The sequence below is a fragment of the Bradyrhizobium sp. 25ACV genome (assembly GCF_054863005.1).
The window spans coordinates 57672-114642 of record NZ_JAVAYO010000020.1; the positions used below are offsets into that span (position 1 = coordinate 57672).

At 63.7% G+C, this 56971-nt stretch carries 55 protein-coding genes (2 of these 55 only partly in view); 15 read left to right on the plus strand and 40 right to left on the minus strand.

The genetic code is table 11. The features are described from left to right. The 3 genes in view from RAD04_RS33460 to RAD04_RS33470 are tightly spaced (each overlapping or abutting the next) and all read right to left on the minus strand, a layout consistent with a single transcriptional unit that may run on beyond the window. Positions 1-550: the 5' portion of a DUF6352 family protein gene (locus tag RAD04_RS33460; protein WP_461627204.1), read on the minus strand. The gene continues 458 nt to the left of window position 1, outside the view; 550 of the gene's 1008 nt are visible here — the first part of the coding sequence; the start codon lies at positions 548-550; its stop codon lies off the left edge, out of view. Next, positions 547-1086 (minus strand): DUF6505 family protein, encoded by a 540-nt coding sequence (locus RAD04_RS33465; RefSeq protein ID WP_461627205.1) that lies wholly within the window; start codon positions 1084-1086, stop codon positions 547-549. Before RAD04_RS33465 ends, RAD04_RS33460 begins: the two co-directional genes overlap by 4 nt. Continuing rightward, complete coding sequence (locus tag RAD04_RS33470; RefSeq protein WP_461627206.1) at positions 1083-1823, minus strand: biotin/lipoate--protein ligase family protein; 741 nt, start codon at positions 1821-1823, stop codon at positions 1083-1085. Before RAD04_RS33470 ends, RAD04_RS33465 begins: the two co-directional genes overlap by 4 nt. A 164-nt stretch (positions 1824-1987) precedes the next feature. On the opposite strand from RAD04_RS33470, the gene RAD04_RS33475 reads away from it, so the two are divergent. Together RAD04_RS33475 and RAD04_RS33480 are read left to right on the plus strand one after the other, a co-directional pair. After that, entirely contained in the window at positions 1988-3958 is a 1971-nt protein-coding gene (locus tag RAD04_RS33475; protein WP_461627207.1) for a 4Fe-4S binding protein, read from the plus strand. 50 nt (positions 3959-4008) lie between these two features. Further along, a complete protein-coding gene (locus tag RAD04_RS33480; protein ID WP_461627208.1) occupies positions 4009-4308 on the plus strand; it encodes a hypothetical protein in 300 nt (99 codons plus the stop codon). Between the two features lie 5 nt (positions 4309-4313). On the opposite strand, the gene RAD04_RS33485 is transcribed toward RAD04_RS33480, so the two are convergent. Beyond that, entirely contained in the window at positions 4314-5603 is a 1290-nt protein-coding gene (locus RAD04_RS33485; RefSeq protein WP_461627209.1) for a c-type cytochrome, read from the minus strand. Positions 5604-6086: 483 nt separating this feature from the next. Here RAD04_RS33485 and RAD04_RS33490 point away from each other — a divergent pair, with 483 nt between their 5' ends. The 3 genes from RAD04_RS33490 (at position 6087) to RAD04_RS33500 (ending at position 8266) form a co-directional block, all read left to right on the plus strand. Next, positions 6087-6323 (plus strand): hypothetical protein, encoded by a 237-nt coding sequence (locus tag RAD04_RS33490; protein WP_461627210.1) that lies wholly within the window; start codon positions 6087-6089, stop codon positions 6321-6323. Positions 6324-6414: 91 nt separating this feature from the next. After that, positions 6415-6537: a hypothetical protein gene (locus RAD04_RS33495; protein WP_461627211.1), complete on the plus strand. Its 123-nt coding sequence runs from the start codon at positions 6415-6417 to the stop codon at positions 6535-6537. A gap of 568 nt (positions 6538-7105) precedes the next feature. After that, positions 7106-8266 (plus strand): iron-containing alcohol dehydrogenase, encoded by a 1161-nt coding sequence (locus RAD04_RS33500; RefSeq protein WP_461627212.1) that lies wholly within the window; start codon positions 7106-7108, stop codon positions 8264-8266. Between the two features lie 92 nt (positions 8267-8358). On the opposite strand, the gene RAD04_RS33505 is transcribed toward RAD04_RS33500, so the two are convergent. From RAD04_RS33505 to RAD04_RS33535, 7 genes are all read right to left on the minus strand, one after another. After that, positions 8359-8970 carry a TetR/AcrR family transcriptional regulator gene (locus RAD04_RS33505; RefSeq protein ID WP_461627213.1) on the minus strand — a complete coding sequence of 204 codons (612 nt, stop codon included), beginning with the start codon at positions 8968-8970 and terminating at the stop codon, positions 8359-8361. 116 nt (positions 8971-9086) lie between these two features. After that, positions 9087-10091: an NAD(P)H-dependent flavin oxidoreductase gene (locus RAD04_RS33510; RefSeq protein WP_461627214.1), complete on the minus strand. Its 1005-nt coding sequence runs from the start codon at positions 10089-10091 to the stop codon at positions 9087-9089. 23 nt (positions 10092-10114) lie between these two features. Then, on the minus strand, positions 10115-11302 hold the full coding sequence (locus RAD04_RS33515; RefSeq protein ID WP_461627215.1) for an acetyl-CoA C-acyltransferase: 1188 nt from the start codon (positions 11300-11302) through the stop codon (positions 10115-10117). Positions 11303-11317: 15 nt separating this feature from the next. Continuing rightward, positions 11318-12448 carry an acyl-CoA dehydrogenase family protein gene (locus RAD04_RS33520; protein ID WP_461627216.1) on the minus strand — a complete coding sequence of 377 codons (1131 nt, stop codon included), beginning with the start codon at positions 12446-12448 and terminating at the stop codon, positions 11318-11320. Between the two features lie 24 nt (positions 12449-12472). Next, the gene (locus RAD04_RS33525; RefSeq protein WP_461627217.1) at positions 12473-13654 is read right to left on the minus strand and encodes an acyl-CoA dehydrogenase family protein; all 1182 of its coding nucleotides are present in this window, start codon (positions 13652-13654) and stop codon (positions 12473-12475) included. A gap of 13 nt (positions 13655-13667) precedes the next feature. Next, complete coding sequence (locus RAD04_RS33530) at positions 13668-14405, minus strand: SDR family oxidoreductase (RefSeq protein ID WP_461627218.1); 738 nt, start codon at positions 14403-14405, stop codon at positions 13668-13670. 43 nt (positions 14406-14448) lie between these two features. Continuing rightward, on the minus strand, positions 14449-15078 hold the full coding sequence (locus RAD04_RS33535; RefSeq protein WP_461627219.1) for a DsbA family protein: 630 nt from the start codon (positions 15076-15078) through the stop codon (positions 14449-14451). A 237-nt stretch (positions 15079-15315) separates the two neighbouring features. On the opposite strand from RAD04_RS33535, the gene RAD04_RS33540 reads away from it, so the two are divergent. Then, complete coding sequence (locus RAD04_RS33540) at positions 15316-15825, plus strand: winged helix-turn-helix transcriptional regulator (protein WP_461627220.1); 510 nt, start codon at positions 15316-15318, stop codon at positions 15823-15825. A 106-nt stretch (positions 15826-15931) separates the two neighbouring features. Here the strand turns inward: RAD04_RS33540 and RAD04_RS33545 are convergent, their stop codons facing one another. From RAD04_RS33545 to RAD04_RS33585, 9 genes are all read right to left on the minus strand, one after another. Then, positions 15932-17734 carry an AMP-binding protein gene (locus tag RAD04_RS33545; protein WP_461627221.1) on the minus strand — a complete coding sequence of 601 codons (1803 nt, stop codon included), beginning with the start codon at positions 17732-17734 and terminating at the stop codon, positions 15932-15934. A gap of 112 nt (positions 17735-17846) precedes the next feature. Continuing rightward, positions 17847-19046, minus strand: a complete 1200-nt coding sequence (locus RAD04_RS33550; protein WP_461627222.1) for an ABC transporter substrate-binding protein — start codon at positions 19044-19046, stop codon at positions 17847-17849. 751 nt (positions 19047-19797) lie between these two features. Then, entirely contained in the window at positions 19798-20352 is a 555-nt protein-coding gene (locus tag RAD04_RS33555; protein WP_461627223.1) for an aldehyde dehydrogenase family protein, read from the minus strand. 33 nt (positions 20353-20385) lie between these two features. Continuing rightward, positions 20386-21045: an ATP-binding cassette domain-containing protein gene (locus tag RAD04_RS33560; RefSeq protein ID WP_461627224.1), complete on the minus strand. Its 660-nt coding sequence runs from the start codon at positions 21043-21045 to the stop codon at positions 20386-20388. 1 nt (position 21046) lies between these two features. Then, positions 21047-21748 carry an ABC transporter ATP-binding protein gene (locus tag RAD04_RS33565; RefSeq protein WP_461627225.1) on the minus strand — a complete coding sequence of 234 codons (702 nt, stop codon included), beginning with the start codon at positions 21746-21748 and terminating at the stop codon, positions 21047-21049. After that, entirely contained in the window at positions 21745-22488 is a 744-nt protein-coding gene (locus tag RAD04_RS33570; protein WP_461627226.1) for an ABC transporter ATP-binding protein, read from the minus strand. Before RAD04_RS33570 ends, RAD04_RS33565 begins: the two co-directional genes overlap by 4 nt. After that, positions 22485-23528, minus strand: a complete 1044-nt coding sequence (locus RAD04_RS33575; protein WP_461627227.1) for a branched-chain amino acid ABC transporter permease — start codon at positions 23526-23528, stop codon at positions 22485-22487. The genes RAD04_RS33570 and RAD04_RS33575 overlap by 4 nt, the downstream gene beginning before the upstream one ends. A 4-nt stretch (positions 23529-23532) precedes the next feature. Continuing rightward, positions 23533-24453, minus strand: coding sequence for a branched-chain amino acid ABC transporter permease (locus tag RAD04_RS33580; RefSeq protein ID WP_461627228.1), 921 nt, complete (start codon positions 24451-24453; stop codon positions 23533-23535). A 91-nt stretch (positions 24454-24544) separates the two neighbouring features. Beyond that, positions 24545-25837 carry an ABC transporter substrate-binding protein gene (locus RAD04_RS33585; RefSeq protein WP_461627229.1) on the minus strand — a complete coding sequence of 431 codons (1293 nt, stop codon included), beginning with the start codon at positions 25835-25837 and terminating at the stop codon, positions 24545-24547. A gap of 136 nt (positions 25838-25973) precedes the next feature. Here RAD04_RS33585 and RAD04_RS33590 point away from each other — a divergent pair, with 136 nt between their 5' ends. Both RAD04_RS33590 and RAD04_RS33595 read left to right on the plus strand, forming a co-directional pair. Next, positions 25974-26807 carry a MurR/RpiR family transcriptional regulator gene (locus RAD04_RS33590; RefSeq protein WP_461620891.1) on the plus strand — a complete coding sequence of 278 codons (834 nt, stop codon included), beginning with the start codon at positions 25974-25976 and terminating at the stop codon, positions 26805-26807. Positions 26808-26830: 23 nt separating this feature from the next. Beyond that, positions 26831-27655 (plus strand): SDR family NAD(P)-dependent oxidoreductase, encoded by an 825-nt coding sequence (locus RAD04_RS33595; RefSeq protein ID WP_461627230.1) that lies wholly within the window; start codon positions 26831-26833, stop codon positions 27653-27655. Between the two features lie 77 nt (positions 27656-27732). Here RAD04_RS33595 and RAD04_RS33600 read toward each other — a convergent pair whose 3' ends face one another. The 4 genes from RAD04_RS33600 to RAD04_RS33615 form a co-directional block, all read right to left on the minus strand. Continuing rightward, positions 27733-28710: a HEAT repeat domain-containing protein gene (locus tag RAD04_RS33600; RefSeq protein ID WP_461627231.1), complete on the minus strand. Its 978-nt coding sequence runs from the start codon at positions 28708-28710 to the stop codon at positions 27733-27735. A 2-nt stretch (positions 28711-28712) separates the two neighbouring features. After that, the gene (locus tag RAD04_RS33605; protein ID WP_007593252.1) at positions 28713-28946 is read right to left on the minus strand and encodes a 4Fe-4S dicluster domain-containing protein; all 234 of its coding nucleotides are present in this window, start codon (positions 28944-28946) and stop codon (positions 28713-28715) included. A gap of 34 nt (positions 28947-28980) precedes the next feature. Next, on the minus strand, positions 28981-30723 hold the full coding sequence (locus tag RAD04_RS33610) for a fumarate reductase/succinate dehydrogenase flavoprotein subunit (protein WP_461627232.1): 1743 nt from the start codon (positions 30721-30723) through the stop codon (positions 28981-28983). A gap of 104 nt (positions 30724-30827) precedes the next feature. After that, entirely contained in the window at positions 30828-31598 is a 771-nt protein-coding gene (locus tag RAD04_RS33615) for a ferredoxin--NADP reductase (RefSeq protein ID WP_461627233.1), read from the minus strand. 191 nt (positions 31599-31789) lie between these two features. On the opposite strand from RAD04_RS33615, the gene RAD04_RS33620 reads away from it, so the two are divergent. From RAD04_RS33620 to RAD04_RS33640, 5 genes are all read left to right on the plus strand, one after another. Next, positions 31790-32086, plus strand: a complete 297-nt coding sequence (locus tag RAD04_RS33620) for a gamma-butyrobetaine hydroxylase-like domain-containing protein (RefSeq protein ID WP_165637140.1) — start codon at positions 31790-31792, stop codon at positions 32084-32086. A gap of 224 nt (positions 32087-32310) precedes the next feature. Further along, positions 32311-33087 carry a Crp/Fnr family transcriptional regulator gene (locus RAD04_RS33625; protein ID WP_461627234.1) on the plus strand — a complete coding sequence of 259 codons (777 nt, stop codon included), beginning with the start codon at positions 32311-32313 and terminating at the stop codon, positions 33085-33087. Between the two features lie 181 nt (positions 33088-33268). Further along, the gene (locus tag RAD04_RS33630) at positions 33269-34690 is read left to right on the plus strand and encodes an ABC transporter substrate-binding protein (RefSeq protein WP_461627235.1); all 1422 of its coding nucleotides are present in this window, start codon (positions 33269-33271) and stop codon (positions 34688-34690) included. After that, positions 34687-35583, plus strand: a complete 897-nt coding sequence (locus RAD04_RS33635; protein ID WP_461627236.1) for an ABC transporter permease — start codon at positions 34687-34689, stop codon at positions 35581-35583. The genes RAD04_RS33630 and RAD04_RS33635 overlap by 4 nt, the downstream gene beginning before the upstream one ends. Then, positions 35580-36452, plus strand: a complete 873-nt coding sequence (locus RAD04_RS33640) for an ABC transporter ATP-binding protein (protein WP_177237457.1) — start codon at positions 35580-35582, stop codon at positions 36450-36452. The genes RAD04_RS33635 and RAD04_RS33640 overlap by 4 nt, the downstream gene beginning before the upstream one ends. 21 nt (positions 36453-36473) lie before the next feature. On the opposite strand, the gene RAD04_RS33645 is transcribed toward RAD04_RS33640, so the two are convergent. From RAD04_RS33645 to RAD04_RS33680, 8 genes are all read right to left on the minus strand, one after another. Further along, positions 36474-37601: a mandelate racemase/muconate lactonizing enzyme family protein gene (locus RAD04_RS33645; protein ID WP_461627237.1), complete on the minus strand. Its 1128-nt coding sequence runs from the start codon at positions 37599-37601 to the stop codon at positions 36474-36476. A gap of 48 nt (positions 37602-37649) precedes the next feature. Beyond that, on the minus strand, positions 37650-38687 hold the full coding sequence (locus RAD04_RS33650; protein WP_461627238.1) for a tagatose 1,6-diphosphate aldolase: 1038 nt from the start codon (positions 38685-38687) through the stop codon (positions 37650-37652). Then, complete coding sequence (locus RAD04_RS33655; RefSeq protein WP_461627239.1) at positions 38684-39595, minus strand: sugar kinase; 912 nt, start codon at positions 39593-39595, stop codon at positions 38684-38686. The genes RAD04_RS33650 and RAD04_RS33655 overlap by 4 nt, the downstream gene beginning before the upstream one ends. A gap of 44 nt (positions 39596-39639) precedes the next feature. Continuing rightward, positions 39640-40713, minus strand: coding sequence for an ABC transporter ATP-binding protein (locus RAD04_RS33660; protein ID WP_461627240.1), 1074 nt, complete (start codon positions 40711-40713; stop codon positions 39640-39642). Between the two features lie 5 nt (positions 40714-40718). After that, entirely contained in the window at positions 40719-41723 is a 1005-nt protein-coding gene (locus tag RAD04_RS33665) for a zinc-dependent alcohol dehydrogenase family protein (protein ID WP_461627241.1), read from the minus strand. 7 nt (positions 41724-41730) lie between these two features. Then, positions 41731-42558: a carbohydrate ABC transporter permease gene (locus RAD04_RS33670; RefSeq protein WP_461627242.1), complete on the minus strand. Its 828-nt coding sequence runs from the start codon at positions 42556-42558 to the stop codon at positions 41731-41733. Positions 42559-42562: 4 nt separating this feature from the next. Beyond that, positions 42563-43450: a carbohydrate ABC transporter permease gene (locus RAD04_RS33675; protein WP_461627243.1), complete on the minus strand. Its 888-nt coding sequence runs from the start codon at positions 43448-43450 to the stop codon at positions 42563-42565. 62 nt (positions 43451-43512) lie between these two features. Then, entirely contained in the window at positions 43513-44814 is a 1302-nt protein-coding gene (locus RAD04_RS33680; protein WP_461627244.1) for an ABC transporter substrate-binding protein, read from the minus strand. Positions 44815-44982: 168 nt separating this feature from the next. Here RAD04_RS33680 and RAD04_RS33685 point away from each other — a divergent pair, with 168 nt between their 5' ends. Further along, a complete protein-coding gene (locus RAD04_RS33685; protein ID WP_461627245.1) occupies positions 44983-46023 on the plus strand; it encodes a LacI family DNA-binding transcriptional regulator in 1041 nt (346 codons plus the stop codon). Between the two features lie 9 nt (positions 46024-46032). Beyond that, positions 46033-46767 carry an SDR family NAD(P)-dependent oxidoreductase gene (locus RAD04_RS33690; protein WP_461627246.1) on the plus strand — a complete coding sequence of 245 codons (735 nt, stop codon included), beginning with the start codon at positions 46033-46035 and terminating at the stop codon, positions 46765-46767. 39 nt (positions 46768-46806) lie between these two features. Here RAD04_RS33690 and RAD04_RS33695 read toward each other — a convergent pair whose 3' ends face one another. The 8 genes from RAD04_RS33695 to RAD04_RS33730 all read right to left on the minus strand — a co-directional run. Continuing rightward, entirely contained in the window at positions 46807-48138 is a 1332-nt protein-coding gene (locus tag RAD04_RS33695; RefSeq protein WP_461627247.1) for an MFS transporter, read from the minus strand. Between the two features lie 75 nt (positions 48139-48213). Beyond that, a complete protein-coding gene (locus tag RAD04_RS33700; RefSeq protein WP_461627248.1) occupies positions 48214-49020 on the minus strand; it encodes an enoyl-CoA hydratase/isomerase family protein in 807 nt (268 codons plus the stop codon). Positions 49021-49049: 29 nt separating this feature from the next. Next, positions 49050-50594, minus strand: coding sequence for an AMP-binding protein (locus RAD04_RS33705; RefSeq protein ID WP_461627249.1), 1545 nt, complete (start codon positions 50592-50594; stop codon positions 49050-49052). Beyond that, positions 50587-51105: a (2Fe-2S)-binding protein gene (locus RAD04_RS33710; RefSeq protein WP_461627250.1), complete on the minus strand. Its 519-nt coding sequence runs from the start codon at positions 51103-51105 to the stop codon at positions 50587-50589. Before RAD04_RS33710 ends, RAD04_RS33705 begins: the two co-directional genes overlap by 8 nt. Further along, complete coding sequence (locus RAD04_RS33715) at positions 51102-51917, minus strand: FAD binding domain-containing protein (protein ID WP_461627251.1); 816 nt, start codon at positions 51915-51917, stop codon at positions 51102-51104. Before RAD04_RS33715 ends, RAD04_RS33710 begins: the two co-directional genes overlap by 4 nt. Next, positions 51914-54922: a xanthine dehydrogenase family protein molybdopterin-binding subunit gene (locus RAD04_RS33720; RefSeq protein ID WP_461627252.1), complete on the minus strand. Its 3009-nt coding sequence runs from the start codon at positions 54920-54922 to the stop codon at positions 51914-51916. Before RAD04_RS33720 ends, RAD04_RS33715 begins: the two co-directional genes overlap by 4 nt. Positions 54923-55065: 143 nt before the next feature. Next, on the minus strand, positions 55066-55905 hold the full coding sequence (locus RAD04_RS33725; RefSeq protein ID WP_091952531.1) for a helix-turn-helix transcriptional regulator: 840 nt from the start codon (positions 55903-55905) through the stop codon (positions 55066-55068). Between the two features lie 124 nt (positions 55906-56029). Beyond that, positions 56030-56971 carry the 3' portion of a UbiD family decarboxylase gene (locus RAD04_RS33730; protein ID WP_461627253.1) on the minus strand. It continues 477 nt past the right edge of the window, so the window shows 942 of its 1419 coding nt (coding positions 478-1419); its start codon lies off the right edge, out of view; its stop codon occupies positions 56030-56032.

A 56971-nucleotide genomic window follows, 5' to 3' on the forward strand; every position in this document is an offset into this window, starting at 1 on the left:
CATCGGTCGTAGCGCCTAGCATCGACATCAGCGAGAGCGCCGGAGTTGGGCTGATTCCGCCGACGATCTCCTCGTCGCCGAGCAGCAGGGCCCGCTCATGCGGCAGAATTCGCTGGGCCCGGAAGAACAGTTCGGCCGCGCGCAGCACGAACGGATCGTCGCAACCGTCGAGCGCATTGCGCAGGATGACATGCACGAGCTGATTGACGAACAGCGGCGGCAGATCGTTCGCGCCTGCGCGCACCGTTGCAAGATAAGCGGCTTCGAGCGTCGGATGCCGCAACAAAAGATCGCGAAAGGCCAGCACGAACTGCCAGTTCTCCCGGGCGTCGAGGTCGGCAATACCGGCGATTTCGCCGGCGCTGACCGGTTGGCGCGGATCGGAGAGCAATTCCCGGTGCAGCCGGCGTTCGACCGGACACGCATCCTCCGGCGGCATCAGCTCGGGACGGGCAAAATAGGCCTTGAGGAATTCGTCGGTAACGCGGAGCCCACCGCCCTCGTCGCGATCGAGCAGATGATGGCCGCAGGCAATCCAGAAATCGTTCATCTGGCAGTTGGCCTCCGGCCCAGATCCACAAGCTTGAGATTGCCGTCAGGCTCGATGTCGTCCTCCATTTCCATGAACGAGAACGCCTTGCCGTGCCCCTGCCCTTCGCGCAGTTGCAGTCGGCGGAAGGACTCGCGAACCTCGCCGTCGCTTACGGCCCGGTGCACCGCAACAAGGGAGCTGATCGGATGGCTGCAGAGCGACTGCGAAAACGCCACCTCCTCTTCTGCGGCGCTCTTCGCGGCCGCCATATCCGGCGCGCCGAAACGATCGACCAGTTGCCCGGCAAGGAGATCGACCAGACTGCGGTAGTCGTCCTCGGTGGCCGGAACGATCTGCGCCAGCGTCGACCAGCCCCAGGATTGCACCCCGAGGAAACCGCCGCGGAAAGCCGCGCGCGCCTTGCCCTCAAGCTTCGCAGCATCGCAATCCCAAAAGCGGAAAACGCCGGAGACGGCCCAATCGCCCGGCTCCGCCGCCACGTCGAATACGAATGTGTCGGAGGGATCGAGCGCGATGGTACGCAGGAGCTTCACAGCCGCGGCCCCCCGAGTGCCGGATCGAGCCAGGATGGCGCCGCGAGCGCCTGCACGAGGTCGCCACGTTCGATCGCACCCGCCCCAATCCGGCGCGTGAGGAGATCGCCGCGATCGTCGATACGCTGAATGGTCTGCCGTTCACGGGGCATGCGGGAAAGATATTCGCGCGCGACGCCGTCGAAACCGTCCGCCTGCCAGCCATCGAATGCCATCATCAGGTGCCGGGCAAAGCTCTCCGTGATCTGCGCCGCACCGGCCTCACCAAAGCCTTCCAGGTCGAGCGCCGAGGCGAGCGGATGAACACCAGGCTCGTCGTCATTCATGGCAATCGTCCGGATCATCGCGCCGAACACCAGCCACGGCGACGGCTCCTCCTCAACGGCCGCGAGAGGCCACCCCATGCGGCCGCCGCCGACCAGACCTCCGTCGATCCAGACGGCGTCCGGCCAGCCGATCGCGATCGACTTGCTCGGCGGCGCGTAGGCGCGCAGGGCATCGGTGAGCGCGACCATGCCGGCGTAGAACGCGCGTCGCGCGCTGCGCAGCGGTTCAGCCGGCTCGAGCACCACGGCGAACTCCGCCAGGTCAAAGCGCCCAACGTAGACGAGCGTGCCGGCGCCACTCTCTGGTGCAATGCGGCATGCTTGGGCAAAAGCGTCGCCATTCTCGCGCAACCGCACCAATGTGAACGGCGGCGGGAGGTGGATCGGTTCCGCCAGGGAAACGTGGCTCACTGGGATCGACGGCAGGCCGTCCTCCGCTTTCCTTTTCTTCCCGGTGGATAATGTCTATACGAGGCGAAGGGCCGGCGCGAGTCCGTCGTCGGCGCCCGAATGGCGGAGGGGTCAACCTGGAACAGCCATCGAAGACCGTCCTGATCTGCTCGTGCGAAGACACGATGCGTCTTGACGTGGCCACGATCCGGCGAGGATGCCCCAACAGCGAGATCAAAGGCTTTCGCCATCTCTGCGGCGCCGAGCTCGATCACTTCCGTAACGCGGCCGCCGCTGGTGGCGCGCTGACGGTGGCTTGCACGCAGCAGGCGGCGCAGTTTGCTGAGGAGGCCGGCGAACGGCCTGATGCGATCAGCTTCGTCAACATTCGCGAAACCGCCGGATGGTCGCGAGACGGCGCACGGGCCGGTGCGAAAATGGCCGCCCTGCTCGCTTCCGCCTCCATCCCGGCCCCGGGCTATCCGCTCGTCACCTTGTCGAGCGAGGGCGTGGTCCTGGTCTACGGGCGCGATGAGGCTGCGATCGAGGCAGGCCGCTTGCTCGCGGATCACCTCGACGTCACGGTGATGCTAAAGCAACTCGATGAGATGGTGCCACCCGCTGCAACGGTCTTCCCGATCGTGAACGGCACGATTCGCTCCGCGAAGGGACATTTCGGCGCCTTCGAGCTTGCGATCGACGACTATGCCAGGCCCCGCCCCTCCTCGCGCGATAGGTTCGTGCTTGACGCTCTCCGAAACGGAGTGACGTCGCACTGCGATATCGTGCTGGACCTTTCGGGCGGAATGCCACTGTTTCCCGCACACGACCTGCGCGACGGGTATCTCCGCGCCGACCCGAACGATCCCGCCGCGGTGCTGCGCGCCGTGCTGACCGCACGCGACCTCGTCGGCAGCTTCGACAAGCCGAAATATGTCGACGTTACGCCCGGTCTTTGCGCCCATTCGCGCTCGAAGCGTACGGGATGCCATCGCTGCCTCGATCTCTGCCCGACCGGCGCAATCACGCCCGCTGGCGATCATGTCGCTGTTGATCCGAACATCTGCGCGGGCTGCGGGCAATGCGCCGCCGCCTGCCCGACCGGCGCTGCATCTTACACGTTGCCGCCCGCCGATACGCAGCTTCAACGACTTCGCGCCATGCTGCTCGCCTACCACGAAGCCGGCGGCTCCAACGCGGTGCTGCTGTTCCATGACGGCTCGCACGGCACACCGTTGATCGAAGCTCTGGCACGACATGGCGACGGTCTTCCGGCGAATGTGCTTCCCTTCGCCGTCAACGAACTCACGCAGGTCGGGCTGGAAGCGATCGTCGGAGCATTCGCTTATGGCGTAACAGCCGTGCGCTATCTGCTGCGCGCAAAGCCGCGCCACGACATGACCGGACTATCGCAGACGATCGGCATGGCCGATGCGATTCTTGGCGGTCTCGGATTTGACGGCCAGCGCGTCGCCACGATCGAGACCGACGACCCTGACGCGCTCGGCGGCGATCTGACCGGCATCGGCCCGCTTGCGGCGGTCGCAACACCGGCGACCTTCAGAACCGTCGGCAAGCGGCGCGACCTCCTGCGCTTCGGCCTCGGCGAGCTGCATCGTCTCGCGCCAAAGCCGGTGGACGTAATTGCGCTGCCGCAGGGCGCACCAGTCGGCGCGATCAGCGTCGACACGGACGGCTGCACGCTGTGTCTCTCGTGTGTCTCCGCCTGCCCGACCGGCGCGCTGCGCGACGACCCCGAGCGGCCCGTGCTGAAATTCATCGAGGATGCCTGCGTGCAATGCGGCCTGTGCCAGACCACCTGTCCGGAAAAGGTCATCACGCTCAAGCCGCAGATCGATTTCCGCGCCGCCCGCGCTCCCGCCGCAGTCATCAAGGAAGAGGAGCCCGCGCTCTGTGTCCGCTGCGGCACGGCGTTCGGGGTGAAGAGCACGATCGACCGGATCGCCGCCAAGCTCGAGGGGCGTCACTGGATGTATCCCGCCGGCGACAAACGGATCGAGGCGCTCAAGATGTGCGCCGACTGCCGCGTCATCGTCATGAGCGAGCAGCAATTCGATCCGTTCAAGGGCATTCCCGAACGCACGCCGCCGCGAACGACGGACGACTACCTACGTCAGCGCGAGGGCAAGGACTAGACAAGTCCACCAGACATACGCCGGGGCAGGAAACCAGGGGAAGCATCACCATGTCTCGTTTGATCACAGCTCTGTCGACGTGCTTGATCTCCATCGCTTTCGCCGGCGCAGCCGCCGAAGCGGCCGCTCCTCCTCTCACCAAGGCGCAGAAGACCGCCGTGAAGCAAGCAATCGTCGCCTGCAAGGCCGAAGCCAAGGGTAAGAAGGTCGCGTGGCTGTCGCGCCGGAAATACGTCAATCACTGCGTTGCGGAAGCTCTAAAGGAGCACCCCAACATTGACGTCATTCAGATCCTCAAGCTCCATCCGGAGATGAGGGATCTCCCGATCGACAATTGGGACTCGATCTGAGGTCACTATCGCGATGTCGCGCGACCAAGGAAGTCGGTCAGCGCGCGGCGATCCTCGGCTGAACCGATGCGCTGCTCCGGCATCTTGGTGCCGGGGGTATAGGCGTTCGGTCCAACCTCGAACAGCTTTGCGACGGTCTCCGGCGTCCAGACGATGTCCATGGTCTTCAGCGCCTCGGAGAAGCGGTAGCCCGGCAGCGATGCGATCTTACGGCCAAACAATCCGGCAAGCGTCGGGCCTGCGCGCTGGACCTCCTTGTCCGACAGCGTATGACAGGCAACACACGCCCGGAATACGTCGGCGCCATGATCGCCGGCATAGGCAGCGAGCGGATCGGCCGGTGAGCCCATCAGACCTGAGCCGACCGGATCGCCGGTGCGTGCATTCCACCGCCTGATTTTGCCGTCCGCGCCCCCCGTCATCAGCGTCTCGCGATCCGGAAGGAAGGCAGCCGACCACACCGGCAGCCCGGGCCCGACCAGCGTGCGTAGCAGGCCGCGCGACCTGCGATCGATGATCGCAACTGTGCCTCCGATGCCGGCCGCGGCAATCAGCTTGCCGTCGACCGACATCGCTAAGGCCACCACTGGTGTTGGGCCGGCCGATACCTCGCCGCTGACCTTGCCGTCCATGGTCAGCATCCGCAGCATGCCATCGACCGCACCTGTGACGATTTCACCGTCCGGCGCCACGGCCACTGCGTTAAGCGGAGCCGGCAACGTCACGACTTCAGGCTGGCCGTCCGACAACCGCCAGATGCGCAACGTAAGGTCATAGCCGGCGCTGACGAGCGACCTGCCGTCCGGCGTGAAGGCGACGCCGTTGACGTTCTGCGAATGCCCTTCGAGCACGCGCGACACGCCGTCCGACAGCGACCAGAGCCGCACCGTCCGATCCCATGAAGCCGATGCTAGCACCGCACCGTCGGGAGAGACCGCGAGTGCGACGATAGGACCGACGTGTCCCTCGAACACCCGGTCCGGCTGCCGCCGGCCCGCCATCCAGACCGCAATTCGTGCATCGGCACCCGCCGTGACCATGCGGCCGTCGTTCAGAAAGGCGACGGCATTGACCGCATCAGCATGATACCGCAGCACCTCCTCCGCTGTCTCCGCCTTTAGCGACCAGCGAATGGCGGCTGAGTCGAAGCTGCCCGACAAGAGGCCGTCCCCATCGGGGGAAATAGCAAGCGCCCGCACGGGGCCGCCGTGTCCCGCCATGTCGGCGTGCACGGATGATACGGCCAAGATGGCCCACAAGACTGCGGCGCCGCCCGCGCAGAAAGGTAGTCTCATTAACCCTCGCCGCGTCACGTTCACGCTCTCGAGATTGCCAGAAGAGCCGACGGAGATGAATATCCGAACCGATCTATTTGGCTGGTGCCGTCGTGCTCTTGGACGAACCTTGAGGCGCGGCCTGCATTCCAGGCGGACTCTGACCTTGGGGACTTTCGGCGGGCGCGCCACCCGAGCCTGTATTGATTGGGCCCGTCCAGCCTTGCGGCTGTGGTTGGCCCTTCTCCTCGGGAGGGGTTGATGGCGCAGATGAGTTGGTTTGCGCGGGTTGGGCGGAGGCGCTCTGGAAGAAGCAGAGGGCTGCGAAGCACAAGATCGTTGTTGGCAGTTTCACGTCGGATCCTCCGGTGCGTGTACTAAACCGGGCAACGCTGCCTTCCGTTCCTGAGCGTGCATTGCAATAACCTGACTTCGCGCATCCTCCGCTTGAACGCCGGTGGTCCGAAGACTAGTCTCTGGCTGGTCACGTCAAGGACGACTGGCATGCAGGGGCCAACGCGGCCATTTCTGCGGATGATAGCGCGGCTGCGCGCTGTCCGCGCGCTTGATGGGCCGGAAGATCCCCTTTCCCGACAAACCTCGCCCTTCCTGATCCTCGTTGCCATCGTGCTTGCGCTTCTTTTTGCGATATTAGAAGTCGACGTGAATAGCACGGCGCTTCAGTCCCTGGGCTTGATCGGCGATGGCTTTTCCGTCGATCCCATCTTCAAGAGCCCATAAGGTCGCCCGTGCCTTGATGCGATCAACGAGTTTGCTCGCGGCAAGCCGTGTCGTATAAACACCTTGACGTTTCGATCGAAGGAGGCTGCGGATGAAGGCTTTTCTTCTTGGCTGCGTCGCGGCCGTGGTGATCGCGATTGTGGGAATGGTGGTCTTGAATCGGGTCCAGGAGCCCGTCGCCCAAGCGTTTGCGACGACCGGGGTGCGTCTCTGAGACACTCAAATCACGCAGAGCGTTAGGCCCCGTCGGCCGGTGCCATTCTCCACGCTTCCGCGTGCGAAAGAACCCCACGTTCGTCCCGGCTTTCGAGACCGTCGGGGCATCCTGTATCGGCAAGATGACACGCGAGGAGTTCGAGAGCATCGAGCAACTTTCGTGCACAGGCCCTGGCGTTTGCGGCGCAAGGTATATTGCACGCCGAGGGCGTCAACCATCGCAGCGTTCGGCGTCAACTTTTCTCGACTAGCCCCACCCGTTTTTGCCTTTCGGTGCACACGAAGCTGGAGTGCACATGCGTAATGGCATTCACTCAATCGGCATCAGGAAACTGGCGCGTCCGAGCCCGCTGCAAGACATTGATGCGGCTGCGACTTTCCGACTGCGCAAGGGCGCCGAAGGATGGGTGACCGCGAAGTCGGCAAGCCAGGCCAGTGCTTCGCGTGGAACCTGGCGAAGGCCGTAGAACCCCGAGTTCGTGCGATATTTTTGAACCACTATTGAATGATACTCATAATATAAAAGACTATCTCGGCTTCGACAGCAGTTCCGATGGGAGGATAAAATGCGCAGGACTGGTGCACACAATTTTCCGGCAATTGATCGCGTGATCTATGGCAGACCGGCGGCTGAGGCCATCAACGAAGAAGCGGAGCGACTGAAGGCAACGCGCGTCTTCCTTATCGTCAGCCGCACCTTGAACACCAAGACCGACGAGATTGAGAAAATCCGGCATACGCTCGGCGACAAACATGCTGCGACCTTCGACGGAATTGCACAGCACACCACGCGCAAGCAAGCCGCCGAAGTTGCGCTCCACGCCAAGGAAGCGCACGCCGATCTCGTCGTGGCCGTCGGCGGCGGTTCTGCCGTTGACCTCGCCAAGATCGTCATCATGGCGATGGAGCACGATATCCGCGATGAAGCCGGCTTCGATCCGTTCCCCATGGGCCCGGGCGTGAGCCATTCCCCGTTCCGCACGCCTACAGTCCGACAGATCGCCGTGCCGTCAACGCTGAACGGCGGCGAATACAATGCCGCAGCGCTTGTCACCGATGAGCGCAACAAGCTGAAGCAAATATTCTTTCACCCCCACATGATGCCGGTGGCAGTCATCCTCGACCCTGCCCTCACGCTTCATACGCCTTCGAATCTCTGGATGGGATCGGGCACTCGTTCCATGGATCACGGCATCGAAGCATTGTGCTCGCCAGCTGGTACCCCCCTTGCTGACGAAGTGGTTCTGGCGGGTATCCGCACGCTGCGCGATGGAATGCTCCGGACCCTGCAACAACCTGACGATTTCGAGGCGCGCCGCTTGTCTCAATACGGCTCATGGCTTGCGTCCTTTGGACTGCAGGCACGCGTTCCCATGGGCGCAAGCCACGGCATCGGCCACGTGCTTGGTGGGACTTTCGGGGTTCCTCACTACTATTGCACGCCCGTCATCATGCCGAGCCTTCTTCGCTATAACAAGCCGTTCACCGATGACGCGCAGAAGCGTTTGGCGGCAGCTTTGGGTGTTCCCGGTGGGGACGCGGCAGACGCCTTTGCGGAGTTCGTCAGGCAACTTGGACTACCAGGCCGCCTCGCTGAGGTCGGCATCGGCGAAGACAAGTTCGGCAAGATCAGCGAAATCGCGATCAACCATCGCTTCGTCAAAGCCAATCCGCGTCCCTTCAACGACCAAGCCGAAATCGTCGATCTGCTGCGCATGGCTGCGTAGCTGCCATGGCGGCGGCCGATGGTAGAGGCACGGCCGTTTGCCTCCGCCATCGGCCCGCCCCGTCGAGAAGCCAACGTCGGTTAAGCCGTGTCTCAATTGTCGGCCGAATGCGTTCTCTCGCAGTCGCTCGCGACCGGACTGCCCAAAGCCTGCCGTCCGGCCTCCAGCAGGAGGTCGGACAAACGCTTGTCGTCGACCGCACGCGCCAGCACGATCGAACCGACCATGGTCGCAATTGCGCCGGCGGCCGCCTGTCTCACATCCGATGACGGGCTCGCCGATGTCAGCCGCGCAATGATATCGATCATCTTGCCGAGCCCCTGTTCAAGGGTGCGCCGCGCCTCTGGGCCTGACCGCCCGATATCCGCGGCCAAAGCCGGAAGCGCGCAACCGCGTCCCGGATCGTCACGGTGGCGGAGGCTCAGGTAAGACTCGACAAGTGCGTCGAATCCCTTCTCTGCAGGCAGCCCCTGCGTGAGAGCCAACCAATGCATGATCGTTCGATCCATGGCCAGGGCGAGCCCTTCGACGACCAATGCGTCGCGCGATTTGAAGTAGGCGTAGAAGCTGCCATGCGTCAGATTGGCGAGCTTCATCAGGTCGGCCACACTCAGGCCATCGGCGCCGGCCTGGCGCAGACCGCGGGAAGCGCTTTCGACGATGCGTCTGCGGGTATGCTGACCATGGTCCTTTGCGTAACGCATCGCCTGCTCCGGGATAGCACAAGATATTCGCTGATGACGATCCCATCATGACCGGAGCTTCCAGCCCGCGCAGAGACGACGAATGTCGTCTGCAGCGCGGATCGCAAGCCGTGGCTTCACGCGACCTTGAGATTGGCCGCGCTGTCGGCATCAAGGAATCCCGTCAGCCTGCCCCTGATCAATCGCTCCGCGTCCGCCATGATGCGGTCGATCAACTCCTTCACGGTCGGAATATCGTGAATGAGTCCGACGACCATGCCGCAGCTCCAGGCGCCCGCGTCCATGTCGCCGTCGATCATCACCCTGGGATAGACGCCCGCTACCTGATCATGAATGTCGTCGATCTTGAGGCTCTTGCCCTTCTCGCGCTCGATCTCAAGCAGATGCTCGACGCCCTTGTTGTTCAGGACCCGCTCGGTGTTGCGGAGCGCGCGCATAACGAGCCTGGTGTCGAGCTCGGACGCCGCGACCAGGGCCTTCTTGACGTTCTCGTGCACCGGCGCCTCCTTGGTGGCGATGAAGCGCGTCCCCATGTTCATTCCCGCCGCTCCCATCGCCAGCGCCGCAACCAGGCTGCGCGCGTCGGCCATGCCGCCGGATGCCACGAACGGGATCTTTAATTCTTCGGCCGCACGCGGCAGCAGGATCATGTTCGGCATGTCGTCCTCGCCCGGATGACCGCCGCACTCGAAGCCGTCGACGCTGACGGCATCGCAGCCGATCTGTTCGGCCTTCAACGAATGCCGGACCGAGGTGCATTTGTGGATCACCTTGATGCCGCCCGCCTTCAAGGCCGGCATGTATTGTTCAGGGCTGCGCCCGGCCGTCTCGACGATCCTGACGCCGCCTTCCCTGATGGCAGCGATGTACTCCGGATAAGGCGGGGCGCTGAAGGTCGGCAGGAAGGTCAGGTTCACGCCGAACGGCCTGTCCGTCATGTCACGGCACCGCGCGATCTCCTTGGCGAGCAGCTCCGGCGTCCGCTGGGTGAGGCCCGTGATCAAGCCGAGCCCGCCGGCGTTGGATACCGCGGCTGCCATTTCGGCGAAGCCGACATAATGCATTCCGCCCTGGATGATCGGATGCTCGATACCGAATAGTTCAGTAATCGCTGTCTTCACGAATGATCTCCCCGCGTTTCCGCTCAGTGGATGATTTCAAACAAGCCCGCGGCGCCCATGCCACCACCGATGCACATGGTCACCACGCCGTATTTCGCCTTGCGCCGCCGCCCCTCGATCAGGAGGTGGCCGGTGAGCCGCGAGCCGGTCATGCCATAGGGGTGGCCGATCGCGATCGAGCCGCCATTGACGTTGAGCTTATTCGGATCGATGCCGAGCTTGTCGCGGCAATAGATCACCTGCACCGCATACGCCTCGTTGAGCTCCCAGAGATCGATGTCGTCGATCCTCAAACCGTGGCGCTTGAGCAGGCGCGGGATCGCAGCCACCGGGCCGACGCCCATCTCGTCCGGCTCGACCCCGGCGGCGACGAAGCCGCGGAAGATACCGAGCGGCTTCAGCCCCTTGCTGGCTGCAAACTTGCCGCTCGTGATCACACAGGCCGAAGCACCGTCCGAGAGCTGGCTGGCATTGCCCGCGCTGATCGTCTTGCTCTCGAACACCGGCTTGATCTTGGCGAGGCCCTCGGCAGTGGTTTCCGGACGCGGGCCCTCGTCTTTCGTGAGCGTCACCTGTTCGTAGCTGACCTCCTTGGTGTCCTTGTTGACGAGCGCCATCCTGGTCGTGAACGGCACGATTTCATCGCTAAAGCGGCCGGCTTGCAGAGCGGCGCCGACGCGGCGCTGGCATTCGAGGCTGTACTCGTCCTGCTTGTCGCGGCCGATCTTGTACCGCTCGGCAACGACCTCCGCCGTATCGAGCATCGACATGTACATTTCGGGCTTCATCGCCATCAGCTCGTCGTCGACGGCGTGGAATTTGTTCATGTGCTCGTTCTGCACGAGGCTGATCGACTCGATGCCGCCGCCGATGGCGACCTCGACCCCATCAAGCATCACCGACCGCGCGGCAACGGCGATGGCCTGCAGGCCGGACGCGCATTGCCGGTCGATCGTGGTGCCGGCCACCGTCACGGGCAGGCCAGCGCGGATCGCGCCCTTGCGCGCCACATTCATCACCATGGTGCCTTGCTGCATCGCGCAGCCCATCACCACGTCTTCGACCTCGCCCGGCGCGATGCCGGCGCGCTTCACGGCTTCGGCCATCACATGCCCGGCCATGGTCGGGCCGTCCGTGTTGTTGAGCGCGCCGCGATAGGCCTTGCCGACGGCCGTCCGGGCGGTGGAAACAATGACTGCTTCAGTCGTCATGCTGGCCTCTTCTCTTTACGCGGCCGCATCCAGCTGCGCGTAGCGCAGCACGTGGAATGCGGGATCGCCGAACTGGATGTTGATGGAGGAGATTCGTTTGAAATAGTGTCCGACGTTCAGCTCGTCGGTCATTCCCATGCCGCCGTGAAGCTGCACCGCCTGGTCGGCTACGAACTTCCCGGCGTAGCCAATCTTCGACTTAGCCCCGGAGGCGAGCCGCGACAGGCCGGAATCACCGGCGTTGAGACTGAGATTGAGATGCTGCATCAGGGAGAGCGCCTCCTGGTGGGCGATGAACATGTCGACCATGCGATGCTGCAACACCTGGAAGGAGCCGATGGTGGTGCCGAACTGCTTGCGGGTCTTTGAATAGTCCAGCGTCGCGGCATTCAGCTCTCCGATCGCGCCGACGACCTCGGCGCAGAGCGCGCCGATCGCGCGGTCACGACAGGTTTCCAGCGCGGCAACGCCCTCGCCTTCTGCTCCCAGCAATTGCCCGCGGACCTCGCGCAAACTGATCTCGGCGGCGCGGCGTCCGTCGATCGTCTTGAAGCTTTGGAGATTGACGCCCGCGGCATGGCGGTCGACCACGAACAGGCTGACGCCGCCGCGGTCGCGATTGTCGCCGGCGGTCCGCGCCGAGACGATCAGATGATCCGCCCACGGTGCCGCCGTCACCATGGTCTTCTCGCCGCTCAGAACGTAGTCGCCCCCCTCGCGCCGCGCCTTGGTTGCGACATTGGCGAAATCGAACCGGGACGCTCTCTCGGTCCAGGCCAGCGCCCAGATCCTGGAGCCGTCGATGATGCCTGGAATGAATCCCTGCTTCTGCTCGGACGTACCAACCTGCTCGATCAGGCCGCCGGCAAGCACCACCGTTTCGACGAAAGGCTCGACGATGAGGTGACGGCCGAACTCCTGCATGACGATCATGGTCGACAACGGACCGCCGCCGAGGCCGCCGACGTCTTCGGAGAACGGCGCGGCGAGCAGGCCGAGCTCGGCGAAGGCCCTCCACCGCGTCCGACTGAGGCCCTCCTCGCTCGCCACGATCTTGCGCCGCGCCTCGAAATCATACTGGTCGCGCAGAAGGCGCTGAACGCTGGATCGCAGCAACTCCTGTTCTTCCGTGAACTGAATATCCATCCGGTCCTCCCGATCCGCCGCGGCCTAGAGCCCGAGCACGGCTTTGGCGATGATGTTTCGCTGGATCTCGTTGGATCCGCCGTAGATGCTGAGCTTGCGCGCGTTCAGATATTTCTCGGACGCGGTGTGGCCGTAGTCCGGGCCCGGCATGAAGTGGTTGGCGCTGACCGGATGCTCGCGGATGGCAAGACCATAGTTGCCGATCGCGCGGTGCGTGAGCTCGGTGATGTCCTGGAAGATCTCCGTGCCGCGGATCTTGAACAGCGACGCCGCCGGACCGGGATCGATGCCGCGCGCCATCTGGGCGACGACGCGCAGTTCGGTCGCTTCCAGCGCCAGCACGTCGAGTTCGACGCGGGCGATGTCGCGCAGAAATTCCAGATGCGCCGGATCGTCGGCCGGTATCTCGGCCTTCACGATCTGCTTCAGCTTGCGGATATAGCGGGTGGACCGGCCGATGCCCGCCATGCTGGTGCGCTCGTTGCCGAGCAGAAACTTGGCGTACGTCCAGCCCTTGTTCTCCTCGCCGACCAGGTTCTCGACGGGCACGCGGACGTCCTCGAGAAAGACGTCGTTGACCTCATGGCTACCGTCGATCGTGATGATCGGCCGCACGGTGACGCCGGGCGACTTCATGTCGATCAGCAGGAAGGAGATTCCCGATTGCGGCTTCGCATTCGGATCAGTCCGCACCAGGCAAAAGATCCAGTCGGCGTGCTGGGCCAGCGTGGTCCAGGTCTTGTGCCCGTTGACGACGTAGTGGTCGCCCTCGCGCACCGCCTTGGTTCTGACGGTCGCAAGGTCCGAGCCGGAGCCTGGCTCCGAATAGCCCTGGCACCACCAATCCTCGCCGGAGAGAATTCGCGGCAGAAATTTCTTCTTCTGCGCCTCGTTGCCGAACGTGTAGATCACCGGCCCGACCATGGTCACGCTAAAGGCAAGCGGCGGCAGCGTTCCCGCCCGAGAGGTTTCCTGCTCAAAGATGAAGCGCTGTGTGACCGTCCAGCCCGGCCCGCCATACTCCTTGGGCCACAGCGGCGCGATCCAGCCCTTCTTGTGGAGGATCCGGTGCCAGAGCAGTGACTGCTCCTTGGTCAGGTCGGTCTCCGGATTGGGAACGCGCATCTCCGCGGGATAATTGTCCGCGATGAAGGCACGCACTTCATCGCGGAAAGCTGCGTCCTCGGCAGACAGCGCAAGCTCCATCGTAAGAACCTCCTTACCACTTCTCGCCGAAGGGACGGATTTCCAGCTCGAACGTCCACGCGCTCTTCGGCTGCTGATAAAGCTGCCAATAGGACGCAGCGACGGACGACGGCGGCATCAAGAGATCGGGATCGTCGAGCGCATTGGGACCGAGTGCCTCGAGCCGGCGCTGCCGCACCCATTCCGTATCGACGCCGGAATCGATGATGAGATGCGCGACGTGAATGTTCTTGGGGCCGAGCTCGCGCGCCATCGCCTGGGCCACCGCCCGCAGGCCGAACTTCGCGCTGGCAAAGGCGGCATAGCCGCTGCCGCCGCGGAGCGACGCTGTCGCGCCGGTGAAGAAGATCTTGCCCTCGCCGCGAGGCAGCATGAGCCGCGCGGCCTCGCGGCCGGCGAGAAAGCCGGAATAGCAGGCCATCTCCCAGACCTTGCGAAAGACGCGCTCGGTCGTGTCGAGGATCGGAAAGTTGACGTTGGCGCCGATGTTGAAGATGCAGACCTCGAGCGGCGCATGCTTGTCGGCATCGGCGAGGAAGGAGATAACCTCCTCCTCCTTGCGAGCATCCAGCGAGCGTGCATGGATCTCGCCTCCGGCGGCCTCGATCTCTTTGACGAGCGGCTCGAGCTTGGCCCCGTTCCGGCGTCCGGCAAATACCGTGAAGCCCTCCGAGGCGAATTTCTTGGCGATCTCGCCGCCGATATAGTCGCCGGCACCGATCACTGCGACGGTTGCGTTTCTCTTTTGCATGGATCGTCTCCCGGTTGGATTGAACTTCGTTAACTCGGCATCTCTATGCCGTCCTTGCGACCGGCCTGGTTTGCTCGAGGATGGACTCCTCGACGTCACGAAGCTGGTCCTTGCCGAAGAACATCTCCTTGCCGACGAAGAAGGTTGGCGACCCGAACGCGCCTCGGCTGACGGCGTCGTTGGTCAGATCAATCAACCTCTTCTTGACGTCGTCCTGCTGGGCGCGAGCGATCAATCTGTCGATATCGAGCCCCGAAGCGATGAACGCATTCCGGAAGATTTCGAGGTCATCCATCTTCTTCGGCTCCTCCCACATATGGTGATAGGCCGCGCGAAAATAGGACTCGAACACACCCTCAAACTGGGCTGCCACGGCGCCCCGCATCAGCATCAGCGTGTTGACGGGAAAGAAGGGATTCTGGCGGAATTTCGTGACGTTGTGGCGGCGGATAAACCGCTGGGTCTCGAGCGCCTGATATTCCGGCTTGTTCTTGATCCCACGAAGCGAGTCGAACGGCGACATATTGCCCGTCGCCTTGTAGATGCCGCCGAGCAAGACCGGAACATAATCGAATTTCGCACCGGTGCGCTGCTCGATGCCCGCAATCGCTACCTCTGCCAGATAAGCGTTCGGGCTGCCAAAATCGAATTGGAATTCAATCTTCAAGGTCATCTCGGCTCCTCCCGCGGAACATGTGCTTGCACTGGCGATCCGGTCGCCGGCCTGACTTTCCTCAAACATACAGTTCTAAAATAGAACTGTCAAACCCTCCCGCAATCTGCTGATTTTCGTCTTGCCTGGAAGGGTATTGTTTGGAGTTTAGTACCTATCTAGAATGGCAAATCCCGCGCCGGCCTCCGCAACGATTCGAGATGAGGTCCGTGCCGTGGCGGTGACTGGAGTTTGTGGATGAAGTGGAAGGAACTCGAGGAAGAGCCGTGCTCGATGGCCCGAACTATCGGCGTGATCGGCGACCGCTGGACTCTTCTGATCCTGCGCGAGTGTTTTCTGCGCACGCGCCGCTTCGAGGGATTTCAGTCGGCGCTCGGAATCACGCGGCATTTGCTTGCCGAACGTCTGAAGAAGTTGGTTCGGCAGGGCATTCTGCGCCGCATTCCCTACCAGGAATCCCCCAAACGGCACGAATATATCCTGACCCAGAAGGGGCTCGATCTGTATCCGATCATGATGGCAATCGTGCATTGGGGCGATACTCACATGGTCGACGAGCGCGGCCGCCCCCTGCTGCACCAGCATCGCAAGTGCGGAAAAGATTTCGATCCGGTCATGGTGTGTTCCGAATGCGGCGAGCCGCTGTCGGCCAAGGAGGTTCATACTCATCCCGGGCCCGGTGCTCGCAGCGCCCCGGCGGCAGCGGCGCCGACCTCGAAAACAAAGGCGCGCTCGCGGGCGGCCTGAGGCCCGCACCGAAGCCGTTTCGCGGCAAACAATCCCGCAGAAGGTACCGGCAGACGCGATCTGGCGGCCAGGGAGTCCGTAACGTCCGCACGGGACAAGCTCGCTCTCAGACCCGGATCACATCGGCGCCAGCTTCGTGGATGTAGAGACGCTCAACCTGTTCAGATCGAACTTTCAGCACAGCGCGTTGGTTGACATAGGCCTTGTCGGTGATTTCTCCTGCCGCCATTGATGGCGGATCTTTCAGCAGAACAAAGGAGCAGATCCGTTCGCTGCTTCCGACGGTCTCATTGTAGCCCCGAAAGCGATCCAGCAGGACCCCGACCACGGCGGGATCCGAGGTCAGATCCGCACCCGGAGTTTTCGAGATCCGTGCGGCCTCCGTGGGGTTCAACCAGCAGAGCAGCGCGCACGCCTCACGATTTTCGCCCGCGACCACCATGTCGAGCAAGACACCGCGCGTTGCGGCCAGGATTGCCGCGCGCATATTGCCGATCGAGACCCAGGTCCCATTCGCAAGCTTGAAGTTCTCGGAAATTCGTCCGGTAAAGCGCAGCCCAAGCTCAGGCTTCTGCGGATCCAGAAACGAGACAGTATCGCCGATGCGATAGAAGCCTTCCTCGTCGAAGGCCATTTCCGTCAAATCCGGCCGCCCGAGATAACCCGGCGTGACGTTGGGTCCCTTGACCCTGACCTCGTAAGTATCCGAGACCGGAATGAGCTTGAGCCGCAGTCCCGGCGCGGGAAGACCGATCTCGCCGGGTCGATCTGTCGCCCAATGGGTCGTACTGATGGTCGGGGCGGTTTCGGTCGTACCGTAACCCGACATGACCGGAATTCGCCGGCCGGTCACCGAGAGTGTCAAGCGATAGAGCTTCTCCAGCGTGTCCTTTGAAATTGCAGCGCCGGCATAACTCATTCGGTCCATCCGCTTGAATACACTGGCGCCCAGATCGAGATCCTTCTCGACCGCGTCACACAGGAGGTTATAGCCGGCAGGCACGTTGAACATGGCGGTCGGCGACACTTCCTTGAGATTGGCGACCGTCTTGTGAAAGAGCTGCGGCAGCGGACGGCCGTCGTCGATATAGAGCGTCCCGCCGTTCTTGAGGATGCCGTGAAGAATGACGTTGCTGCCCATCGTGTGATGCCAAGGCAGCCACTCCACCTGGACTGGCGCAGCCGGAGGAGACACGAGCTGGCTGCCCATTTGCAGGGAGCTTGCCATCATGCGGTGGGTGTTGAGCACGCCTTTCGGAAAGCCTGTCGAACCCGACGTGAAGAGTATCTTAGCGACCGCGTCGCACGAGACCGCACGAGATGCCCCGGCAAATCCGTCGCACGCGATTTTGGCTGTCAGAGCGCGGAAGGGCACCGTGTCCGGCGCGCCATCGACACTGATCCAGGTCGCGGCCGCCAATTCCGGAATGGTGCGGCCTGCGGAAAACTCGCGTCCGCTTTGGACGAACACGAAGCTCGGGCGCAGCACTTCGGCGATGTCCTTGAGACGAGCAAGTCCACCGGGCATCAGCGTGTAGTTTGGCGATATAGACGCCAGGATGACGCCGATTGACATCGCCGCAAACGAAACCACGGCGTTCTCGATCGAGTTTCCGGAGAGGATGGCCAGCTTGTCCGCTGGCTTTGCGCCCAGATCAAGCAAACTCTGGCCCACCGCCTGGACCTGAGACCATGCCTCGCTGTAGGTGATCTCGTCCCACCCACCCTTCGCATTGCGCTGCGCGAGAAATATCCGGTCCGGGGTGGCGCTTGCCCAGCTCGGCAAGAAGTCCGTGATACGCCAGTCACATGGCTTCCACTCCAGAGGTGAGCTCAATATGAGCGCGCCATCTGGTCGGCGCTCGATTGAAACCTCGCGCGGCGCAAACGTCAGTGCCTTCGTCGACATTGAATGGATCTCCTGAAGTACCGGAATGGCGATCGCACCCCTTGCGCTCGTCGCGCAGGACGCCGGCGCCGGCACGTCGTCAATGCCGCTCGCCCTCTCGCCTGTTACGTGCTCATTCGGACCTGGCGTCCAACACTTCTCCGAAGGCTTCCCAAGTCGAGCCGGTCCAGCGCTGCAGGCGCATCTGCGTCCAGATCATGTTCTCGGTTTCGCTGGTGTTGATCTTGATGCCCGGCAGTGCGGTCGGGACGACGAGGTCCCAGAGGTTCTTGGCCTGCGCCAGGATGTTCTTGCGGGACAGGTCGTCCCCGCATTGCTTCAGGATCTGCTCGAGCAGGATGCCCTGCTGATAACCGGTGAGATAGCTGCCGTTGGTGATATCGACGCCGGGCAGATATTTGTCGATAAACGCCCGATAGGCCTGCATGCCGGGATCATCTTTCCACTTCGGATCCACGACATCCTTGTTGATGGTGCCGACGATCACGCCGGTCGACTTGTCGAGGCCGGCCGGCGTGAGCGTGCCTCCAACCGAACCGGACGGAAAGTTGATGATGACGGTCGCCTTCCAGCCGATCAAAAAAGCCTGTCGGATCGCCTGCGCAGCGAATTTCGGCGTGCCCGCGATCATCAGGGCATCCGCACCGGAGCTCTTCAGGTTGGTGATCTGCGAATCGACGGTCGGTTCAGTGACCTCATAGGACGCGGTGACGACCCTGCGATCGTAGTCCTTACCGAGAAACGCCTTGAAGGCATTGACGTAGTCTTTTCCGAGGTCGTCATTCTGGTAGAGGATCGCATATTTGGCGTTCGGCAGAGCCTTCGTGAGGTATTTAGCGTAGATCTTTCCCTCGGTATCGTAGCTGACGAGACCTGTCGTGATCAGCGGGTAACTGGCGACGTCGGTGAACTTGGACGATCCGCTGACGATCGCGATGCTGGGCACCCCTTTCGACTTCAGGTATTTTGACGTTGCCGAAATGGCGGGAGTGCCGAGCTGGCCGAACATGAATGCAACTTCATCGCTCTCGACGAGCTTGCGAACCTGCTCCACTGCTTTGGGTGGACTATAGGCATCGTCATAGGCGACGTAATTGATCTTGCGCCCGCTGATGCCGCCGCGGTCATTCAGGGACTGAATGTAGGCGATCAGCCCCTTGCCCACGAGACCGATCGATGAAGCCGGTCCGCTGAACGGAAACACCCCGCCAATCTTGATTTCGGTCGCGGTAACCCCGGGCTCGTCGGCCGCGAATGCCGGGCTGCCCAATAGCACGAGCAGAACGGCAAGACTCTTCCATCTCGGCAACATCGGCATCCTCCCTGATGCGCACTCTTCCGGTGCGCCGTTCAATTCTTACGTGTCCCTACGCTCGCTAGGCGCCATGCCGTGCGAAATCGAGCGCGCTCGCCAAGCGTCGATGGCCGAGCGCGTCAACCGTTGCGGCTCTTGGATTGGCCGCCTCATTCGTCGAACCTACAGTTCTTTTTTAGAACTCGTCAAGCGCTTAGATGCATCTCCCCCTGACAAAGGACGAAGCGCTTGCGATTTTGTGAAGAGTTGTACGCATGATTCGACAACGGCAGAGCTAGAGGCTGATACCGATGTCCAAGCGCCGAGACGCCCCTCTCGGCCCGGATATCGCACGTCGCAATATCAGACCAATTCATTCTGTTATTGAACTTAAGAGATGATCAGAGGTGAGCCGTCAAATAGCACCGACGGCTGCGCTGCAACACGCTCGGCCAGCAGCGCAGCGATCCGCTTTAGATGCGCGGCGCTCGATTGAAGGGCTCAGGCTATAGACAAAGGAACGTCAAAGCGGGAGCACGCTCCACTGAGAGGGGCGAACTCCAAGGTCTTCAAGACGTTCAGGGCGCAGGCGACGCCACCCGCGATCTCGCGACACGGACGCTACGGGTCATACTGGCAAGCCAATCCGTGGACCGCGCTGAAGATAAGCGCACACATCGGGCTTCCAAGAAGAACCCGTGATTTGACCTGCCGCCGAACGATGAGCCTCGCTTGAACGGTGACACTCACGGGGTCTGGGCCATCGCATCTACAGACCGGTCTGGCTTATAAATTTGGTGTTGAGGTAGGCTTCCATCGCCTCGGTGCCCCCTTCCGAGCCGTAGCCGGAATCCTTGATCCCGCCGAACGGCACTTCGGGCAAAGCCAGACCGAAGCTGTTGATGGACATCATGCCCGCTTCGATCGCCGAGCCGATCGCGGTTGCAGTCTTGGTGGAGCTGGTGAAGGCGTAGGAGGCAAGACCGAACGGCAGGCGATTAGCGGCGGCCATCGCTTCCATCCTGGCCTCGCCGAGCGTCTTGCCCTGCTCCATCGTGAGCAGCGGGGCGATCTCGTCATTGCGCTCGCGCATAATCGCGGCAGCCTTGCGCATGATGCGGCACCGCTCGAACGGGGCGACATTGCGCCAGACCTTGAATCCTGCTGCGGCAGCGGCCAGCGCCTCGTCGAGGTCGGCCTTGCCGGCATGGGCGACGGTGCCGATCACCTCTTCGGTCGCGGGATTGAGGACTTCGATGACCTTGCCCGACTGGGCCGGATGCCATTTGCCGCTGATGAAAAGCTGGGTGTTCGAATAAGCCAACGGACTCTCCCTGTGATCGCTTCTGTATTGGTTTCAACGTGTGGACGATCGGGCTGCCATGGCAATGGCATCGGCGGCCCGCGTCATCTCCGGTCCGAGATAAAGGCGAAAGCGCGGCTCGGCGACCAGGGAGCGAAAATCCGCCATGCGCGTTACCCCGCCGCCGGCGACGAACAGGAATTGCCCGGCGATCTCCGCCAAGATGTCCAGGTGCCAGCTGGCGGTCGGATGCATGCAGAGGATGACCAACCTGCCCTCGTCCCGCAGCTTGCGGAAGAAATCGAGCACGAAGCCGATATAGCCATCCTGCAGGTTGAACTGCGGCTCGTCGAACAGATGCACCAGCGGCGTCCCGGTCGGCGACGGCGCCAGGAAGGCCGACGGGATCCGCTTGCGAAAGCGCCGGACCTGGTAGGATTGATGATAGTGGATCGCGAGCCGGTCGCGCTCCCGGTATTTGACACCGTGGATATCGGTACCGGCAACAAGCACGCGGCCCGAGGTCGGCGCGTTGGAGCCCGTCATCATCTCGAACAGCGTGGTCTTGCCGGCTCCGTTCGGCCCCACGACACCGACGATGCCGGGTTCGTCCAGCGACAGATTTGCTTCAAGCGTGAAGGTGGGGCGTCGGATGACGCGGCCTCTGGTGTAGACCTTGCGGATATCATCGAGAACGAGCAGCGGCGCGGACACTCTATTGCACTCCCAGCAAGCGCTGACGAAGCCCGCGATCGTCGCGGAGCGTGGCGGCCTCCCCGGTCCAGACGATCCGGCCGCGGTCGATCACCGCGGCATGGTCGGCGACCGACAGCGCGATCTCGGCATTCTGCTCTACGACCAGCGAGGCGATGCCCTCGTCCTTCATCCGCAGAATCGTCGCGAGCACGTCGCCAACGATCTTAGGCGCCAGGCCCTGGCTCGGCTCGTCAAAGAGAACCAGACCGGGCGAGCCAACCAGCGCGCGCGCGATCGCCACCATCTGCATCTCGCCGCCCGACAGATTCTCGCAGTCGCGCTCCATCAGATATTCGAGCGGAGAGAAGATTGCGGCGGCCTCCTTGACGGACCAGTTGCGGAAGCGCGTGCGCTTCTGCGCGATCGACAGATTGCGCGCCACCGACAAGGTCGGGCACAGCCGCCGGTCGTCGGGTACCCAGCCGATGCCTGCGCGCGCGATCTCGTGAGTCGGGTTGCGCGTGACGTCGTGCCCGTCGAAGCGCACCGCGCCACGGCGCGGCCGCGTCAGCCCGAGGATCGAGCGCAGCATGGTGGTCTTGCCGGCGCCATTGGGCCCGAGCAGCGCAAAGACCTTTGCGCGCTCGATGGCGATCGAGGCGCCGAACAACGCCTGGGTCTCGCCGTAGAAGGTATCGACGCCGTCCACTTCGAGGATCATGCGAATTTCCCGAGATTGGAGCGCCGGACCCATTCGTTCTGCTGCAATTCATGCGGCGTACCACGCGCCACCACCTGGCCCCAGTGGATGACGGAGATGCGGTCGGCGAGCGAGAACAGGAACTCCATGTCGTGCTCGATGGCGACGATGGTGAGCTTGCCTTTGAGGCGAGCGACCAGGCTTGCCAGCCGCTGCACGCCGTCTGAGCCGAGGCCGGAGGTCGGTTCGTCCAGACACAGCACCCGCGGCGCCTGTGCCAGCGCGACCGCGATCTCCAGCGCGCGTCGATCGCCATAGGAGAGATCCTTGGCGCGAATGCCGCCCTTGTCCGCAAGCCCCACCCCGGCGAGCGCTTCGGTCGCCTGATCGGTGAGCCGGCGGTCACCAGCCGCGGCTCGCGCTATGTCAAGGCCGCGTGCGCGAAACGCCGGCAAGCCCATCATGACGTTATCGCGCGCTGAAAATTCGTCGAACAGCGTCATGTTCTGGAACGAGCGGGCGATGCCCTTGGCGGCGATGCGATGCGGGCTCAAGCCGGTGACGTCCTCGCCACCGAGCCGGATCGAGCCGCGACTCGGTCTCACCCGGCCGGTGAGGACGTTGAAAAACGTGGTCTTGCCGGCGCCGTTCGGCCCCATCACACCGTGGAACTCGCCCTCGCCGACCGCGAGATCGACGCTCTCCAGCACCACGCGGTCGCCGAAGCGGACATGTACGCCCGCGGCCTCGATCATGCTCATCGCCCACCCCCGACCAGCAACCGCATCGCGGACGTACCGCGCCGCCTCAGAGCGTTGATGGAATGTTGTTGCACGGCGGCCGAGAGCGCGCCTGCGATGCCCTCGGGACGGAACAGCACGATCGCCATGAACAGAAGACCGAAATAGAGCATCCAGGCATTGGTCAGCGCGCCGATCACGTCGCGGGCCGTGAGGAAGAGAAACACGCCGATCACGGGGCCCCAGAAGCTGACAAGCCCGCCGCCGACCAGCGTCATCATCACGACGTAGCCGGACTGATGCAAACTCATGACATCGGGAAATGCGGCAAGCTGCGCCATCGCGAACAGGCCGCCGGCAAAGCCTGATAGCGCGGCCGAGAGGGTGAAGACCGAGGCCTTGTAGAGCCACACATTATAGCCCAGATGCGCTGCGCGAACCTCGCTCTGCCTGATGGCTGCGACCACGCGGCCGTAAGGCGAATGCACCAGTCGCCACAATATGGCGGTGCCGACCGCGAAGACCGCGAGCACGAAATAGTAGAACGCAACATTGTCGGTGAGATCGAACGACACCAGGCCGAAATCCGCCGGCAGCCGCCTGATCTTGAGCAAGCCGTCCTCTCCGCCGGTGACGCGGTGGGACTTGATCGCAAGCGTCCAGAAGATCTGACCGAAGGCGATCGTCATGAAGGCGTAATAGATGCCGCGCCGGTGCGAGACAAACAGCGCCACCAGCGCGCCGGCAAACCCGGCGATCACGGCTGCAGCAGCGAGACAAACCCAGAGATTAGCGAACATGTCGAACTGGCAGAGCCCGAATGCATAGGCACCGATGCCGAAATAGGCCCCGTGGCCGAACGACGGCAGCCCGGCCGTCCCCAGCACCAGGTTGAAGGCCAGCGCATAGAGCGACCAGATCAGGATCTCGATCCCGAGATAGGGATAGAGCCCGATCCGGGTGATCCAGAGCGGCACCGTCGCCAGTACCAGCCAGAGCACCAGCATCGTCGGCGTGACAAGACGCGCAGCGTCGGATGAGGTCGTCGAACCCACAATCATTTCCCTAGACCTCGAGTACGCTCTTCTTGCCCCAGAGGCCGCGGGCGCGGAACGTCACGACGGCAACGAGCAGGATGTACATGGACAGCAGCGACCATTCGGACGCATAGGCTCCGGCGAGGCCGACGCAGACCCCGACCAGGAGGCCGGCGACGACGGCGCCCCAAAAACTTCCGACCCCGCCGAGCACGATCACGAGGAATGCGGGGATGACGGCGTCGACGCCCATATGCGGGCGGATGCCCCAGATCGGCGCGACGATGATGCCGGCGATCGCCGCAAGCATGGTGCCGAACACGAACACCAGGAGCCGCAGCCGCGACAGATTGATGCCGAGTGCGCGCACGATCTCGCTGTCATGGGCCCCCGCCTTCACGGTCGCGCCGAAGGAGGTCTTTTCGATCAGGACCCAGACCAGACCGATGATCCCGGCCGCGATGCCGGCTGCATAGAAGCGATAGCTCGACCAGATCAGGTCGCCGAACAGGAAGCCGCCATTGATGGCTGAAGGCACCTGCAGCACATAGTCGCGCGTGCCCCAGACGAGTCGGATCAACTCCTCGATTACCATCGCCGCGCCGAAGGTCAGCAGCAAGCCGTAGAGCGGGTCCTTGCCATAGGTCCGCCGCATGCAGAACTCGATCAGCATGCCGATAAGTCCGACGATGACGGGCGCGATGACGAGGGTTGCGGCGTAGCGCCAGCCGAGCGGCAGCGCGAGCCACAACTTTGCAAGATCAGCCGGTAAGGGCGGGCGAGGCCCCGTGAGCTTCATGGCGACATAGGCGCCGAGCGCAAACAGCGAGCCATGCGCGAGATTGATCTGCTCCATCAGCCCGACAATGAGCATGAATCCGAGCGCGATTAGCGCGAACAACAGGCCAAGCGTCAGGCCGTTCACAAGATGCGGAAGAAGGTCGAACAAGGTCTGGTCTCGCAACTGTCTTTCCAGGGCCGGGGCGCGGATGGCGCCGCGCTGGCGGCGCCATCGTTCTGCGACTTGACGACCCGTCTCCTCAGGAATCGACGGTCGGCACCTGCTCATAAGGCGTGAGCTTGCACTTGGTGGGCGCGGCGTCATCGGCGGCCGATTTCGGTTCGGTCCAGCTGATAATTTCGAACAGATCAGTGTTGTCCGCCGGCTTGGCGTTGCGCCGCGCCAGATAGATCGTCTGCTGCATCTGATGCGTCACCGGATCCATGTAGGCATCGAAATGCTGCATTCGGTCGGTCGCGGAGACTTTCAGGTTCTCGAGCTCTTTGATGATCTTGACGTTGTTGGTCGACCCTGCCCGCTCGATCGCCCGGAGCAGTTCGCGCGTCGACATATATCCGTTGTAGGAGACGTTCCCCGGCACCGGGATCGGACCGTCCTTGTTGGCAGCCTGCCACTTCTTCACAAACTCGGCGACGCCAGGCAGTTGCAGCTTGTGATACCAGGTGGTGCCGAACACGCCGAACAGGCTGTCTGGCGCGCCCCACACGTCGGGCCAGTCCTGCTGGTTGTTGATCCAGGCGGGTTTGCCGTCGAGCTTGAGCTGCGCCACCTGCTCGCGGAGCGCCTTGATGTCGTCACCGCCAATCGCGGTCGCGACCACGTCGGGTTTTGCTTGCTGGATCTTAAGGAGATACGCGGTGAAGTCGCGCGTATTCTGCGGCACCAGGAGATTGTCGATGATCTTGCCGCCGGCAGCCTCGACCTGCGCCTTGGTCGCGGCGGAGGTCGTATGGCCCCAGACATAGTCGTTGGTGAGCAACATCCAGTTCTTGCCGATGGAATCGACCGCGTTCTTGACCGATGCCTTGGAAAAATTGGTGCCGTTGCCGTCCCAGACAAACTTGACACGCGAGCAGTTCTCTCCGGCTTCGCTTGGCGCCGAGGAATTCGTGTTCATGTAGATCACGCCGTATTTGCTGGCGACCTGGGTGATGGCATTGGCGACGCCGGAATGCAGCGCGCCGATCAGGATGGTGCAGTCCTCGCGGGTGATGAAGCGCTCGGCGACGCGGCTGCCGGTTGCCGGCGTCGTCTCAGTGTCTGCGGTGATGAACGTCACCTGTCGCCCGAGCACGCCGCCTCTGGCGTTGAACTCGTCGATTGCCATCTTGATGCCGCGGAAATCATCCTGGCCGCTGTTGCCATATTGACCGCTGGCATCGCATGTCAGGCCGAGCTTGATCGGCTTTGCTCCCTGCGCCCAGGCATGGTTCTCCCGCCACGGCCCGAAGAAGCTGCCGGTGCCGCCGATGACGCTCGCCATCAAGCTGCCCTTCAAAACGCTTCGCCGTGAGATCTGACGCACTCTCATCGCTTCCTCCCCGTTTCGACGTTTTTGCTCTTTTTGTGCGTTTAGAATATTCATTCCAACAACGAAGTAAAGTAGAATATTTGATCCAAACGGTGAAATGCCGTTAAACAGGTGGCCGATCCGGAGACCCGACTCGATGAACAAGGCCCAGGGCGTGATGAGTTACGACGAGCTGCGCGGCGCGATTGCGCAGCGGCACCGCGCCCTATCGGGCCGGCTGCAGCAAATCGCAGAATTCGTGCTCGATCATCCGACCGATGTCGCACTCGGCACCGTGGCGGAGGTCGCACAGCGCTCGGGCGTGCCGCCCTCGGCGATCGTTCGCTTCGCCCATGCGCTCGGATTTGGCGGCTTCACCGAAATGCAACAGGTGTTCCGCTCCCGCCTCGTCGCCGGCGTCGCGCCAAGCTACAAGGCGCGGCTCGCCCGCATGAAGAGTGAGGAGAAATCGGTGCTCGGCCGCCAGCCGGCCGCGGTGCTGTCGCGCTTCGTCTCGGAGGCGCAATCGGCGCTGGTGACGCTCAGTCAGTCCGTGCACACGCGCGAGCTCGAGGCAGCGACGGCGATCCTTGCGAAAGCGCGCGACATCTATCTGCTCGGCCTCGGCGGCTCGTTTCCGGTCGCGATCCACCTCGCCTACGTCTTGCGCAAGCTCGGACGCCGCGTTGTGCTGCTCGACGGCGTCGGTGGCAGCATTCATGAGCAGTCGCACGCGGCCACCGCGGATGACGCGCTGGTCGCGATCAGCTTCCGAAACTATTATCCCGACACGGCACGGCTATTCCCCGAGCTTGTCGCGCGCAGCGTGCCCACGATATCGATAACAGACAGCCTGCTGAGCCCGATCGTCGAAGGCGCGAGCGTCGTCTTCGAGATCCAGGACATGCCCGAGCCGGCGCTGCGCACGCTGGTGGCGCCGATGTGCCTGGTGCAGGCGCTGGCAATCGGCCTCGACCTTGCGGCGGACTGACATTTCATAACAAGGAGAAGATCATGGCATCGCATGACGGAACGAAGGTCTTGGCTGGTCAAGTCGCGTTGGTGACGGGCGCCGGACGCGGGCTCGGCCGCGCCTTTGCAGAGAAGCTTGCCGCGCTCGGCACCGACGTCGCCATCCACGGCATGCGCGAGAACGGGCCGGCAGAATATGGCGAGGGCACCACGCTGACCGCGGTGGCCGCGGAAATCGGCAAAGACTATGGCGTCCGCAGCCAACGCGTGCTTGGCGATCTCACGGAGGGAGAGGACATCGCGCGCGTGATCGCCGAAGCGGAAAGCTCGCTCGGTCCGATCGATATCCTCGTGCACAATGCCGGTGGCGACATCGCGGCTACCGGCGGCAAGCCCGATCCGAACGACGCCGTAAACATCAGGGAGGCCGACGTACGCGCGGTGCTGGAGCGCAATTTGCTCTCGACCATCCTGACCTGCCAGGCAGTCGCGAAGGGCATGATGGAGCGGCGGCGCGGCCGCATTGTCACGCTCGGCTCGGTCGCCGCTTTCAAGGGGCGCACTCACGGCTCGATCTATGCGGTGGCGAAGGCCGGCGTGACGCATTACACGCGTTGCCTCGCCGACCAGCTCCGCGCCTACGACATCGCCGTCAACTGCATCGCGCCCGGTGACACCCGCACCGGCCGATTTCTCGGCACCCGTGCAGTCGATCCTGACAGGATGGTCGAGACCGGCACGCTCGACCGTATCGCGACCGTCGACGAGGTCGCCCGGGTCGTCGAATTCTTCGCCGGACCCATGGGCGCCTTCGTCTCGGGTCAGGTGCTGCGCATCGACGGTGGCGGACAGGCATGGCCGGCGTGAGCTCCGGTGTGCATGCTCCAGGGTGCATGTCGCGGCTTGGCACAACGGTACAACGAAGTTGTACTGACCCTTTCGCCCTACGGCCCCGCCTTCCCTTTGCGCGCGGCGATCTGCTGGAGCGCCCAGCGCGCGTTCTTGCGCACGTCAGGATCGGGATCGTTGGCGATCACCACGAGGTATGCCTCGCCTTCGGGAGCGGCGATCTCGCCGAGCGCGGCAGCCGCCTCCTTCCGCAAATTCGCCTGCTCATGGTTGATGCAGTTACCGATCGGACGCAGGGCGCGCTCGACCTTCATCTTGCCGAGGCTGCGGATCGCCTTGAGCCGCACCTGCCAAAACTCGTCGGCAAGTGAGACCATAAGCTGATCGGCGGCGAGCGAACCATTGACGTTGAGCCCGAGCGTCTCGGCTGCCATCTCCCGGACCATCCAGTCGGCATCCCTGAGTGCGCGGGTGATCGTCTCTGCCGCCGGCTTCATCTGCGAGAAGGCGAGCGCGCTCACCGCGGCGCGGCGCACATGGGCGTCGGGATCATGGATCAGCGCGGTGAGCGCCGGGATCGACTCTTCGAGCTTCAGGAAACCGATGACGCCGATCGCCTGCACGCGGACGGCCGCGTCGCCATCCTGGAGCGCTTCCAGCGCAGGCTTCAGCGTGTCCTTGCGACGCAACTCCTTGAGCGCGCGCAGCGCGCCCATGCGGACGAAGGCGTGAGCATGCTTGACCAGCGGCAGGATGATTTCGGCGCAAGCGGGGTCCTTGAATTCGGCCAAACTGTCGGCTGCGGCCGAGGCCACGATTCTCTCAGGGTCGACGAGCAGCTTGACGAGTGCACTCGCCGCCTCCTGCCCGTCGAACTCGCCGAGCGCCATCGCGACCTGCTGGCGCACGCCCGCGTCGGGATCTGCCACCATGTTGGCGAGATGCGCGACCGCGGCCGCATCGCCGGAATGGCCGAGCGCGATGATGGCGACGCGCCGCTCGGCCGGATCTGCGGCCTGCAACCGCTCGTCGGCGTCTTCGAGATCGTCATAGGATTCGAACGGGCTCGACATGACTACCTCAAGAGATAGGGAATGTTCACGGTGACGGCGCCGGTCGGGCAATCGGCCTCGCAGGGCATGCAGTACCAGCACTCGTCATAGGCCATGTAGGCCTTGTTGGTCATGTCGCTGATGCGGAGTACGTCGAGCGGGCAGACGTCGACGCAGACGGTGCAGCCCTTGTCGGCGATGCATTTGGCGTCGTCGACGACCACCGGAACCGATGTCTGATAAGACGCGAGAGGCATCGTTGATCTCCTGTTGCTTGTCGTTGGCGATGGATCAGGCGGTCGCGCGGATGCGCTGCTTGTCGTAGAGGTCCTTCTCGTCGTCCGCGATCGGGACGACATAGGGCTCGACCGCGCGCTTCTCACTGGTCATCCTGCCGTTCTGTTTGCTCAGCAGGGTGTGGCAGAACCAGTTCTCGTTGTCCTTCTCCGGGAAATCCGTGCGCCAGTGATAGAGGCCCCAGCGGCTCTCCTCGCGATACAAAGAGGCATGTACCGCCATGTCGGCGCAATCCATGATCGACTGCACTTCAAGCGCGCGGAGCAGCTCGTGTGCGTTACGTGCAATCATATGCTCCTGCATGTCTTGCCGCGCCTCGGCGAGGCGGCGCATGCCGATCTCGTATTTGCGCGTGACCTTCGGCGGCTGGAGATAGTCGTTGACGAGGCGGCGCGTCTTGTACTCGACCTGGTTCGGCGGAATGCCGTCCTCGCGCCTGGTCGGCGCCATCACGCGGTCGCGCTCCCTGGCCACGTCGGCGGCATCGAACTCCGCGAAGTCGTGGCTGTCGGCGAACTCCATCGCGTCGATGCCGGCCACCGCGCCGTTGGTGAAGGCGCCGAGCATGTAATTGTGCGGCACACTCGCCATGTCGCCGGCGGCGTAGAGGCCGGGCACGGTGGTGCGCGCATTGTCGTCGACGAACACGCCTGAGGCGCTATGGCCGGAGCAGAAGCCGATCTCGGAGATGTGCATCTCGATCGAATCGTTGCGGTAATCGACCCCGCGTCCCTGCTGGAACAGGCCACGCGTCGGCCGCTCCACCTTGTGCAGCGTGGATTCGATTTCCGAGATCGTATCCGGGTGGAGATGCTTGAGCTGGAGGAACACCGGGCCCTTACCCGACAGCAGCTCGTTGTAGAATTCGAGCATCATCTGTCCGGACCAGTAGTCACATTCGATGAAGCGCGATCCCTCGTTGTTGGCGGTAAAGGCGCCGAAGGGACCGGCGACATAGGCGCAGGCGGGACCGTTGTAATCCTTGATCAGCGGATTGATCTGGTAGCATTCGAGGTTCGCAAGCGCGGCGCCGGCGTGATAGGCCATCGAATAGCCGTCGCCGGAATTGGCAGCATTCTCGTAGGTTCCGAACATGTAGCCGGAGGTCGGCAGACCCAGGCGGCCGGCGGCGCCCATGCACAGGATGACGGCCTTGGCCTTGATCACCAGCATTTCTGCGGTACGCGTATTGACGCTGACTGCGCCAGCGATGCGCCCATCTGCCGACTTGAGCAGACGCGTCGCCATGTAGCGATTGGAGATCAGGATGCGGGCGCGCCGGAGCTGGCGGTAGAGCGCCTTCTTCACGGTCTCGCCGTTCGGCATCGGCAGGACGTAGGTGCCGATATGATGCACCTTCTTGACGGCGTAGTCGCCGTTCTCGTTCTTCAGGAAGCGGATGCCGAAGCTGTCGAGCTCTTCGATGATGCCGTAGCAGTTCTGCGCGTACTTATAGACCGCCTTCTGGTCGACGATGCCGTCATTGGCGATGGTGATTTCCTTGGTGTACTGCTCCGGTGTCGCATAGCCGGGGATGACGGCGTTATTCAAGCCGTCCATGCCCATCGAGATCGCGCCGGAGCGCTTGACGTTGGCCTTTTCGAGCAGGACGACATTGGCCTTCGGATTCTTCAGCTTCGCCTTCAGCGCCGCCATCGGGCCGGCCGTGCCGCCGCCGATGACCAGCACATCGCAGGAAACCTCCGAAAGTCCGTCGACGATCTGATCTAGTGCCATCGCTTGCTCCTGGTTCGCCGGCATTTCCGGCGCCTTTGCATCAGATTTGTTCAGAGGGCGTCGCGGCGATAGCAATTAGTTGTCGCCGGGACGCGATTTGCGCCTCAGCGCTCGACGAAGGCTTTCTCAATCACGAAATGGCCGGGCCGGCTGTGGTTTCCTTCGACGAAGCCACGCGCGGAGAACATCGCGGGGAGCTCCTCCAGCATCGCCGGGCTGCCGCAGAGCATGATGCGGTCGGTCTCGATATCGAGGCTGCCCTGCCCGATATCGTCGAAGAGCTGGCCCGAGGCGATCAGATCGGTGATGCGGCCACGATTCCTGAACGGCTCGCGGGTGACGGTCGGATAGTAGACGAGCTTGTCGCGGATCAGCGGTCCGAAGAACTCGTGATTGCGGAGGCCTTCCACGTGCTCGCCATAGGCGAGCTCAGAGACTTGGCGGCAGCCATGGGCGAGCACGATCGTCTCGTAGTTCTCGTAGACGTCGGGGTCCTTGATCAGGCTGGCGAACGGCGCGAGCCCCGTGCCGGTCGAAAGCAGCAGGAGGCGCTTTCCCGGAATGAGGTTGCCGGTGATCAACGTCCCCGTCGCCTTCCGGCCGACCAGGATGATGTCGCCTTCGCTGATCTTCTGGAGGCGCGAGGTCAGCGGACCGTCCTGCACCTTGATCGAGAAGAACTCGAGCGCTTCCTCGTGATTGGCACTCGCCATGCTGTAGGCCCGCATCAAGGGCTTGCCCTCGACCTCCAGCCCGATCATGGCGAACTGGCCGTTCTGGAAGCGAAAGCCGGGATCGCGCGTCGCCGTGAAGCTGAACAGGGATTCGGTCCAGTGCCGGACCGACAAAACCGTCTCTTTCTGAAATGCGCTCATCCTCGTCTCCGTGCCTCGATCGCGCACAAGGTTTCGGAGAGACGGGAATCCGGCAACGCGGAAGTGAAATTCCCGGTCGATTAGTTTCACATTTCGCGGGCGATGATCGGAGAGCAGCCGGCGTTGGCAACTAGTTGCTATCCGCACTCGTCTGCGACGCCGTAGAAGAGGGTCGGAGATACGTCATGACCATGACCTTGGTAGTACCGACCGTGGCCGACTACGAAGCGAGCGCCGATCTGGCGACGCTCCTCGTCCGCACCACACTGGACGACGCGCTGAGCGTCCCTGCCGAAAAACTTCGCCTCTCCTGCAAATGCGCCCACTGCACCCGCGCCCGCTTCGACGGCCGTTTCCCCGAGCACTTTCCCGGTATCGCCATCACCGAGATCGGCGACCTCGGCTATGGGCTGAACATCTCGTTCTCGGACGGACATAATCGGGGAATTTACCCGAAGCCGTATCTGCTGAGCTTGGCGGGGCGGTAAGCCCTCGGCCGCTCCTCTGCTCCACTGTCGTTCCCCGCGAAAGCGGGGAATCCAGTACGCCGCGGCCCCTCGGTATCCCATTGACGTCTCTGGAATACTTGATCGCCCGCCTTCGCGGGCGATGACAGCGGAGTAGTTGGCGCCAACATGCCACCAACGAACCGCGCCCCCATCTGGCACGGACATTGCTCCTCTTTAGAACGATTTGAACGTTCCGGAGGCAGATGATGTTGCAGGCGGCGAATGCAGTTCGCGGGGCTGTTCCCCCGGCAGTCCGGCCTGCAGGCAGCTCCTCGCTGCTGCTCACCGAGGACCAGCAATGGATCGGCGGGCCCCCGCCGCTGATGGACAAGCTCTCCCCGCGCGAGCGGGAGCAGGTGCTGAAGCAGGGCCGCCGAAAAGTGCTCAACCGCGGCCAGACGCTGTTCAGCCAGGGCGGCAAGCATGACGGCATCTGGCTGATCGATAGCGGCCGTATCCGGGTGTTCTACACCTCCCCGCTCGGGCGCGAGATCACGTTGGCCTATTGGCATGTCGGCAATTTCGTCGGCGGGCCGGAAGTGTTCGAAGGCACCGTGCATCAATGGTCCGGTGTTGCGTCCAGCAATTGCAGCGTCGTGCATCTTCCCGGAAAGGAGCTGCGGTCGCTTGCCGTGGAGATCCCGAACCTTGCGATCGGCCTGATCGAAGGGCTGACGTTCAAGGGCAAATGCTATTCGGCTCTCGCCCAGATGCTGGGAACGCGCTCGATCACGCAGCGCCTTGCGCATCTGCTGCTGCACCTCGTCGAGCTCTATGGCGTCGAGGACGCCGATGGCAGGGTGATCGCGGCCGCCTTCACCCATGCCGACATTGCGCACATGGTCGGTGCCACCAGGCAATGGGTCACGATCAGCCTGAAGCGGATGCAGGAGAAGGGAATCGTGCAAACCAAGCGATCACAGATCGTGGTCTGCCGGACGGACGTGCTGGAGGAGATGCGCGGCCACGCATCCGATTGACCGAATTTGCGACCATCGCCCCTGCACAGGCAAGCGGCTTTATAGTGCAGAACTGCTCAAGGAGTATGCAATCAGCTTTTCCCGGCAACTAATCGACTGCAGCGCTCAATCCGGATTTGCCCTGTCCGGGCCCTCACCCAATCATGGCAACCACAGCACATCCAACCGAATGAGGATGAGAATGGTCCGCCGTCTTTCCACGCTCTCGATCGCGACGTCGGTGACGTCGCTGGCCCTTCTGGTCGCGCAGCCGGCCTCGGCGGAAACCGTCACGCTCGGCATCGGAACGCAGGATACGACAACCAACACGGTGACGGCCGGTGTCGTCATCCGCCAATTGCACCTGCTCGAGAAATATCTGCCTAAAGACGGCAAATACAGCAACATCAAGTTCGAGCTGGAGTGGCAGAACTTCACCTCCGGCCCGCCCGTCACCAACGCGATTATGGCGAACAAGCTGCAGATCGGCATGATGGGCGACTATCCGCTGATCGTGAACGGCTTCACCTTCGAAAGTAACCCCGAGAGCAAGAGCCGGCTGATCGGTATCGCCGCCTACAGCCTGTCCGGCTCCGGCAACGGCATCGTCGTTCACAAGGACTCGCCCTATTACGATCTCGCCGATCTCAAGGGCAAGCTCGTCAGTGTACCGTTCGGCTCCGCGGCCCATGGCATGGTGCTGAAGGCGATGCAGGACCGTGGCTACACGTCCGACTTCTTCCAGCTCGTCAGCCAGAGCCCGGAGGTCGGCTCGACCAATCTCCAGGAAAAGAAGATCGACGCGCATGCCGACTTCGTTCCCTTTGCCGAGCTGCTGCCGTTCCGCGGCTTCGCGCGGAAGATCTTTGACGGCGTCGAGACCAACGTACCGACCTTCCACGGCATCGTGGTTCGCACCGATTTCGCCGACAAATACCCGGAGGTCGTGACCGCCTATCTGAAGGCGGTCATCGCCGCCAATCAGTGGCTGCGCGACGATCCCAAGCGCGCCGCGGAGAAGATCCAGGAATGGACCGGCATCAGCAGGGAAGTGGTGTACATCTTCCTGGGGCCCAGCGGCAACATGACCACCGATCCCACGGTCAAGCCTGCGTTGATCGACGCCGCCACCGCCGACGTCAAGGTTCTGCAAAATCTCGGCCGGATGAAGGAATTCGATCCGAAAAAATGGGTCGACGATGGCTATATCCGCAAAGCCTATGCCGAGATGAAGCTCGATTACGACGCGCAGCTCGCGAGCACCAAGAATTACGAGATCGCCGGAGAAGACGCCTTCTGCAAGAAGCCGATCACCGATCCGCGCAAGGCCGGCGAGGTCTGGGTGGATGATGCCGGCATCATGCCGTTTGCGTCCGCGGCGTGCACCCTGGGGGCCTATGCCGACTTCAAGGCCAAGGGCAAGAAGATCAACGTCGCCTACGTCTTCGACACCACGCGCGGCATCAAGCTGTTCGCCGACCAGGCCTTCTTCGCCGTCGGCGATGGCGACGTCGCGCCGTTCCTGCTGAAGAAGGACGCCGAAGCCCATGCCGCCAAGATCGGCGGCAAGGTGCTGGGCTTCGACGACGCGGTGAAGGCGGCGGTCGGCGGAGGCAAGACGTGAGCAGCCCCGCCATCCTCAGACATCCCGAGGACAGCATGCCGGCAACAGCCATTGCAGAGGCGGGCCCGGAGCCCGTCGCCACCCCGCCCTCCTTCGGCACGCTCGCGTTGCGCTGGTACCGATTGAATCGCAACGGCCTGCGCGCGATCGCGATCGGCATCACCTCGCTGCTGGCATTCCTCCTGGCCTGGCACCTGCTCACGACCTATCGCGTCGTGCTCTTCGTGCGCTTCACCAATGTGCCCTCGCCGCTCGCGGTCTATGCCAGCTTCATCAAGGCGATCCACGATCCCAAATTCCTGATGCACATCGTCTTGAGCTGCCGGCGCATCCTCGTCGGCTTCTCCCTCGCAGCCATCGTCGGGGTGCCGCTCGGTCTGGTGATGGGTCGCTTCAAGCTCGTCCATGAGGTCATCTTCCCGGTCGCAGAAGTGCTGCGACCGATCCCGGCAATCGCCTGGGTGCCGATGGCGATCATGCTGTGGCCGACCAACGAGCAGAGCATCGTCTACATCACCTTCCTCGGCTCGTTCTTCCCGATCCTGGTGAACACACTTCACGGCATGACGCTGGTCGATCCCGTGCTAGTGCGCGCAGCACAATGCCTCGGCGCGCGGGAGCGCTCGATCTTCCGCGAGGTGTATTTCCTGGCATCACTGCCGCACATCTTCACCGGCCTCACGGTCGGCATGGGTGTAGCCTGGGTATCGCTGATCGCGGCCGAGATGATCTCCGGCCAATACGGCATCGGCTACTTCACCTGGGAAGCCTATTCGCTGGTCCAGTACGCCGACATCGCGCTCGGCATGATCGCAATTGGCGTTCTCGGCCTGGGATCGAGCCTGCTGATCCGGGGCGCCGGACAATTGGTGATGCCGTGGAGAGCGAAATGAGCGAGATCCCCGCCAAGGCACCGCAAGGCCATATCGAAGTCAGGAGCTTTTCCCTCAGCTATGACAGCATCGAGGGACCGGTCCAGGCCGTCACTGATACACAGATCCATGTGAAGCCAGGCGAATTCGTCTCGATCGTCGGGCCCTCCGGCTGCGGAAAATCGACGCTGCTCAACGCGGTCGCGGGCTTCCTTAAACCCACCACAGGGATCGTCACCGTCGACGGTGAGCGTGTGAGTGGTCCCAGCGCCGAGCGCGGCATGGTGTTCCAGCAATATTCGCTGTTCCCCTGGAAGACGGTGCGGGAGAACGTCGAGTTCGGACTGAAGATGCGCGGCATGCCGCGCTCGCAGCGTGAGCGCGCCGCCCGGACGCTGCTCGGGCTGGCGGGCCTGGAGGCCTTCGAGAAGCACTATCCGGAAAAGCTCTCCGGCGGCATGAAGCAGCGCGTCGGCATCGTCCGCGCGCTCGCCACGGGGCCGAAAGTGCTGCTGCTGGACGAGCCCTTCGGTGCACTCGACGCCCAGACCCGCGTCATCATGCAGCAGATCCTCACCAACATGTGGCAGCGGCTGAAGATCTCGGTGCTGTTCGTCACCCACGACATCGACGAGGCGATCTTCCTCTCCGACCGCGTCTACTGCATGACCGCACGCCCCGGCTCAATCAAGGCGGAGATCCCAATTCCGCTGGAACGGCCGCGGCAGCAATCGATGATGATGTCCTCGGAATTTTTGGCGCTGCGCCGCGGGCTGATGTCACTGATCCGCGAGGAGAGCCTGAAGGCGATGGGCGGCGAGATCAACGACCTCGGCATGCGCGGATTGAACATCGAGCTGCACGGCCAATCTTTGGCCGAGGTACTTTAGGCGAAGAACACCCGCACTGATCTAGATGCTGCGATAGCGCTCGATAGCTGAAAGATCCGGCACTGTTCCGAGCCCCGGGTCGTCACTCAGCTGAACCATGCCTTCACGCACGTCGACCAGGGAGCCGCAAAACAAATCGCGCAACGGATTGTCGTTGGCGTCGACCTCCAGCCAGCCATCCCCTCCGATGCCGGCAAGCAGATGGGCCGAGGCAAGCAGTCCAACGCCGCCGCCGAGATAGTGCGGGCAAAACGTCTTGCGCGCGTCGAGGATGTCACGCGCCAGTCCGACACAGACCGTAAGCCCGCCCCATTTCGCGATGTCCGGCTGAACCACGCCGAGCACGTCCTCGGTCAACACCTGCCTGAAGCCTTCGGCGCTCGAGATGTTCTCGCCGGCCGCAATCGGCATGTCCGCGCCTGCCCGCAGTCTTAGCCATTCTTCGCGTGGCCGATCGGCGCGGATGGGCTCTTCCAGCCAGCGCAAATCGAACCCGCCAAGCCGATCCAGCATCTGAAGCGCCTGTTCGACCGACCAGCCCTGATTGGCGTCCGCCGCAAGCATGCCCGCGCCGACGATCTGGCGCAGGGCCGCGAGATTGGCGAGGTCGGTGTCGGCGCCGAATCCGACCTTCAACTTCAACGCGCGATGACCTCGCTCGAGTGCGGCTTCGGCCGTCTGCGTGGCTCCGCCGGGATTGATGCCACTGGCATAGACCTTGATTGTGCTGCCGTGCCCACCAAGCAGCCGCCACAGCGGCAAGCGCCGACGGCGCGCCGAGAGGTCCCATAGCGCGAGATCGATGCCTGCGATCGCCTGCGCAAACGGTCCGGGTTCGCCGCATTGCAGCGCCAGCACTTCGGTGCCCCTCGTCAGGCTCTCGAAGGCTTGAGCCGGACCGTCGAACCTGCGCCCGACGAGACCGGGCGCGAGCACCTCGTTCACGAGCCGCGCACGATGCTCCGCACCGGGCGCAGGGAAATTCGACCAGGCCTCGCCCCATCCCTCGACGCCATCTTCATCGACGGCGCGAATGAACACGGCGGGGCGGTTGAGCATGCGGCCGAACGACGTCACCACGGGCGTCGCCAACGGATAGCGATAGCAGAACGCTTCGATCGAGCGAATAGTGAAGCTGTCAGACGTCATGTTGCAGATCCTGCGATCGGGATCGGAGCACGCGGAACGGCCATCAGCTCAGTACGCGCGCGCGAAGTCACCTTCCCGCTTGATATCAGTAAATACGGGAAAGCGCGCCTTCCACGGCGTTCCCTTGGCCTTTGTCAGCTCGTTGAGCCGTTCGAGCACACCAAGGCCATCCTTGCGCAGGCTGGCGGCAACCGCCGCACGGTCCGGGAAATTCTTCAAGACGGCATCGAGCCAGATCGTGCGGCCCGCCAAAAACCCGCCCGCGCCCGCGGCATAGGAAAAGTCGAGTACCCGTTCGAATTTCTCCGGGGCAGCACCGCCGGAGAGCAGCACCCAGGGGATGCTGCGCGCGCGGCAGATATCGCCGATCGCGTCGAACTCCATCTGCGCGGCTTTCGCCTCAGTGCTGCCATCCCGGGCAGGCAGACTGTTGGCCGCCAGCGGGCTCTCCAGCTTCAGAAGGTCGACGCCATATTCCGGCTTGGCGAACTCGCGCACGCTCTCGATGACCAGACCTGGAAGTTTTCCGGGCGACTCCACGTAGTCGGCGGTGTGATTGGCGCTGCCGAGGAACGGATAGACCAGCAGCTCCAGGACGTAGGGAATGTCGTGACGGGCGCAATCCTGCCCGATCTCGCGAACGAACCGCTTCTGATGCTCGTTGACCGCAGCATCGGCGTCCGGCCGGTACCACGCCAGCACCTTGACGGCGTCGCCGCCCATGGCGCGGATCTTCTCAACGCTCCAGTCGGTGATCGCCCGCGACTTGCGTCCGCCCGAGGTCTCATCCACCCGATGCTCTTCGAGGGTCATGATGAGACCGCAACGCGGCGGCAGAAGATCGATCGCCGCGGGCACTGCGAAATTCGGATCGAACAGCATCGAGCTGCAATGCGGCGCGAGGTTCTCCACGAGCAGACGCTTTGCCGCCGTCACGTCAGAGTATTCGACCTGGTCCCGCGCAATCCCCTTTGCTTTCGCAATAGCGTCAAACAGCGGCGGCCGCTGATCCAGCGCGACCATGCGAAAATGACCATCCGCGTCGGCCAGACGCGCCAGGCCGCGGTTCTTTCCAATCGTTCTCATGGCTTCGTCCTCATGAATGCAAGACACTCGTTGATGGTGGGGGTTCCGTTGCGTCCGCCTGCGTGGCGGCATTTCATCGCGGCCGCCGCAGCCGAAAACGCCATCGCGTCGCGCACGTCGAGACCGGCGCCGATCGCGAGGGCATAGGCGCCATGGAAGACGTCGCCGGCGCCCGTGGTGTCGACCGCATCGACCGCGAAGGCCGCCTGTCGGTGCAGGCGGCCGTTCTCGAACCAGCTCACACCCTCGCCACCGCGCGTCACAGCGATGATACGACACCCGAAGCGGGCGAGCGCGGCGAGGGTTTCATCCTTGGCCGAGCCGCCAAAAGCCGTGAGCGCGGGCTCGGAGAAGATTGCGTGGTCGGTCAGGGGCAACAGCCGCTCGAACACCTCGGCATCGGCCATGTCGCCGTCGAGCACCGTCGGGATCCCGCGCGCGCGGGCTTCACCGAACAACGTCGCGGCCCCCTCGACCCAGCGAGGATCTGCCAGCACCGAGGATGCGCGGGCAACCGACTTCAACGGCAGCCAGTCGGCTGCTTCCGGATAGAGACCGCGGAAATTGACGATCTGCCGTTCGCCCGAGCTGTCGACGATGATCCCGGAGACCGACGAGCGGCCATCGGGAAACAGCCGGAAATTCTCGACATCGATGCCCTCGGCGCCGAAGGCGGACCGCATCTCCTGGCCGGCGGCATCATTGCCTGCCCGGCCCCAGAACGCGACCGCCGCGCCGAGCCTTGCAACCGTAACCGCGGCGTTGGCGGCCATGCCGCCGCCGAGCGTGCCGTACTCGACGGCCCTGATCTTCTCGCTTCCACCGGCGAACGGCCGGTCGACGCGCCAGATCTGGTCGAGCGCCGACAGCCCGAGGCAAATCACCTGCACGCGATCCGCCTTGGACACGAGCTCTGCCAGCGCCGACGGATTTCCAATGTTCGCTGGCGAGCTCACCGCAAGACCCGCCCGTTTGCGGCGTCGAACAGATGCGCCCGGCTGGGTTGCGGGCGGAGGCTGAGGCGATCGCCGACCTTCGGTCGTAGCGACGGATCGACCCGCGCGATGGATGCCGCGCCGGCGAGATCGAAATGGATCAGCGTGTCCGAGCCGAGCGGCTCAACGAGCTTGACATTCACTGCAATGCCGTCCGCCGCATCGGTGGCAACGGCAAAATGTTCGGGACGAATGCCAAGCACAGCGCTGCCGGCCCGCCGCAGCCCGTTCGCCGTCTCCTCGCCCAGCGGCACCACCGTTCCGCCTTGCGAAAGGATCGCACGCTCCTGTCGCCATTCGACCGGAAAGAAATTCATGGCTGGCGAGCCGATGAAACCGGCCACGAACTGGTTGGCCGGCCGCTCGTAGACCGCCTCAGGCGTGTCGTATTGCTGGATCGTGCCGCTCTGAAGCACCACGATGCGGTCGGCCATGGTCATGGCCTCGATCTGGTCATGCGTCACGAAGACCATGGTGGTCTTGAGTTCCTGCGACAGCGCCTTGATCTCGGCGCGCACCTGCCCGCGCAACTTGGCGTCAAGATTCGAGAGCGGCTCATCGAACAGGAAGGCTTTTGGATTGCGCACGATCGCACGCCCCATGGCGACGCGCTGGCGCTGGCCGCCGGAGAGCTCCTTCGGCTTGCGGTCGAGATACGGCTCGATGTGCAGCAGCGCCGCCGCGCGCTTCACCCGCGCGTCGATCTCCGCTTTCGGCGTTCCCCGCAGCTCCAGCGCAAAGGACATATTGTCGTAGACCCGCATGTGCGGATAGAGCGCGTAATCCTGGAACACCATCGCAATGTCGCGCTGTGCCGCCTGCACGCCGTTGACGCGCGTGTCGCCGATGTAGAGATCGCCGGAGGAAATCGGCTCGAGGCCTGCGATGATCCGGAGCAAGGTCGACTTGCCGCAACCGGACGGGCCAACGAAAACCACGAATTCGTGGTCCGCGATCTCAAGGTTGAGATCCGGGATCACAGTGAAATTGCCGTAGCGTTTGGTAAGGTTGCGGATCGAGATCGAGGCCATATCGCTTAGTCCAGCGCCAGTACAGGCTTGATCAACTCGCCCTTGGCGAAGCGGGCGAAATTCTCGGGCAAAGCGGACAGGCCGAACTCGCCGTCGACGAGAACGCGGTATTCGTCCTTGTACCTGCGCAGCAGTTCGACGTTCGGCTCGAAATCCGAGACGGGGAAGTAGAAGGTCCGGATCATGTAGAAATCCTTGCGACGGAACACCTTGCCTTCCTCGATGGTCCAGGGCGCGGCGTTCTCTCCGACCAGCACCAGCGCCCCGCGCGGCAGGACCAGCTCGATACCGAGGTTGCGCGCCGCATGCGCGCCGGAGCATTCCAAGATGAGGGCGAACCGCTTCGACGTGTCGCCGATCGGATGCGGTTTCGCGCCGAACGATCGGGCGATATTCAGGCGTGCCACGTTCGGATCGGCGACGTGGATGTCGTCATAGCCGAGACTGCGGAGCGCCAACACGACGCCGAGACCGACAGGGCCCGCTCCCATCACGAGGACCGCACCGACCTCGTCCGGCGGCACGACGCGACTGACGAACCGCACGGCGTGGCCGGAGGTGCCGATGGTGTCGAGCAAGAGCGGCGCGAGGCTGTCCTCGATATCGTCGGGCACCGGCAGCAGGCAATTCTCGGGCACCGGCACGTATTCGGCGTAGCCGCCCGGCCTGTTCCAGCCGATCAGGCTCGAGACCTCCAGGCACATCTGGGTGTCGCCGCGCTTGCAGGCCGCGCAGTGGTCACAGTGCAGCGGGATATAGACGGCGCAGCGGCGGCCATGCAGGCGGTGACCGGGCTGCTCGACGGCGCCAAAAATCTCGTGGCCGGCGGTGAACTCGGCGCCTTTGTGCCAGAGCTTGAAGTCCGAGCCGCACAGCGCGGTGCGCGAGACCCGCACCAGCACCTCGCCTGCCCCAACGTCGGGCATCCGTACCGGCTCGATGGTGATGCGTTCGTGACCATGGAACACCGCAGCCTGCATGATCGCGTTCGGACGTGGCGTTACGTTCATCAGATACCTAGCCTTTCACCGCACCGAGCGTCAGCCCGGACACCAGCCAGCGCTGAACCAGAGCTGCGAGTACCAGCGGCGGCAATGCGATCAGCGTCGCCGCGGCCATCAGGGCGCCCCATTGCGTCGAGCCTTCGCCGATGAAATTGAAGGCAGCCGCGATCAGCGTCTTGGTGTCGCCATTGGAGAGCACCAGCGCAAACAGGAAGTAGTTCCAAGAGAATACGAAGGCGAGTATGGCCGAGACGGCGATGCCGGACGCCACCAGCGGCAGCGCGATGCGCCAGAGGATTCGCGTGACGCTGCATCCATCGACCTGTGCCGCCTCGAACACGCTGCGTGGAATGGCATCGAACGACGGCAGCAGCACCCAGATCACGATCGGGAGCGTGATCACCGCGTGGCTGAGGATCAGCGCCGTGTACGACCCGATCATGCCGACCTGCCGGAACATGACGTACCACGGCAGCAGGAACAGCGTTCCCGGTGCCATGCGCGCCGCGAGCGTCAGGATCGCCGGCCACGAAATACGCGTCCAGGAGACGGCGAACGCGGCCGGGATTCCGAACAGGAGCCCGAGCGCCGTCGAGCCGACGGTGACGATCAGGCTGTTGAGGGCGTAGCTCAGGAACGGCGTCGTCTTGGTCAGCTCGACATAATTGTCCAGCGTCGGCGTGAAGATCAGTGTCGGCGGATAGGCCGTCACCTCGAAGGACGGCTTGAAGGAGGACAGCACCATCCAGACCGTTGGCGTCATGATGATGACGCCGGCCAGCACGAGCTGCACCAGGTTGAGCCGGCGTATCCAGCGGTCGGTGTTGACTGCGTCGGTCATGAGATCACCACGCCACCGCGCCGCGCAGGCGGTTGAAGGCGAGCACGGCGCCGAACACGATCGCGGTCAGCGTCAGCATCAACGCGCTGGCATAGCCGATGTTGAAGAATTCGAAGCCGACCCGGAAGCCGTAGATATTGAGCGTATTCGAGGCGTTGCCGGGCCCGCCCTGGGTCGTGATGTAGATGATGTCGAAAAAGCGCAGGAGATCGACGCTGCGCAGGATGGCTGCAGTGACGATGGTCGGCAGCAGCAGCGGCAGCGTGATGCGTTGGAAGGTCTTGAACGCAGATGCGCCATCGATCTGCGCGGCCTCGTAGACGCTCGGCGGCAGAGATTGCAGGCCGCCGAGCACGATCAGGGCGACGTACGGCGTCCACTGCCAGCTATCGATCAGCGCGACCGTCGGAATGACCCATGTCGGCGACGCCAGCCAGTCCGATGGCGGCAGGCCGAGCGATTGCAGGATGTAGTTGGCCGCGCCCAGTGACGGATCGAGGATCACGAGCCACATCATTCCGGCGACCACCGGCGGCATCATGAAGGGCGAGATGAACAGCGATCGCACGATCCCAGGAAGGCGCTTGGCATGAAACAGTACCAGCGCAAGCCAGACGCCGAAGGCGAGCTGCAGCACCAGCGAGAGCACGAACAGCGCAATGGTGATCCACAACCCATGCCAGAACTCGACGTCGGACATCAGCTTCGTGTAATTGGCAAGGCCGGCAAAGGACTGCTTGCCGGTCGAAGAGAAAGTCTGGAAGCCAAGCCAGATCGTATAGACGACCGGAAATGCGATCATCGCGACCGTGAAGATCACGGCCGGCGCCGAGAGCGCCGCCATTTCCAGCTTCTGCCGGTCCTGCGTGAGTGTCGCAGCCGTGTCAGACATGTATTCCTGTCCTCGATCGAGTTAGGTGCCGGCCGGCGCGGACACCAGCCGGCACCGGGCGGTCAGTTCAGCGCGATCAGCGCGTCCAGCGCCTTGTCGGCGTCCGCGCAAGCCTGATCGACGGTCTTTTGCTTCAGGATCAAATCCTGCACCGCCTGACCAATGAACTCGCGCGATTGCGGATTGGCGACGATGGGATAGCCGACTTCGGACGAGCCCTTGGTGGCGAGCACGTCGAGCGCGGCCTGCCATTCCTTGCGCACCGGCTCCTCGTCGATCCATTTGCGATATTCGGGGTCCTTGGCGACGGACGGACGCGGCGGGGCAATGCCCTGCAAAGCCATCTTCTTCTGCACCTCGGGGCTCGTCGCCCACTGCACGAAGTACCAGGCGGCATCCGGCTGCTTGCTGTGCGAGGACACCGCCATGCCCCAGCCGATCGTGGTCGGCACCTGGCCGGCCTCGCCCGCCGGGAACGGCAACAGGCCAGTGTCCTTCAGGCGCGCGCCGCCTTCCATCACCGTGCGCAATTCATTCGAGGATTCGAACGCCATCGCCGCGCGGCCGCCGCGATACAGCGCCGAAATCTGCTGGAAGCTGTAATTGACGACGCCGGGCGGTCCGAAGTCGCGCAGCAACCGGCTATAGGTGTCAAGCGCCTCCTTGCCCTTGGCCGAGCACAGGCTCGACTTGCCGCTTGCGATATATGTGCCGCCGATATTGTGCAGTATGTTGCTGAAGGTGTAGGCGATCGCAGGCTTGAGGCCACGCGAGACGAACGGCGTCACCGTGCTGTCGCAGGTCTTGATCTTCTCGGCGGCGGCCTCGACGTCCTTGATGGTCTTCGGCGCCTCAAGGCCGCACTTCTTGAAGATATCGGTGCGGTAATAGAAGATCGGGCCCTCGATGTTCATCGGCATGCTGGTCAGCTTGCCGCCGAACGTCGCGGCCTTCAGCAGGGCCTGGCTCAACCCCGCCGGATCGTAGTCCTTGGCGACCTCGTTCTTGGCCATCGCGGTGAGATCGCCGTACCAGCCGGAAGCGGCGAACTGCTCGCCTTCGCGCGAGGGCAGCGTCATGAACACATCGACCTCGTCGCTGTTCGCATTCATGACGGTGACCAGACGCTGGCGCATCTGCTGTTCCTGATAGCCGTCGACCTTCAGGGTCATGCCGGTCAGCTTCTCGAAATCGGCCTTATAGGTGAGCAGCGCCTGCGAAACCGGATTGTTGTTGGCGAGAAAGGTGACGGTCTTGCCCTTGAACTTCATCCAGTCGAATTCGGCCGCGCGCGCCTGCGCGCTGACGGCGGCAATCGCAAGAACGGGCAACGCGACGTGCGTCGCGAGCATTCTGGCCTTCATCGAACTCTCCTCCCGCTGGCCGCCTTATGCTGTCGGCGCCTTCTGAAAACGGTTACATCCTAAGCGCCGACGCACCTCTGTCAAGCGATAGACAATCGATCCTTTGTGCCGCATTATTGCAGATATTCTCCTTGCCATGCCCGCGATCCGGAATTGTAACGTTACATCATGAATCGACCGTCCGCCAAATTGACGAAGCAAGGCATCCGCGCCGTCGCGGCACGAGCCGGCGTGTCGACGGCATCGGTCTCACGTGCGCTCAACAATCCCGATGCGGTGAGCCCGTCCCTGCGCGCGCGCATCGCGCAGGCAATCGAAGCCGTCGGTTACATCCCGCATGCGCCGGCCCGGATTCTGTCGTCGCGGCGATCGCGTACGCTTGGCGCGATCGTGCCGACGATCGACAACACGATGTTCGCGCGCGGCATCGCCTCGCTGCAAAAATACCTGTCCTCGGTGGGTTACATGCTGTTTCTCACCACGAGCGGATACGATCTCGACGTCGAGCTGCAACAGGCCCGCAACCTGATCGGCCGCGGCGTCGATGGCCTCGTGCTGCGGGGCGACTGCCATCACGAGGGGTTGCGCAAGCTACTCGCGGACAATGCGGTGCCTTTCATCAATGTCGGGATCTATCAGCCCGACCGGCCCTACCCTTGCGTCGGCACGAACAATGAGGCCGCCGCCCATCGGGCGGCCGGGCATGTCATCGAGCTCGGCCATCGCCGGATCGGAATCGTTTCAGCTCTCCAGCGCAACAACGACCGCGCCGGCGCTCGCGTCGCCGGCTTTCGCCGCGCGCTCGCGGAGAACGGCCTGGAGCTGCCTCCGGAATGGCATGTCGAGGTGCCCTATACCCTGGACGACGCGCGCGAGGCGGCCCGCCATCTCCTCAACCTCAAGAAGCGCCCGACGGCAGTGGTCTGCGGCAACGACGTCATTGCCTATGGCGTCCTGTTGGAAGCGGAGCGCAGCGGCTTTTCGGTGCCGCGTGATCTGTCCGTCGTCGGCTTCGACGACCTCGACTGGAGCCGCCATTTGCGACCGAGCCTGACCACGATCCACGTCCCAACCGACGAGACCTGGCAGCGGGCCGGAGAATACCTGGTGCGCAGCCTCGCCGGCGAGCAGACCATCATGCATCGCGAGATCGACTTCTCGCTGGTGGTCCGGGAATCGACGGCTCCGCCTCCCGCAATCCTGAAGTGAGATCCTCCGATGAGTACCAGCTTTTCTCTAACCTCCGGTTTTCATGCCGTCGTGATCGGCGGCGCTGGCGACATCGGCGCCGCGATCAGCAACCAGTTCTGCGACCTCGGGGCGACGGTGACCGCCACAGGCGTCAATGACGCCGATCTCGCACGCTCCCTGCTCAAGCCGCGCGCCGGACTTGCGCTCACGACGCTCGACGTCACGAGCGATGAAGCCGTCGCCTCGCTCGCCGGACAGCACGAACGCGTCGATGCGCTGATCAATTGCGCCGGCATCCTGGCGCGGGACAAGGAATACGAAATCGAGACCTTCACGAAAGTGCTCGACGTCAATCTCACGGGCACGTTCCGGACCTGCATGGCGTTCCGCTCGCAGCTGGCGAAGATGAAAGGCTCGATCGTCAACATCGCCTCGATGAACGCAACCCTGGCCCTGCCGCGGATTCCGGCCTATTGCGCCAGCAAGGGCGGCGTCGTGATGCTGACCAAGGCGCTGGCCCTGGCGTGGGCCGAAGACGGCATCCGCGTCAACGCCGTCGCGCCCGGCTACGTCGAAACCGCGATCAATGCCGCCGGCCGCACCGACCGCGCCCATTATCAGCGCATCGCCGACCGCACCGCGTTCAAGCGCTGGGGCCAGCCCGAGGACATCGCCGGTGCCGTCGCCTTTCTTTGCATGCCAGCCTCGCAATACGCGACCGGAACGGTGGTCGCGGTGGATGGCGGGTTTCTTGCGGGGTAGTGGCTGGCGCGGCCGCAGGTGCAGCCGCGCCGATCCAGCTCAGCGGAAGTTGCCCTTGGTTTCGGGGATCACGACCCCGCCGATCAAATAGATCACGAACACGCCGACTGCAAAGTAGGCCAGCGACATCGGAATCTCCGCGGGGCTGCCGCTTACCAGCGAAACGAACGTCGGCATCATTCCGCCCAGCGCAAAGCCGATATTCCAGGACAGGCCGGTGCCGCTGGCGCGGAGCGCCGTGGGGAAACGTTCGTTCAGGAAGATCAGCACCGGCGCATAACCGGCATTACCGATGAAGGCGATGGCAAGCGCATAGAGCGTGATCTGCGTGATGTCCTTGGTCGTGGCGAGGTTCAGATAGCACAGCGGCAACAGCACCGCCGCCAGGACCCCGATCAGCAGGAACGTCTTCTTGCGGCCGATGAGATCGCTCAGCGCGCCGACCAGCACCGCGGCGAAGAACGCCGAGACGCTGGCGCCCATCAGGATCAGCGAGGAGGTCTGGTTCGGAACCGCGTTGATGACTTTCAGGAAGCTCGGCAAATACCCCGAGGTCAGATAATAACCGGCGCCGCCGCCGAAGGTAATGAGCAGGTTGATCAGCAGGACGCCGCGATACTCGTGGGACAATACGTCCTTGACAGGCGCCTTCGAGACCTTCGCCTGCTTATTGCCCTGCTGGCGCTTGAGCTCCTTGAAGTAGGGAGATTCTTCAAGATTACGGAAGATGAACCAGCCGAGCAGCGAACTCAGCAGCCCCGAGAAGAACATGAAGCGCCAGCCCCAGACGGCAAAGGCATCTCCGGGGAATACCGAGGACGTGATCAGGAAGATGAAGGACGCCAGCAGCGCACCAATGCCGGCGCCGCCGCCGCCGACCAGGCCCGACATCGCACCGCGCCAATGCGGCGGCACCGATTCCGTGCCGATCGTGTGGGTCGAGGCCACCACGCCACCGACGAACACGCCCTGCACCAGGCGCAAAATCAGGAACACGATGGGAGCGATCACGCCGACTTGCGCGATGGTCGGCAGCAGGCCGAACGCGGCGGTGCTGATGCCGACGCCGACGATGGCGACCAGCATGGCCTGCTTGCGGCCGTGCACGTCGGCGTAGTGCCCGAACACCGCCGAACCGAGCGGCCGCATCAGCAGCGTAACGGCGAACGAACCGTAGACCGCGGCGAGCGAGAGCGCCGCATTGCTCGACGGAAAGAATAGCGCGCCGACCACCGGCGCTACATAGAGCAGAATGAACAAATCGAACAGGTCGAGTGCCCATCCGAGCACTGACGCGATGATCGCATTGACCATCTGCTTGTTATCCGTCGATGCCCGTGCACCGGCGACCGGCATATCCATCTCAGCCATTTTGTTTTACCCTCCCCGTTTGATTAGGGCCGCGGTCCGCGCCATGCGAACCGCGGCAGTTTGTTGCGTCGCGTATCAACGGCCGACGAATTTCGGCGGACGCTTGGCGTTGAAGGCCTCGACGCCTTCCCTGAAATCGTCCGACTGGCGCAGGCGGCTGTAGCAATGCCCCTCGAGCTCGATGGCGATGGCGAGTGTCGAATCCTCGGTGTCGTTGAGCAGCTTCTTGGCGGTGCGCTGCGCCAGTGGCGAGAAGCTGCGGAGCTCGTCGACAAGCTTGTCGGTCGCCTTCTCCAGTTCGGAATCGGGCACGCATTCGGTGGCGATGCCCCACTCTAGCGCCTGCTTCGCCGAGATGCGCTTGGAGCGCATCACGATGTCCTTGGTGCGGGTGATGCCGACCATCTTCTGCAGCCGCGCCGACCCGCCGGAGCCCGGGATCTGGCCGAGCTTCTGCTCGGGCAGCGCGTACTGCGTGGTCTCCGAGGCGATACGGAAGTCGCAGGCCAGCGACAGTTCGAAGCCCACGCCGAAACAATAGCCGCGATTGGCGACGATAACAGGCTTGGCGCAACGCGCCGGCGCGGCGATATTCCAGGCGAGCTTGGAAACGTGCTCGGGGCTCGCTTCCATGAAACCTCCGATGTTCCCGCCGCTCGAGAAATGCTCGCCCTCTCCGCGCAGCACGATGATGCGCACGCGCGGATCCTCGTCCAACGTCTCGAAGGTCAGCCGGAGCTGGTCGCGCTGCGGCATCGCCACGACGTTGTAGGGCGGACGTCCCAGGATGATGTCCGCGCGCTCATGCGCCTCATCGATCTCGACCTTGAACCCGTCGAGCTTGGCAAGCCGAGGATCGGCAAAAGTATAGGGTGACGGCATTTTCTCTTCCTTCTGTTGATGCGTGACGATCAAGCGGCGTCCGATGGCGGCCGACGCTCGGTCTCGTATTCTCCGGCGACGAGCAGGCGCCGCAGCAGCTTGCCGACCGGCGATTTGGGAATCGCGTCGACGAAGACGTAGCGGCGCGGCCGCTTGAAGTTGGCGAGGCCCGAGGTGCGGCAGAACTGCTCCAGCTCGCTCTCGGAAACGTTGCGATTGCGCTTGACGAAGGCGGCGACGACCTTGCCCCATTTTTCGTCGGCGACACCGACCACGGCGACCTCGTCGACCCCGGGATGCAGCGACAGGCAGCTCTCGATCTCGACAGGAGAGACGTTCTCGCCGCCGGTGATGATCATGTCGTCGACGCGGCCCGTGACGAACAGGTCGCCGTCGTGATCGACGAAGCCGGTATCGCCGGTGAAATACCAGCCCTCGCGCAACGATTTCGCGTCGGCCTCGGGGCGGCGCCAATAGCCCTCAAAGGCTTCGTCGCCCGCGAGCGTGGCGATAATCTCCCCCTCCTCGCCGACCGCGGCAAGCTCCGCCACCGAACGCGCGCCGATGCGCACGACCTTGACGTGCTGGTTCAGCCCGGCCTTACCGGCAGAGCCGGGTTTTGCCGTAGCGTTTTGATCGATCGTGAAGGTGTAGATCTCGGAGCTGCCGTAATGATTGACGAACAGCTCCGGCCTGAAGGTCTCGTTCAGCTTCTTCAGCAGGCCATCCGTCATCGAGGCGCCGGCAAAGCCGAGCTTGCGCACGCTGGAGACGTCGGTCCGGGCAAAGGCCTCGTGATGGACGAGATCGTGATAGAGCGTCGGCACCAGATAGAGATTGGTGATCCCTTCCCGCTCGATCAGCTCCAGCGCGTGGCGGCTGTCATAGCGCGGCAGGCAGATGAAGCCGCCCCCGATCAGCGACATCGCGAGCAACGAGCGGACGCCCATGGTGTGGTAGAGCGGCATCACGCCGAGCGTGCGCTCGCCGCGGCCGTAGAGATTTTGCGCGACATGGGCGATCGCCGCGGCACGCTCGGCGCGATGACGCCGCGGCACGCCCTTCGGCCGCGAGGTAGTGCCCGATGTGTAGAGCATGATCGACCAGGCATCAGAGCCGACGCACGGCTCGGCGTCGGGCGCGCTGCCCCTGATCAGATCGGCAAAGCCTGTCGCCTCGCCTGTGCCCGGATCGACCGACACGCGTAGCACCCGGCCGGCGAGCGCCGAACCCTGCACCGCCTCAGCAGAAATATCCTGGTAGAAAACTGTGCGGGCTTCAGCGTTCTCGATGCAGAAGTCCAGCTCGTCGGCCTTGGCTCGCCAGTTGATCGGCGTGATTACGAGTCCTGCGAACTGGCAGGCCCAATGCAGCGTCGCGGCCTCCCAGCGGTTTTGCAGCAGCGTGACGACGTGGTCGCCGGGCTTGAGGCCAAGGCGGCCGAAGGATGCGACCAAAGCAGAGATCTTGTCGTACCATTGCCGGTAGGTCAGGCGGAGATCGCCGTCGACCAGCGCGATGGCGCGCGGATCGCGCGCGGCGCTGGCCATGAAGCTGCTGCCGAGATCAAGCATCTGACGTCTCTTTTTTCGATGAAGCGAGCTGGGCGGCGGCTTCGAGGGCCGCCTGGATGATCGGCGTGTAGCCGGTGCAGCGGCACAGATGCCCGCTGAGAAGATCGCGAATCTCCGCCTCGGTCGGCGCCGGGTTCCTGGCGAGATAATGATCGAGCGACATCAGGATGCCGGCGGTGCAGAAGCCGCACTGGAGCGCGTGGTGACGGCGGAAGGCCTGTTGCAGCACGCCGAGGCGATCGGCCGCGGGTGCAAGCCCTTCAACCGTCTTGATCTCGCAGCCGTCGACCTGCGCCGCCAGGGTGAGGCAGGAACGGGTCAGCATGCCGTCGACGACGACCGTGCAGGCACCGCAGACGCCGTGCTCGCAGCCGACATGGGTGCCGGTGGCGCCCAACTGGTGCCGCAGGAAATCGGACAGCAGCGTCCGAGGCTCGGCTTCCCCCGCGACGGGCTGGCCATTCAGCGAGACGTGGATGGGATGGCGGGCGTCGGATTTGAGACGGGTCATCGCATAACCTCGCCGATCAGATCGCGGCCGATCATGCGCACGAGGTCGCGGCGATAGCGCGCGGTGGCATGAACGTCGTCGCGCGCGCCGAGCTCGTAGGCAAAGGCGTTGAGGGCATCGTCGAGCGCGCTGCCCTCGAGTCGCGGCCAGTCCCGCGCGGTCGGGATGTCCGCAACGCCACCGACCGCGAGGCGGACGCCGGATGGCATCTTCATCGCGGCGCAGGCCACGATGGCAAAATCGCCGTGCCGGCGCGCGACCTCGCGGAACGCGAAGCGAGATCCATTGATGACCGGGAGCGAGATGCCCTCGATCAGCTCGTCGTCGCTGCGCGCCGTCAGCATCATGCCGGCGAAGAAATCCCTGGCCGCGACGCGGCGACGACGCCTGGCACTGCGCAAAAGCACCTCGCCGCCGAGCGCGACCAGCGCGAGCGGCATCTCGGCGCTGGGATCGGCATGCGCGAGCGAACCGCAGATGGTGCCGCGGCTGCGGGTCTGCATGTGACCGACGCAGGGCAGCGCCAACGCCACCAGCGGCAATGCCTCGGCCAGATCCGGCCAGGCCAGCAGATCGGCCTGGCGCACGCCGGCACCGATGACGACGGCATCGGCTGTCCGCTCGATCTTGTGGAGCTCCCGGATCCGCATGATGTCGATCAGAAGCTTCGGCTTGGCGAGGCGCATGTTGAGCATCGCCATCAGCGACTGTCCGCCGGCGAGCACACGGGCATCGCCGCCATGCTGCGCCAGCCCGTCGAGGACATCACCGACGGTTTCGGCGCGGAGATAGTCGAATGCGGGCGGCTTCATCGGCGCCCCCCGAACCGGCCGGCGAATTTCGCCAGCAGGGCGACCAGCGAGAAGCCGCCCGAGGCGCCACCACCGCCGGCCCTGCGGGCGAGCGCTGCGAAGAACTGGCCGATGATCACCCGCGTCGCGCCGTCGAGCAGACGGCCGCCGATGCTTGCGATCTTGCCGCCGATAGCGGCGTCATAGCTGTAGGTCAGCTTCGTCCCGCCGCTGCCGTCGGGCGCGAGCGTGACGCGCCCCTCAGCGCTGCCGAAGCCGAGCGCGCCCGTGGCGCCGCCGCGCAAGGTGACCGCGCGCGGCGGATCGAGATCGAACAGCTCCACGTCGGCGCGATAGCGTCCAGTGACAGGTCCGATGCCGAGCGTGACGTCGGCGCGGAAATGCGTCTCGGTGATTTTGTCGACGCGCTGGCAGCCGGGAATGATCGATTGCAGCGTGGCGGGATCGAGCAGCATGGCCCAGACCTGCTCCGGCGCGCCGTTCACCGAGCCCTGCCCTTCGCCGCGAAGCCGCCGATCCGCTTCGCGCGCAGGCACCGCAGCCACGCCCCCCGCGGGAGGCGGCAGCTCGGCGCCGCGCACCAGCTCGGCAAGCCGCGCGGGCACCAGCGGCAACGTGATGTCGGCAACGCCGAGCGCGTCCGCGACTGCATTGGCGAGGCACACCGGTGTCGACATGCAATTGCCTTCGCCGACGCCTTTCGCGCCGAGTGGCGTAAACGGCGACGGCGTCTCCATATGGAAGATCTCGGGCTCCGGCACCTCGGTGGTGGTCGGCAGCAAATAGTCCGCCAGCGTTCCGGTCAGAAAGCTGCCGTCCTCGGCGTAGGCATATTCCTCGTAGAGAGCGGCACCGAGCGCCTGCGCGAAGCCGCCACGGATCTGGCCATTGACCATGCCGGGATGCAGGATGGTGCCGCAATCGTGCATGGTGACGTAGCGGTCGATCCGCGTCTGCAGAGTCATGCGGTCGATCTCGACGCCGCAGAAGTCGAAGATGAAGCCATGGCACAGCGAGGAGTTGATGCGGTCGTCCTCGCCGGGCGGCGTCAGCTCCGGCGGGGTCCAGAACACAGTCTCACGGATGGTCTGGCCGGCATCGTCAGGCAGCGAGCCCGGCGACCAGTGACTGAGCGCGGCGACACGCGAGAACGCGATCCGGTTTTCCAGATTGTGCCTGGAGGCAACGAAGCCCTTGGCAAACACGATGTCCGCGGCTTCGACGTTCAACTGGCCGGCGGCGATGCGGGCGAGACGGCCGGCAATGCGCTCGGCTGCCAGTTTTGCCGTGCCGGCCACCGCGGCGGCGAAGCGGCTGGCATAATTTCCCGACGCGATCGACCAGGCATCCTTGACAGTGTCGATCTCGGTATTGACGCGGATGTCCTTCGGCTCAACGCCGAAAACGTCGGCGACCACCTGCGACAGCACGGTGCGATGGCCCTGCCCCTGCGGCACGGAGGCGACGTGAACGGTGACGCTGCCGACCGGATCGAGGCCCACAGTGGCGGTCGCCTGCGCCCCGTTCTTCGGCCCGGCCTTGCGGCGCTCGGCCGCGGTCAGCACCGTTGTGATGTAACCCATATTGGAGACGCTGGGCTCCACCACCGCCGTGAAGCCGATCCCGTAGAGACGCCCCTCCGCCCGCGCCGCGTCGCGCCGCGCCTTCAGTTCCGCGAGCCTACCCTGCTCGACCGCGCGCGCGATGGCTTCCTGGTAATTACCGGAATCGAGCAACGCGCCGGTTGCGGTACGATAGGGAAAGGCACCTGCCCCGATCAGATTGCGCTTGATGACATCGAGCGGATCGAGACCGAGCCCTATCGCGATCCGCTGCACCAGGCGTTCCAGCGCGAAATAGACCTGCGGCCCGCCGAAGCCGCGGTTGAGGCCGGTCGGTGTCTTGTTGGTGACCACGACGCGATTGCGGATCCTGACGTGGCCGATGTCGTAGGCCCCCGTCATGTTGCCGTGCATGCGGTAGAGCGTGGCCGGCTCGGGCGCGCGCAGATGCGCGCCGCAATCCTCGACCTGGTCCCAGTCGAGCGCGAGGATCTTGCCGTCGGCCGCAACCGCCGCGGCCAAGGTCGTCGCGCGGTTGGTCGCCGACACCGACGCGGTGAGATGCTCGAGCCGGTCCTCGATCCACTTCACCGGCCGACCCGTGACGCGCGCCGCAGCCGCGATCAGAACGATGTACGGAAACACGCCCTGCTTGACACCAAAGCTGCCGCCGGAATCCGGCGGCGTGCGCAGCCGCAGCCGATTGCCCGGCACCTTCAGTGCACGCGCAATCACGGTGTGAATGCTGAACGGCCCCTGAAAATTCGCGAGAACCTCAAAGGCATCCTCGCCGGCATCATGCGAGGCAACGACGCCATAAGTCTCGATCGGCGTGCAGGAGTTTCGGGGATAGCGGATGTCGATGGAGAAGCGATGCGGCGCGTCCGCAAACGCTTTTTCAGGATCGCCGTAGCGAAAGGCGCGGTCGCTGGCGAGATTGCCGGGAAAGCCGTCGTGCAGGACCGGTGCACCCGGCGCTATCGCTCCGAGCGGGTCGACTGTGGCCGCTCGCGGGCGATACTCGACATTGATCAGTTCGGCCGCATCTTCGGCGCGGGCACGATCGGTCGCCACGATCACGGCGACCGGTTCGCCGACATAACGCACACGCTCGACCGCGATCGGCCAGCACTCGACCGGCGCCTTCACGCCGACGACCAGACTCGTGGTGACCGCCTTGATCTGTTCGCCGGTCAGGACCGCGGCAACGCCCGGCAGCCGCCTGGCCGCTTCAACGTCGATCGAAACAATATCGGCGTGGGCGTGCGGCGAGCGCAGGATCGTCGCATGCAGCGTGCCCGGCTGGACGCCGAGGTCGTCGATGAAACGGCCGCGACCACTGAGCAGCGCGGCATCTTCGACGCGCTCGATTGAGCGCCCGACCCACGGCTTGTCGCCACTCTGATCAACCGAATTTGCGGATTGAACCGCCGCCTGCACCATGTCCCGGCATACCTCCCGACGCGTTCTCTGACGCGACGGCGACGTTTGTCAGGACAGGAGGCGCGAGGGCCATACCGCCCGCTCTCACGACTTACCAAATCGTCTCATTCGAGAGCGTGCAGCGCAATATCAGCCCGCAAGGATCAGCCCGCGAGGCGCGAGACGTTGCGAAACTCGCGCGGGCTAACGCCGGCATGATCGCGAAAGAAGCGCGTGAAATGCGCAGGCTCCGGAAAGCCAAAGCGCTCGCTGAGCTCGCCGAGCGGCGTGTCCTCGCGCATCACCGCGTCGAGCGCGCGCTCCATGCGGACGACGTTGAGGTAAAGCTTCGGCGAAACCCCGAGCGAGGTCTCGAACAGGCGGAAGAACTGCGCGCGCGACAGGCCCGCGCCCTTCACGAACTGATCGACGTTGGCGTAGGAATCGTTCACGCGCATCGCGTCCATCGCGCGGCGGATCCGCCAGTCGCAGCTCACCGCGCTCATGCCGCGGATCGAGGTCGGAAAGCTGCGCCAGGGCGTGAAGCGCTCGATCACCGCGATCATGAGGTCCGAAAGGGTCTGCTCGTGGGTTCGCACCGCATCGGGATTCGCCATCATTTCGGCCGCAAGGTGCAGCGTGAGTTGCCGAATGCGCGGCGAGACTTCGCCCGAGGGACGCTCGAAAAAGCCCGGCGCGCCGCTCGCGGCCCATCCGGGCCGGAACTCCTTCAGCCATTCCGGCTCGATATAGAGCGCCATGATGAGCGTGCGCGGGCGATTGACGTCATGCACATAGGCGTGCGGCTTCCAGCCGTCGACGAGAACGGCGGCCGTGTCCGTGAGCGGCGTGACCTGGTCGCCGACCAGAAACTGGGTGTCGGCGCCCTCGACCTTGAGCAGGACGTGGCAATGATGATGAGCGTGGCGGACCAGCGAACGGTCCATGTCGAGCAGAGCGACCCTGCCGAAAGCGCCATGAGCAATGCGCAGGGCCGTCGACATCAGTTTCGTCCTCCCGGCGTTGCGCCGCAAAATGGTTACCTTGCTGGTGCGGCACTATAGGCCGCCCCAGCTACATATTCCAACGACGCAAACGGACGCAAGCGGCTTCCGGGCGGTAACCCGCTCACATCCGCGCCTCTGCAAGAAGGTGCGCGACCGCAGCGCCCGGATCGGCCTGCAAGGCTGTCGTCAGGTCGACGTCCTCCTCGCCCTTGACGCGGATGCGCTTGAAGGCGAACTCGGACGCGCTGACCGGCGCTGTCGCATCGAGGCCCATCTTGGCGCCGATACCATCATCCGTGGTCGGATCGAGTTTCGAGCCGAGCGCGCCGGCGACGACCATGAGATCGCGGTCGGCCTGGAAGCGCGTCGCCACCGCCCATTCGATCTCCTCGGAGGAAGAGATATCGACGTCCTTGTCGACCACAACCACCTGCTTGATGTCGTAATGCGCGCCAAAGGCGCACATCATGACGTTCTTCGGCTCGCCTTCATTGGTCTTGTCCATCTTGATCGCGAGATGATAGCGGCAGGTGCCGCCGCGCGTGAGACGAACATCCAGCACGGTCGGGAAGCTGCGGCGCAGATGCTGGAGCAGCGTCGCTTCGCGCGGCACGCCACCGAGGATCAGGTGCTCGAAACCGCCGCCGACGATGGTGTGGAAGATCGGCTTGGCGCGATGCGTGATGGCATCGACTTCGATCACCTCGCGATTGGCGCGCGGGCCGTAATATTGCGGGAATTCACCGAACGGGCCCTCCGGCTCGCGCACGCCTTGCAGTATCCGTCCTTCAATCACGATCTCCGCATGGGCGGGAACGCGAACCGAATTGGTGCGACATTTGACGACGTCCACGGGCGAGCCGAGCAGCGCGCCCGCAATCGCCATCTCGTCCTCGTCCAGCGCGGCAATCGCCTGCGAAGCCAGCAGCAGCGCCGGATGCGTGCCGATGACGATGGCGATCTCCAGCGCCTGGCCCAGCTCTTCCGCGATACGATAGTAAGAGAACGTGTGCCGCGGCAGCAGCAGAACGCCGATACGATTCTTGCTGCTGACCTGACAACG

Bases quoted from the DNA above. Each gene is read 5' to 3' on its own strand.
- RAD04_RS33475 (WP_461627207.1), top strand. From the start codon at position 1,988: ATGCGTCTTGACGTGGCCACGATCCGGCGAGGATGCCCCAACAGCGAG.
- RAD04_RS33480 (WP_461627208.1), top strand. From the start codon at position 4,009: ATGTCTCGTTTGATCACAGCTCTGTCGACGTGCTTGATCTCCATCGCT.
- RAD04_RS33485 (WP_461627209.1), bottom strand. From the start codon at position 5,603: ATGAGACTACCTTTCTGCGCGGGCGGCGCCGCAGTCTTGTGGGCCATC.
- RAD04_RS33490 (WP_461627210.1), top strand. From the start codon at position 6,087: ATGCAGGGGCCAACGCGGCCATTTCTGCGGATGATAGCGCGGCTGCGC.
- RAD04_RS33495 (WP_461627211.1), top strand. From the start codon at position 6,415: ATGAAGGCTTTTCTTCTTGGCTGCGTCGCGGCCGTGGTGATCGCGATT.
- RAD04_RS33500 (WP_461627212.1), top strand. From the start codon at position 7,106: ATGCGCAGGACTGGTGCACACAATTTTCCGGCAATTGATCGCGTGATC.
- RAD04_RS33505 (WP_461627213.1), bottom strand. From the start codon at position 8,970: ATGCGTTACGCAAAGGACCATGGTCAGCATACCCGCAGACGCATCGTC.
- RAD04_RS33515 (WP_461627215.1), bottom strand. From the start codon at position 11,302: ATGACGACTGAAGCAGTCATTGTTTCCACCGCCCGGACGGCCGTCGGC.
- RAD04_RS33520 (WP_461627216.1), bottom strand. From the start codon at position 12,448: ATGGATATTCAGTTCACGGAAGAACAGGAGTTGCTGCGATCCAGCGTT.
- RAD04_RS33525 (WP_461627217.1), bottom strand. From the start codon at position 13,654: ATGGAGCTTGCGCTGTCTGCCGAGGACGCAGCTTTCCGCGATGAAGTG.
- RAD04_RS33530 (WP_461627218.1), bottom strand. From the start codon at position 14,405: ATGCAAAAGAGAAACGCAACCGTCGCAGTGATCGGTGCCGGCGACTAT.
- RAD04_RS33535 (WP_461627219.1), bottom strand. From the start codon at position 15,078: ATGACCTTGAAGATTGAATTCCAATTCGATTTTGGCAGCCCGAACGCT.
- RAD04_RS33540 (WP_461627220.1), top strand. From the start codon at position 15,316: ATGAAGTGGAAGGAACTCGAGGAAGAGCCGTGCTCGATGGCCCGAACT.
- RAD04_RS33545 (WP_461627221.1), bottom strand. From the start codon at position 17,734: ATGTCGACGAAGGCACTGACGTTTGCGCCGCGCGAGGTTTCAATCGAG.
- RAD04_RS33550 (WP_461627222.1), bottom strand. From the start codon at position 19,046: ATGTTGCCGAGATGGAAGAGTCTTGCCGTTCTGCTCGTGCTATTGGGC.
- RAD04_RS33565 (WP_461627225.1), bottom strand. From the start codon at position 21,748: ATGATCCTCGAAGTGGACGGCGTCGATACCTTCTACGGCGAGACCCAG.
- RAD04_RS33570 (WP_461627226.1), bottom strand. From the start codon at position 22,488: ATGAGCATGATCGAGGCCGCGGGCGTACATGTCCGCTTCGGCGACCGC.
- RAD04_RS33575 (WP_461627227.1), bottom strand. From the start codon at position 23,528: ATGATTGTGGGTTCGACGACCTCATCCGACGCTGCGCGTCTTGTCACG.
- RAD04_RS33585 (WP_461627229.1), bottom strand. From the start codon at position 25,837: ATGAGAGTGCGTCAGATCTCACGGCGAAGCGTTTTGAAGGGCAGCTTG.
- RAD04_RS33590 (WP_461620891.1), top strand. From the start codon at position 25,974: ATGAACAAGGCCCAGGGCGTGATGAGTTACGACGAGCTGCGCGGCGCG.
- RAD04_RS33595 (WP_461627230.1), top strand. From the start codon at position 26,831: ATGGCATCGCATGACGGAACGAAGGTCTTGGCTGGTCAAGTCGCGTTG.
- RAD04_RS33600 (WP_461627231.1), bottom strand. From the start codon at position 28,710: ATGTCGAGCCCGTTCGAATCCTATGACGATCTCGAAGACGCCGACGAG.
- RAD04_RS33605 (WP_007593252.1), bottom strand. From the start codon at position 28,946: ATGCCTCTCGCGTCTTATCAGACATCGGTTCCGGTGGTCGTCGACGAC.
- RAD04_RS33610 (WP_461627232.1), bottom strand. From the start codon at position 30,723: ATGGCACTAGATCAGATCGTCGACGGACTTTCGGAGGTTTCCTGCGAT.
- RAD04_RS33615 (WP_461627233.1), bottom strand. From the start codon at position 31,598: ATGAGCGCATTTCAGAAAGAGACGGTTTTGTCGGTCCGGCACTGGACC.
- RAD04_RS33620 (WP_165637140.1), top strand. From the start codon at position 31,790: ATGACCTTGGTAGTACCGACCGTGGCCGACTACGAAGCGAGCGCCGAT.
- RAD04_RS33625 (WP_461627234.1), top strand. From the start codon at position 32,311: ATGATGTTGCAGGCGGCGAATGCAGTTCGCGGGGCTGTTCCCCCGGCA.
- RAD04_RS33630 (WP_461627235.1), top strand. From the start codon at position 33,269: ATGGTCCGCCGTCTTTCCACGCTCTCGATCGCGACGTCGGTGACGTCG.
- RAD04_RS33640 (WP_177237457.1), top strand. From the start codon at position 35,580: ATGAGCGAGATCCCCGCCAAGGCACCGCAAGGCCATATCGAAGTCAGG.
- RAD04_RS33645 (WP_461627237.1), bottom strand. From the start codon at position 37,601: ATGACGTCTGACAGCTTCACTATTCGCTCGATCGAAGCGTTCTGCTAT.
- RAD04_RS33650 (WP_461627238.1), bottom strand. From the start codon at position 38,687: ATGAGAACGATTGGAAAGAACCGCGGCCTGGCGCGTCTGGCCGACGCG.
- RAD04_RS33660 (WP_461627240.1), bottom strand. From the start codon at position 40,713: ATGGCCTCGATCTCGATCCGCAACCTTACCAAACGCTACGGCAATTTC.
- RAD04_RS33665 (WP_461627241.1), bottom strand. From the start codon at position 41,723: ATGAACGTAACGCCACGTCCGAACGCGATCATGCAGGCTGCGGTGTTC.
- RAD04_RS33670 (WP_461627242.1), bottom strand. From the start codon at position 42,558: ATGACCGACGCAGTCAACACCGACCGCTGGATACGCCGGCTCAACCTG.
- RAD04_RS33675 (WP_461627243.1), bottom strand. From the start codon at position 43,450: ATGTCTGACACGGCTGCGACACTCACGCAGGACCGGCAGAAGCTGGAA.
- RAD04_RS33680 (WP_461627244.1), bottom strand. From the start codon at position 44,814: ATGAAGGCCAGAATGCTCGCGACGCACGTCGCGTTGCCCGTTCTTGCG.
- RAD04_RS33685 (WP_461627245.1), top strand. From the start codon at position 44,983: ATGAATCGACCGTCCGCCAAATTGACGAAGCAAGGCATCCGCGCCGTC.
- RAD04_RS33690 (WP_461627246.1), top strand. From the start codon at position 46,033: ATGAGTACCAGCTTTTCTCTAACCTCCGGTTTTCATGCCGTCGTGATC.
- RAD04_RS33695 (WP_461627247.1), bottom strand. From the start codon at position 48,138: ATGGCTGAGATGGATATGCCGGTCGCCGGTGCACGGGCATCGACGGAT.
- RAD04_RS33700 (WP_461627248.1), bottom strand. From the start codon at position 49,020: ATGCCGTCACCCTATACTTTTGCCGATCCTCGGCTTGCCAAGCTCGAC.
- RAD04_RS33705 (WP_461627249.1), bottom strand. From the start codon at position 50,594: ATGCTTGATCTCGGCAGCAGCTTCATGGCCAGCGCCGCGCGCGATCCG.
- RAD04_RS33710 (WP_461627250.1), bottom strand. From the start codon at position 51,105: ATGACCCGTCTCAAATCCGACGCCCGCCATCCCATCCACGTCTCGCTG.
- RAD04_RS33715 (WP_461627251.1), bottom strand. From the start codon at position 51,917: ATGAAGCCGCCCGCATTCGACTATCTCCGCGCCGAAACCGTCGGTGAT.
- RAD04_RS33720 (WP_461627252.1), bottom strand. From the start codon at position 54,922: ATGGTGCAGGCGGCGGTTCAATCCGCAAATTCGGTTGATCAGAGTGGC.
- RAD04_RS33725 (WP_091952531.1), bottom strand. From the start codon at position 55,905: ATGTCGACGGCCCTGCGCATTGCTCATGGCGCTTTCGGCAGGGTCGCT.